Annotated in this window: 50 protein-coding genes, 3 tRNA genes and 1 pseudogene (2 of these 54 only partly in view); 28 read left to right on the top strand and 26 right to left on the bottom strand. The window is 43.0% G+C overall.

Features of this window, described 5'->3' with window-relative positions; all coding sequences use genetic code 11:
* Window positions 1-660 carry the 3' portion of a DMT family transporter gene (locus Q9G97_RS12725; RefSeq protein ID WP_305899105.1) on the top strand. 240 nt of this gene lie to the left of the window's left edge, so 660 of the gene's 900 nt are visible here — the last part of the coding sequence; the start codon falls outside the window, past its left edge; it ends in the stop codon at window positions 658-660.
* Here Q9G97_RS12725 and Q9G97_RS12720 read toward each other — a convergent pair.
* From Q9G97_RS12720 to gltX, 8 genes are all read right to left on the bottom strand, one after another.
* A complete protein-coding gene (locus tag Q9G97_RS12720) occupies window positions 615-1,742 on the bottom strand; it encodes a DNA polymerase beta superfamily protein (protein ID WP_305899104.1) in 1,128 nt (375 codons plus the stop codon). The genes Q9G97_RS12725 and Q9G97_RS12720 overlap by 46 nt on opposite strands.
* An 18-nt stretch (window positions 1,743-1,760) precedes the next feature.
* Window positions 1,761-2,591 (bottom strand): nucleotidyltransferase domain-containing protein, encoded by an 831-nt coding sequence (locus Q9G97_RS12715; protein ID WP_305899103.1) that lies wholly within the window; start codon window positions 2,589-2,591, stop codon window positions 1,761-1,763.
* Window positions 2,592-2,795: 204 nt separating this feature from the next.
* Window positions 2,796-2,871 (bottom strand) — tRNA-Glu (locus Q9G97_RS12710).
* Between the two features lie 149 nt (window positions 2,872-3,020).
* Window positions 3,021-3,096: transfer RNA gene (locus Q9G97_RS12705), tRNA-Ala, on the bottom strand.
* A 142-nt stretch (window positions 3,097-3,238) separates the two neighbouring features.
* Entirely contained in the window at window positions 3,239-4,123 is an 885-nt protein-coding gene (locus tag Q9G97_RS12700) for a DUF2262 domain-containing protein (protein ID WP_305899102.1), read from the bottom strand.
* Between the two features lie 99 nt (window positions 4,124-4,222).
* Window positions 4,223-4,642, bottom strand: a complete 420-nt coding sequence (locus Q9G97_RS12695; RefSeq protein ID WP_305899101.1) for a hypothetical protein — start codon at window positions 4,640-4,642, stop codon at window positions 4,223-4,225.
* Between the two features lie 114 nt (window positions 4,643-4,756).
* Window positions 4,757-5,122, bottom strand: a complete 366-nt coding sequence (locus tag Q9G97_RS12690) for a hypothetical protein (protein WP_305899100.1) — start codon at window positions 5,120-5,122, stop codon at window positions 4,757-4,759.
* A gap of 141 nt (window positions 5,123-5,263) precedes the next feature.
* Window positions 5,264-6,796 (bottom strand): glutamate--tRNA ligase, encoded by a 1,533-nt coding sequence (gene gltX, locus Q9G97_RS12685; protein ID WP_305900340.1) that lies wholly within the window; start codon window positions 6,794-6,796, stop codon window positions 5,264-5,266.
* 325 nt (window positions 6,797-7,121) lie between these two features.
* Between gltX and rsmH the strand changes: the two genes are divergently transcribed.
* The 7 genes from rsmH to Q9G97_RS12650 all read left to right on the top strand — a co-directional run bounded on the left by rsmH (window position 7,122) and on the right by Q9G97_RS12650 (window position 16,796).
* Entirely contained in the window at window positions 7,122-8,120 is a 999-nt protein-coding gene (gene rsmH, locus Q9G97_RS12680) for a 16S rRNA (cytosine(1402)-N(4))-methyltransferase RsmH (RefSeq protein WP_305899099.1), read from the top strand.
* 309 nt (window positions 8,121-8,429) lie between these two features.
* The gene (locus Q9G97_RS12675; protein ID WP_305899098.1) at window positions 8,430-8,897 is read left to right on the top strand and encodes a cell division protein FtsL; all 468 of its coding nucleotides are present in this window, start codon (window positions 8,430-8,432) and stop codon (window positions 8,895-8,897) included.
* A complete protein-coding gene (locus Q9G97_RS12670) occupies window positions 8,894-11,002 on the top strand; it encodes a penicillin-binding protein 2 (RefSeq protein WP_305899097.1) in 2,109 nt (702 codons plus the stop codon). The genes Q9G97_RS12675 and Q9G97_RS12670 overlap by 4 nt, the downstream gene beginning before the upstream one ends.
* A gap of 231 nt (window positions 11,003-11,233) precedes the next feature.
* The gene (locus Q9G97_RS12665; RefSeq protein WP_305899096.1) at window positions 11,234-12,886 is read left to right on the top strand and encodes a UDP-N-acetylmuramoyl-L-alanyl-D-glutamate--2,6-diaminopimelate ligase; all 1,653 of its coding nucleotides are present in this window, start codon (window positions 11,234-11,236) and stop codon (window positions 12,884-12,886) included.
* Between the two features lie 113 nt (window positions 12,887-12,999).
* Window positions 13,000-14,475, top strand: a complete 1,476-nt coding sequence (murF, locus tag Q9G97_RS12660; RefSeq protein WP_201573618.1) for a UDP-N-acetylmuramoyl-tripeptide--D-alanyl-D-alanine ligase — start codon at window positions 13,000-13,002, stop codon at window positions 14,473-14,475.
* 3 nt (window positions 14,476-14,478) lie between these two features.
* Window positions 14,479-15,597, top strand: a complete 1,119-nt coding sequence (gene mraY, locus Q9G97_RS12655) for a phospho-N-acetylmuramoyl-pentapeptide-transferase (protein WP_305899095.1) — start codon at window positions 14,479-14,481, stop codon at window positions 15,595-15,597.
* Window positions 15,598-15,743: 146 nt separating this feature from the next.
* Window positions 15,744-16,796 carry a putative RNA methyltransferase gene (locus Q9G97_RS12650; RefSeq protein WP_305899094.1) on the top strand — a complete coding sequence of 351 codons (1,053 nt, stop codon included), beginning with the start codon at window positions 15,744-15,746 and terminating at the stop codon, window positions 16,794-16,796.
* On the opposite strand, the gene cls is transcribed toward Q9G97_RS12650, so the two are convergent.
* Window positions 16,777-18,228, bottom strand: a complete 1,452-nt coding sequence (gene cls / locus Q9G97_RS12645; RefSeq protein WP_305899093.1) for a cardiolipin synthase — start codon at window positions 18,226-18,228, stop codon at window positions 16,777-16,779. The genes Q9G97_RS12650 and cls overlap by 20 nt on opposite strands.
* Window positions 18,229-18,619: 391 nt before the next feature.
* Here cls and Q9G97_RS12640 point away from each other — a divergent pair, with 391 nt between their 5' ends.
* The 3 genes from Q9G97_RS12640 (at window position 18,620) to Q9G97_RS12630 (ending at window position 21,778) form a co-directional block, all read left to right on the top strand.
* Entirely contained in the window at window positions 18,620-20,407 is a 1,788-nt protein-coding gene (locus Q9G97_RS12640; protein WP_305899092.1) for a TrkH family potassium uptake protein, read from the top strand.
* Window positions 20,408-20,431: 24 nt separating this feature from the next.
* A complete protein-coding gene (locus tag Q9G97_RS12635) occupies window positions 20,432-21,133 on the top strand; it encodes a TrkA family potassium uptake protein (RefSeq protein WP_305899091.1) in 702 nt (233 codons plus the stop codon).
* Between the two features lie 99 nt (window positions 21,134-21,232).
* Complete coding sequence (locus Q9G97_RS12630) at window positions 21,233-21,778, top strand: DUF3124 domain-containing protein (protein ID WP_305899090.1); 546 nt, start codon at window positions 21,233-21,235, stop codon at window positions 21,776-21,778.
* Between the two features lie 89 nt (window positions 21,779-21,867).
* Here Q9G97_RS12630 and Q9G97_RS12625 read toward each other — a convergent pair whose 3' ends face one another.
* Entirely contained in the window at window positions 21,868-22,998 is a 1,131-nt protein-coding gene (locus Q9G97_RS12625) for an S-(hydroxymethyl)glutathione dehydrogenase/class III alcohol dehydrogenase (RefSeq protein ID WP_201570495.1), read from the bottom strand.
* A 173-nt stretch (window positions 22,999-23,171) separates the two neighbouring features.
* On the opposite strand from Q9G97_RS12625, the gene Q9G97_RS12620 reads away from it, so the two are divergent.
* Window positions 23,172-24,041 (top strand): LysR family transcriptional regulator, encoded by an 870-nt coding sequence (locus Q9G97_RS12620; protein WP_305899089.1) that lies wholly within the window; start codon window positions 23,172-23,174, stop codon window positions 24,039-24,041.
* Between the two features lie 229 nt (window positions 24,042-24,270).
* Entirely contained in the window at window positions 24,271-26,862 is a 2,592-nt protein-coding gene (gene uvrA, locus Q9G97_RS12615; RefSeq protein WP_305899088.1) for an excinuclease ABC subunit UvrA, read from the top strand.
* Between the two features lie 5 nt (window positions 26,863-26,867).
* On the opposite strand, the gene Q9G97_RS12610 is transcribed toward uvrA, so the two are convergent.
* The 5 genes and pseudogenes from Q9G97_RS12610 to ppk2 form a co-directional block, all read right to left on the bottom strand.
* Window positions 26,868-27,653, bottom strand: a complete 786-nt coding sequence (locus Q9G97_RS12610) for a YdcF family protein (RefSeq protein ID WP_305899087.1) — start codon at window positions 27,651-27,653, stop codon at window positions 26,868-26,870.
* A 193-nt stretch (window positions 27,654-27,846) separates the two neighbouring features.
* Complete coding sequence (locus Q9G97_RS12605) at window positions 27,847-29,049, bottom strand: CynX/NimT family MFS transporter (RefSeq protein WP_305899086.1); 1,203 nt, start codon at window positions 29,047-29,049, stop codon at window positions 27,847-27,849.
* A 384-nt stretch (window positions 29,050-29,433) separates the two neighbouring features.
* The gene (locus Q9G97_RS12600) at window positions 29,434-30,141 is read right to left on the bottom strand and encodes a hypothetical protein (RefSeq protein ID WP_305899085.1); all 708 of its coding nucleotides are present in this window, start codon (window positions 30,139-30,141) and stop codon (window positions 29,434-29,436) included.
* Window positions 30,142-30,253: 112 nt separating this feature from the next.
* A complete protein-coding gene (gene benE, locus Q9G97_RS12595; RefSeq protein WP_305899084.1) occupies window positions 30,254-31,450 on the bottom strand; it encodes a benzoate/H(+) symporter BenE in 1,197 nt (398 codons plus the stop codon).
* 336 nt (window positions 31,451-31,786) lie between these two features.
* Window positions 31,787-32,752 (bottom strand): annotated as a pseudogene (gene ppk2 / locus Q9G97_RS12590) (polyphosphate kinase 2).
* Window positions 32,753-32,993: 241 nt separating this feature from the next.
* Between ppk2 and Q9G97_RS12585 the strand changes: the two are divergent.
* Together Q9G97_RS12585 and Q9G97_RS12580 are read left to right on the top strand one after the other, a co-directional pair.
* The gene (locus tag Q9G97_RS12585) at window positions 32,994-33,758 is read left to right on the top strand and encodes an exodeoxyribonuclease VII large subunit (protein WP_305899083.1); all 765 of its coding nucleotides are present in this window, start codon (window positions 32,994-32,996) and stop codon (window positions 33,756-33,758) included.
* An 18-nt stretch (window positions 33,759-33,776) separates the two neighbouring features.
* Window positions 33,777-35,105, top strand: a complete 1,329-nt coding sequence (locus Q9G97_RS12580; protein ID WP_305899082.1) for a hypothetical protein — start codon at window positions 33,777-33,779, stop codon at window positions 35,103-35,105.
* Between the two features lie 233 nt (window positions 35,106-35,338).
* Here the strand turns inward: Q9G97_RS12580 and Q9G97_RS12575 are convergent.
* Window positions 35,339-35,429: transfer RNA gene (locus Q9G97_RS12575), tRNA-Ser, on the bottom strand.
* A gap of 263 nt (window positions 35,430-35,692) precedes the next feature.
* Between Q9G97_RS12575 and Q9G97_RS12570 the strand changes: the two genes are divergently transcribed.
* The 4 genes from Q9G97_RS12570 to Q9G97_RS12555 all read left to right on the top strand — a co-directional run bounded on the left by Q9G97_RS12570 (window position 35,693) and on the right by Q9G97_RS12555 (window position 38,432).
* Entirely contained in the window at window positions 35,693-36,517 is an 825-nt protein-coding gene (locus tag Q9G97_RS12570; protein ID WP_305899081.1) for a DNA/RNA non-specific endonuclease, read from the top strand.
* Between the two features lie 114 nt (window positions 36,518-36,631).
* The gene (locus Q9G97_RS12565; RefSeq protein ID WP_305899080.1) at window positions 36,632-37,504 is read left to right on the top strand and encodes a DNA/RNA non-specific endonuclease; all 873 of its coding nucleotides are present in this window, start codon (window positions 36,632-36,634) and stop codon (window positions 37,502-37,504) included.
* A gap of 52 nt (window positions 37,505-37,556) precedes the next feature.
* The gene (locus Q9G97_RS12560; protein ID WP_305899079.1) at window positions 37,557-37,820 is read left to right on the top strand and encodes a hypothetical protein; all 264 of its coding nucleotides are present in this window, start codon (window positions 37,557-37,559) and stop codon (window positions 37,818-37,820) included.
* Window positions 37,821-38,048: 228 nt separating this feature from the next.
* A complete protein-coding gene (locus Q9G97_RS12555) occupies window positions 38,049-38,432 on the top strand; it encodes a DUF2147 domain-containing protein (protein ID WP_201570474.1) in 384 nt (127 codons plus the stop codon).
* A 129-nt stretch (window positions 38,433-38,561) separates the two neighbouring features.
* On the opposite strand, the gene Q9G97_RS12550 is transcribed toward Q9G97_RS12555, so the two are convergent.
* The 4 genes from Q9G97_RS12550 to Q9G97_RS12535 form a co-directional block, all read right to left on the bottom strand.
* Entirely contained in the window at window positions 38,562-39,824 is a 1,263-nt protein-coding gene (locus Q9G97_RS12550; RefSeq protein WP_201570473.1) for an ammonium transporter, read from the bottom strand.
* A gap of 138 nt (window positions 39,825-39,962) precedes the next feature.
* On the bottom strand, window positions 39,963-40,301 hold the full coding sequence (locus tag Q9G97_RS12545) for a P-II family nitrogen regulator (protein ID WP_201570471.1): 339 nt from the start codon (window positions 40,299-40,301) through the stop codon (window positions 39,963-39,965).
* Between the two features lie 532 nt (window positions 40,302-40,833).
* On the bottom strand, window positions 40,834-41,688 hold the full coding sequence (locus tag Q9G97_RS12540) for a universal stress protein (protein ID WP_305899078.1): 855 nt from the start codon (window positions 41,686-41,688) through the stop codon (window positions 40,834-40,836).
* Window positions 41,689-41,750: 62 nt separating this feature from the next.
* Window positions 41,751-43,250, bottom strand: a complete 1,500-nt coding sequence (locus Q9G97_RS12535) for a SulP family inorganic anion transporter (protein ID WP_305899077.1) — start codon at window positions 43,248-43,250, stop codon at window positions 41,751-41,753.
* A gap of 438 nt (window positions 43,251-43,688) precedes the next feature.
* Between Q9G97_RS12535 and murD the strand changes: the two genes are divergently transcribed.
* Together murD and ftsW are read left to right on the top strand one after the other, a co-directional pair.
* Window positions 43,689-45,122, top strand: a complete 1,434-nt coding sequence (gene murD, locus Q9G97_RS12530) for a UDP-N-acetylmuramoyl-L-alanine--D-glutamate ligase (RefSeq protein ID WP_305899076.1) — start codon at window positions 43,689-43,691, stop codon at window positions 45,120-45,122.
* Window positions 45,123-45,366: 244 nt separating this feature from the next.
* Window positions 45,367-46,560 carry a putative lipid II flippase FtsW gene (ftsW, locus tag Q9G97_RS12525; RefSeq protein ID WP_201570467.1) on the top strand — a complete coding sequence of 398 codons (1,194 nt, stop codon included), beginning with the start codon at window positions 45,367-45,369 and terminating at the stop codon, window positions 46,558-46,560.
* A 77-nt stretch (window positions 46,561-46,637) separates the two neighbouring features.
* Here ftsW and gluQRS read toward each other — a convergent pair whose 3' ends face one another.
* From gluQRS to Q9G97_RS12495, 6 genes are all read right to left on the bottom strand, one after another.
* On the bottom strand, window positions 46,638-47,561 hold the full coding sequence (gene gluQRS, locus Q9G97_RS12520) for a tRNA glutamyl-Q(34) synthetase GluQRS (RefSeq protein WP_305899075.1): 924 nt from the start codon (window positions 47,559-47,561) through the stop codon (window positions 46,638-46,640).
* 291 nt (window positions 47,562-47,852) lie between these two features.
* Window positions 47,853-48,290: an RNA polymerase-binding protein DksA gene (dksA, locus tag Q9G97_RS12515; RefSeq protein ID WP_305899074.1), complete on the bottom strand. Its 438-nt coding sequence runs from the start codon at window positions 48,288-48,290 to the stop codon at window positions 47,853-47,855.
* 292 nt (window positions 48,291-48,582) lie between these two features.
* Window positions 48,583-49,404, bottom strand: a complete 822-nt coding sequence (locus Q9G97_RS12510; RefSeq protein ID WP_305899073.1) for a metallophosphoesterase — start codon at window positions 49,402-49,404, stop codon at window positions 48,583-48,585.
* 168 nt (window positions 49,405-49,572) lie between these two features.
* Window positions 49,573-50,412: a metal ABC transporter permease gene (locus Q9G97_RS12505; protein ID WP_201570464.1), complete on the bottom strand. Its 840-nt coding sequence runs from the start codon at window positions 50,410-50,412 to the stop codon at window positions 49,573-49,575.
* An 80-nt stretch (window positions 50,413-50,492) separates the two neighbouring features.
* Window positions 50,493-51,245 (bottom strand): metal ABC transporter ATP-binding protein, encoded by a 753-nt coding sequence (locus Q9G97_RS12500; protein ID WP_371747949.1) that lies wholly within the window; start codon window positions 51,243-51,245, stop codon window positions 50,493-50,495.
* A 159-nt stretch (window positions 51,246-51,404) separates the two neighbouring features.
* Window positions 51,405-51,962: a Fur family transcriptional regulator gene (locus Q9G97_RS12495; RefSeq protein WP_371747889.1), complete on the bottom strand. Its 558-nt coding sequence runs from the start codon at window positions 51,960-51,962 to the stop codon at window positions 51,405-51,407.
* Between the two features lie 205 nt (window positions 51,963-52,167).
* Here Q9G97_RS12495 and Q9G97_RS12490 point away from each other — a divergent pair, with 205 nt between their 5' ends.
* The 7 genes from Q9G97_RS12490 to atpA all read left to right on the top strand — a co-directional run.
* Window positions 52,168-53,109, top strand: coding sequence for a metal ABC transporter substrate-binding protein (locus Q9G97_RS12490; RefSeq protein WP_201570461.1), 942 nt, complete (start codon window positions 52,168-52,170; stop codon window positions 53,107-53,109).
* A 373-nt stretch (window positions 53,110-53,482) separates the two neighbouring features.
* Window positions 53,483-53,881 carry an ATP synthase subunit I gene (locus Q9G97_RS12485; RefSeq protein ID WP_305899071.1) on the top strand — a complete coding sequence of 133 codons (399 nt, stop codon included), beginning with the start codon at window positions 53,483-53,485 and terminating at the stop codon, window positions 53,879-53,881.
* A gap of 533 nt (window positions 53,882-54,414) precedes the next feature.
* Complete coding sequence (gene atpB / locus Q9G97_RS12480; RefSeq protein ID WP_201570459.1) at window positions 54,415-55,281, top strand: F0F1 ATP synthase subunit A; 867 nt, start codon at window positions 54,415-54,417, stop codon at window positions 55,279-55,281.
* 29 nt (window positions 55,282-55,310) lie between these two features.
* A complete protein-coding gene (atpE, locus tag Q9G97_RS12475) occupies window positions 55,311-55,559 on the top strand; it encodes a F0F1 ATP synthase subunit C (RefSeq protein WP_010197960.1) in 249 nt (82 codons plus the stop codon).
* Between the two features lie 117 nt (window positions 55,560-55,676).
* Complete coding sequence (locus Q9G97_RS12470; RefSeq protein WP_305899070.1) at window positions 55,677-56,147, top strand: F0F1 ATP synthase subunit B; 471 nt, start codon at window positions 55,677-55,679, stop codon at window positions 56,145-56,147.
* Window positions 56,148-56,160: 13 nt separating this feature from the next.
* Entirely contained in the window at window positions 56,161-56,778 is a 618-nt protein-coding gene (locus Q9G97_RS12465) for a F0F1 ATP synthase subunit delta (RefSeq protein WP_305899069.1), read from the top strand.
* Between the two features lie 97 nt (window positions 56,779-56,875).
* Window positions 56,876-57,671, top strand: the 5' portion of a protein-coding gene (gene atpA / locus Q9G97_RS12460; RefSeq protein ID WP_201570456.1) for a F0F1 ATP synthase subunit alpha. The gene runs 749 nt beyond the window's last position; the window shows 796 of its 1,545 coding nt (coding positions 1-796); its start codon is at window positions 56,876-56,878; the stop codon falls past the right edge of the window.

Here is a 57,671-nt window from a genome sequence, read left to right as displayed (position 1 = left end):
ATCTTATTTTCCTTTTCAGCGCAGACCGTCAATGCAGGCGTGCTCGCCGTTATGAATGCCGCTGTACCGATGATGAGCGGTTTTATTGCCAGTACTTTCTTCAATGAGAGACTAACCAAAAAGCAAATAATAGGCTTAATTATTGGCGTAATTGGGGTAGTTATCTTGATGAGTGAGAGTTTATTCAATGAGTCAGGTTCTAGTGATCTGAGCTCAAACCTTTTGCCACTGGGCTATGCCTTACTTGGCGCGGTCGGCTATGCGGTCGGTGCTAATATCACTAGGAATTACTTAGAAGATATCTCACCTGTAGCGATTACCGCAGGCTCGCTGATTATCGCCAGTTTAGTCATGCTCCCTGTTGCCGCTTATAACTTCCCCTATGGCGCTAGTATTAGCGTAAAGGCATGGGTATCCGTTATTTGTATTGGCGTGTTCTCTACCGCTATCGCGCTGGTGTTTATGAATCAGCTGATCAAAAGCATTGGCCCGATGCGTGCGACCAGCATTACTTTAGTGATTCCTATTTTTGCGATTATCTTAGGGTATTTATTGCTTGGCGAGGCGCTAGATATTGGCGCTATTATCGGCTCAATAGTGATATTAGTGGGTACTTATTTATCACTAAATCTATCTTTTAAAAGTTTAGGTAAGTCATAAAGCTGATCTCTTACAGTCACTAATGTAGATAAAGTTTTTTGAGTATTAGGATAATCAGGCAGAGCGCTATTGGCAAAAGCAGTTTCGATTTTCTGGGTTAGCTGTTCAGCTTGCATTAACAGCGCATCATAATCGCTAGCACCTGATTTTATCGCCAGCAACTCATCACGATTGGGACGCTCAACGATAACTTGCCCAGTAATAGCAATATCATAAGCCATCTCAAGCAAGCGAATGGTGTGCATCATATTTTTGGCATCGTACTGTTTGCCATGCGTGACTGTCGTCTGATAGCGTACTTCATTACGATCGCTTACCCACTGCCAATAGGCGGCGTAATCATTACAATATTTACTAAAGCCGTGCGCATTAAAGGATAGATAAGCTATCGGGATCATACCTTTAGGAATAGCACTAAGCTTAAGCTGAGTAGCTTCAGGTTTTTGAATCAATCCTGAAAAGTTTAGCTTATCGTCAGCATCAACATACATCGCATACATTTGCGTAGATTTTGGCATGACTACCAGACCGATTTGACTTTGACTAAAAGGTTGCTCTTTTAGCCAGTTAGCTAGTGGAATGCTATGATTATTCGCAAATACTGAGCAAAACTCTAAAATCGACTTTTTCTCTTTATCCATTGGATTTACGATTTTTTTGTTAAGTCCACGCGCTTTTTTAATCTGACTATTAGCAAACCCTGCAAAGGTATTTTTACACAACTTGCTAATAAACCACTCAGACAAGAAGCTGTCCATCACAGGATGCCGATAAAGTATCTTTTCAGCTGGAGTCGCCAACAGCTCCATCATGTTTGGATTATTCTGCAACAGCAGCTCGATATATCGGCCCAATTCATAATAGACGATATCATTGGTCGCATTATTCACTTGCGGCACATAATCACTATGTAAGCCAAAATAATGTGATTTTGGTAAATAAAACACTCCTTTGATATCAGTGTCCGACTCAGCGGTCGCTAAGCCATAAGCTCGACTGCCCGAAATGCATTCTAATAAAATTAAATTCTCATATTTTAGATATTCTATCGTGAGTGGAGGTGCTGTTGAATCTATTGCCATCGCTGTTAATCTCACCGTTTATTTACGTAATACTTTTACTGTATAAAGCACTTGCTGAAAAAACTCATTTAGAGCCGTTGCATCCGCTTTGGGCTTTTCTTTAAATACAGGCTGGTCTATATCAGTCCATAGCTGAGCAATAGCATTTTGTAATAACAGTGATATATGTAAGGTATGACGCTCATCGCAGCTACTTTTAAGTTCAATGAGTTGTAAGATAGCCGACTGCGCTTCATCACTAATCAGCTCAAACATTTCACTCATAACCACAGGTGGTGGTGTCTCGTAAGTAATGACCCATTTGGCAGCCAAGAGTGCTCGCAGTAAATAAAACAGCTTTTTTAGCTTAATAGAGGCTGTCAAATCAAGTCCGATACTTGCGGTCTTGGCCATGCCTTGATAATGATGAAAAACAGTAATCGGTTTAAAATACTCTAAACTTATTATTTTTAAAATATCTATCAGCTCTGAGCGCTGTTGATAAGTAATAGGGGAGTGTAACCACTCAAATATCACCGCATTAGACTTATAGATAAGCGTTAAAGCCTTTTTTATATCCCAACCGCCAATATCAAAAGGTACCGATAATAAATCCTCTTCGATAAATTCAAAAGTATCTTTATTATCAAATAGATTCAAATACCAATTAAGCGGATGACAATAAAGTAGGCGTACATCGTAATCACTATCAGGTGAGGCAAAACCCCAAGCCCGACTACCGCTCTCAATAGCGTGCAGGCAAGTTATATTGTAAGAGTCGCAGACTTGTGTGATAGCTTGTTTTATCTGTATTGCATCGTTTTTATTAATTGCGTCTAAGCTCTTGGTCTTATGGTCAGTATTAGTCATAATTTTGTTCTAAGAAAAGAGTGAATAATTGATTATAGTCTGTCTGCACGTCATAAAACCATCAAACTATAAAAAGTGAGAGAAATAATCACGCAAAAAAAAGCCCAATCAAATAAATGATTGGGCTTTTTAGAGTACACCTTATTAGTCTGATCTGATGCTTAATAATGCTAAGCAAAAGCGCTAATAAGTGACGCCGAATAGTGGCGTCCCCAGGGGGATTCGAACCCCCGTTACCGCCGTGAAAGGGCGGTGTCCTAGGCCTCTAGACGATGGGGACGCATAGAGTGTTATAACTATTATTTTTCAATAACGCTACAACGGTACTTCACAATATCAGAATGCTTATCTATTACTAACAAGCCTTGCCTAGGTGCTGATACTGTCCTACTAGCGATATTTATTATAGTAAAGCTAACAATAAATAGATGGTGGAGCTAAACGGAGTCGAACCGTTGACCCCTTGCATGCCATGCAAGTGCTCTACCAACTGAGCTATAGCCCCTCGCTAAGAGTGTGCGTATTTTAGGCAAGTGCAGCGATGTTGTCAATAGCTAATTTTAAAATGATAGTAAATAAGTAAATAAAGGCAATGAAAGCTACTTTTTAGGGTACTAGCGAAAGTATTTTATAAAAATAAATAATGGTTATCCTGCTATATTCGCATTTTTAAGTGTGCCATCAGTATTACCCTCTGCCATAATAATGTGCCCCCAAAACATATCACCGTCATCATAGTAAGCGGTGAATTCGCCATCATCGCTTACAGTTAATTCCTTTAATGAAATTTTATCAATAAAGCTTTCTACTGTAATAGGAAGTAGGCTTTCGCTTTCGTCATCGTCTTGTTGCCAATCGTTTGCAAGCTCAGTTAGTTTTTCTGCACAAAATCGACGTAGCTTTGTATCCCATTCTTCAGCACTATCTAATAAATACTTTAGCTGTACAACCTTCTCTTCAGCATTTTCAGCGCCTTCAATGTAAGCAGATACTGCTTGACTAAGCCAAGAGATAGCACCCTCGTACATATCTAAATCTTTATTAAGTTCCAACTTTCCTACTTGCTCGTCTTCGATAAATACAGGAGTGTTGTAAGCATTTAACACTTGCTGCAACCGATCATCAGTAATTTCATCTGATAATATCTCTAACAGCATAAAACGATGGTTAAGATTAGGCAGATCTAGTCCTAAATCGACAAAATGTTTAGAGTTGATCTCATCAGCGGGCTTTGATAGTCGTACTTTAAGCTTGTACATGCGTAAAGGTTGGAAATTAAATTTTGACGTTTTCTGTTTATTCTCTTCATCAGTAATTTGCCAAACGACTCTATCGTTTACTCTAAACAGCTCATTACTATCACGATCAACATAGGCAATGAACAATTGACTGGCCTGCCAAAGCAGCTCTCCACCTACTTTACCTGCGCCGCCACAAGAATCAGGCGTTAAAATAATAATTTGTTTTTCTTCAGAATAGAATCTGCTACCGAAAGCTACTCGTTCTTGCTCAATCTTTTGTTGATCGTCCATAGTAAAGGCCGTCCTTAGATGATTATCAGGCGAGAATGCGTCTAACCTATATTTACCAAACTACGTAAGTTTTGCGTTTGTACTAATGGCATCAATTAGCTACTGCTGCTTGGCCTTATCGTTCTTTTGCAAAAACTCACGGATATCATGTGCTTGTCTAACGCCACGAGCTAGCCAATCCACTTGCCATTCGGTAATACGCTCACCTTTATTATGAATATAAACCCCTCGTGAGGGTTGATCGACCCATTCAAGCTGTCTAACCAAGGCGACGGGTGTTCTTGAGTCTGGCGTATCATTGGCAAATACTAGAGCTTGCTCAAAAGTCATAAAAGCACGGTAATATTCAGTAGTGGCATTTAAAGGGATGCCATTGTTATCTGTAATATCTGCGTCAATATCGGGATAACACCAAACCCGATACTCCAGCACTTCATCGAAGAAATAGCCACCACCTGAGTAAGCGGCTTCATCGTATTGTCCGACTTGAGTAGGGTCTATCACGGCTGGGTATTTCATAAAAAGCCTTTTGAGACTTGAGTCGTTGTAGGGTGCGTTCCATGCACCGATGAATAATTATAACTTTATGGCTAGTGCACATGGCAGATACTACAAAAGCTTAATAGGTTCAAATTAGCGTGGATTTTGCTTGATAGCAATCTCTTTAATAGCTTTATCGGTAAAGAATTCTTCTTCAGTACCATCTGGAAAAACAATGGCACAACACGTGGTTTGGATATATTGCCCACCATTTTGTCTTACTGTGCTTATGCCTTTAAAGCCTGCGATAGCGGATGTTTTTATTGGGTCTGTATTATGACTGCTATAGTTACAGTAGGTGGTATGTATCCACTTTAAATCTTCAAAGTCTTGACCAGTTGTGAGGGTTAGCTTGGCATCGTATAGCTCTTTTACGATTGCATCATAGTATTTTTGCGCTTCTTTGAGCGTGTTAAAGACATAATCTTTGCTTTCTATAGTGACAGTTTTGGCGACCATATTTATTTCCAATTATGCGTTAGATGGTAGGTTACGTTTAATAAGAAAAGCATGGGCTTTGCTTTTACAAAACGCATGCTTTTCTTATATTGATCAATTTTTCTATTTAACGGTGCATGGAATGCACCCTACAAATAAACCTCAAAGGTTTTCATCATCCATATCAGCCAAAAAATCAGGCAACTCTGCTGCTTGTTTCTCAAGTTTTTTCAGTTTCTTTTTACCGAGGCCACCCAGTACATCAACGGCATGACGCAAGCGTATCAAGGTCATATCCGCACCGATGATCCACATTGAGTTCATCACAGGCGTTGAAGATGAGCTACCCGCGATAGCGATAAAGAACGGGGCGATAAAGTCACGCATCTTAATATCAAGCGCAGCAGATAGACCTTTGATAGTCGCGTAGATATTTTCTTCCGACCAAGTCGGTAGCGCCTCTAATTGCCAAATAGCCAGTTGCAGTACTTCCATGATTTGCTCATCGGAGAGCGATTTATGGCTAAAGTCTTCTGCTTTGATTGCTGGCAAGTTTTGGAAGTAAAAGCCACCCCAGTTGACTGCATCAGAGAGTAGTTCGATACGCGGCTGGATAGCGGCTGCCATAGCAGTGAGTTTATCGCTATCGTTTGCCCATTCTAGGATTTTGTTTTTTAATTCCTCTGGCGTGAGCGCGCGTAGCCATTCAGCATTGAGCCAATTTAGTTTTTCAACGTCAAAAATAGGACCGCCAAGTGATACACGTTGAATATCAAAGCTCGCTATCATTTCCTCTAAGGTGAATTTTTCTGCCTCATCAGGCATTGAGTAGCCCATACGACCTAGATAATTTAGTAGCGCTTCTGGTAATACGCCAGCATCACGATAATAAGTGATCGAGGTTGGGTTTTTACGTTTAGACAGCTTTGATTTATCAGGGTTACGTAGTAATGGCATATGGCAGAGTACAGGCATCTCCCAACCAAAGTATTCATACAGCAGCTGATGCTTTGGCGCAGAGTTTAGCCACTCTTCACCGCGCATGACATGACTGATCTCCATTAGGTGATCATCGACGACGTTGGCTAAATGATAAGTTGGCAGTCCGTCAGTCTTAAGCAATACTTGCATATCGACCTGCGCCCAAGGGATCTCAACCGTACCGCGGAGCATGTCTTCAACTTTACAAATACCTTCGCTTGGCACATGCATACGAATCACAAACGGCTTGCCATCAGCGACCATTTTATCCGACTCTTCGCGTGATAAATTAGCATAGCGACCGTCATAGCGTGGCGTCTCACCATTGGCCATTTGCTCAGCACGCATAGCATCCAGCTCTTCACTGCTACAAAAGCAGCGAAAAGCATGATTTCTATCGAGTAGCATTTGCGCGTGCTCTTTATAGATATCAGCGCGTTCGCTCTGACGATACGGTGCGTGTGGTCCACCGATATCAGGGCCTTCTGCCCAATCAAGTCCGACCCAACGCAGCGCGTCTAAGATCATTTGCTCAGACTGCTCAGTTGAGCGCACTTGGTCAGTATCTTCGATGCGCAGAATGAATTCGCCGCCATGCGCTTTGGCAAAGGCTAAATTAAATAATGCAATATAAGCGGTACCAACATGCGGAAAGCCAGTAGGCGATGGAGCGATACGAGTACGGATAGGGCGATTGCTAGGAGAAGTCGTCATTTGGGTCATAGTAGTCTCAGAATATTATTGTTAATCAAAAATGAGGGTTAAAAAAGTAAAATTAACAGTAGCAGATAGCGTAAAATATAGCGTCATTATAACAGGGATAGTCAATATTTTTTATTGAAAAGCCTAGATGATGCTTGACTAGCCGTGTATCCTTGCGATAATAACGCTAGATCAATGATAAGTGGTTTATTTTCATCTGATTTTTACTATTGTTAGTCTAATGGATCGTTATTTATAGAGTTATTCGTTTCGTTATCTAAAACTTAGTTTAATTCATCTAACATTCACGCACTAAAATAAGAGAAAAACAATAATTATGTCCGATGAATTAAGCTTTAACCACGACGCGGTATTATTGAACGAAGCTGTTGCCGCCGTATTAGGCGTCAAGTCATTGCCTAACAATGACAATGAAAGCCTACAAGTGAGCGGCATTTATGTCGATGCAACTTTCGGTCGTGGCGGTCATAGTCGACTGTTACTATCTCAGTTAGCTGACGATGCGCAGCTGATTGTTTTTGATAAAGACCCGACTGCTATTAGCGTGGCTGAGCAATTGGCTAGCACAGATAGTCGGGTGAAAATCGTGCATGATAGTTTTGCAACTTTGACCACCAGCTTAGCCGCGATGGGTATTACTCAAGTTGATGGGCTGATGGCAGATTTGGGCATCTCATCGCCGCAGATCGATGATGGCAGTCGCGGCTTTAGCTTTATGCGTGATGGTGCGGTCGATATGCGCATGGACACCAGTCGTGGTCAACCTGTTTCAGAATGGCTTGAGCAAGTGGATGGTGAGACTTTGGCTAACGTACTCTATGAGTTTGGCGAGGAGCGTCACAGTCGCCGTATTGCACGGGCGATTAAAGCTATGGACAGTTATACTTCTACTTTAGAGTTAGCAGAAGTCATTAAGGTAGCGCATCCCAATTGGCAACGTGGCAAGCATCCAGCGACTCAAAGCTTTCAGGCGATGCGTATATTTATTAATAATGAGCTAGGTGATGTCGAAAGCTTTTTGCAGCAAAGCATTCCAGTTATCAAGGCAGGCGGACAATTAGCCGTCATTAGTTTTCATTCCTTGGAAGACCGACTGATTAAGCAGTTTTTGCAGCGCCATAGTAAAGGGCAGTATCCTGAAGATGAGAATCTGCCGATACGTCCTGATCGCCCGCGCTACTTTGGTAAGCCCAAGCGTGTTGGCCCAAGCAAAGTTGAAATCGCTACCAATCCGCGCTCGCGCAGTGCTTGGTTACGGTCAGCGACTCGTACAGATGCCGTCGCTAATGTTTTAGATAGCGAAAACAATAAGTAGTAACTATTGAAAACAGTAAGTACTAAAAATAGTAAGTATTAAAAGCAGTCGTTCATGCTGAATGACTACGCTGCTGTTAAGAAGCTGTAAACATTAGCTGCTAGTCTTTGTTGCTTGTCTTAACGTTGCTTAAATAACTTTTTAGTTCTTTATAAGCAATAGCTAAGTAAAGGTACTGCTAGTTTCTTATCAAATATAACTGACATTTTTATTATTGCAATGAACTATAAAAACTCTTTATGACACATTGAGATTTATAGCATTTTGAGATAATTATTTTATATGTAAGCTCACCTTTCCGAGATCGTCATGGCACTATCAGGCAAACCGACTACCCGACACAAAGCGACATCACAGGCTACCACTGACGTCAGTGAGATCTTCGTACAGCGTTTTAATGTGGTCAGTATTTACGTTTTAGTACTACTGTTGCTAGCAGCGGGTATCATCTGGAGCGGTATCAAAACGGCTGACGGCGTACAGCAGTATCATCAGGATTATAAAACTTTGCAAGATATGAAAAAGCAGCATCGCAAATTACAAGTAGAGCATCAGCGCTTATTGATCGAGCAGCAAACCTTCAGTGCTACCCCGCAGATTGCCAGTCGTGCTGTCTCTGAGTTGAACATGTATTCGCCAACCCTAAAAGACAAGCTTATTATTCAACTGGGTGCGCCAGTAGCGGCTAGCGCTACGCCTAAACCTGTTGTAGCTGACAATAATGAATTGGACGAATCGTTAGAAGCGACACCTAACGCGTTGGGGGCAGGTCAATGAGCGATAAAAAACCAACCGCTAAAGGCACTGCTAAAACCGGTAATAAAAAATCAGCCACTGATAAATCGGCAGCAGGCCCAGCAGGAAAAGTCATCAAACCTCTACGTCGTAATAGCACAAAAGGTAGCAAAGAGGCGGCTAACAAGGCTAAAGATACCAGTAAAAGTCGTACCAGTAGACTGACCCAGCGATTAAAAAACAATACTTCGAAAGGCGCTTATACTAGCGTCAAAAACCGCAGCAAGCGCCCCTTTAATAAAGCTTCTGGTGCGTCATCGCGTGGCGGCTTTGAGAGTGATAAAAACCGCTTTCGTACTATTTGGGGTATTGCACTTATCGTCTTAGTTGGCTTGATAGGTCGCGCTTATTATATTCAAGTCGCCAATGCACAGTTTTATCAAGATAAAGGTAATGAGCTAATCACCAGCGTGCGTACGCAAAAGTCCTACCGCGGTATGATAACTGATCGCAACCAGCTACCGCTCGCGGTCAGTGCGCCATTGGCCACGGTCTCTTTTAGTCCGCATGACTACGCGCAAGAGTACTATGAGCTCAAGCGTATTGTCATCGAAAACCCTGATCATCCACAGATGCAAGCACGGATGCAAAAGCGCTTAGATAATATGGACCTGACTCCGCTGGCGGTAGCGGCTAATATCCCTTTAGAAAAGTTACAACAGGCTGCCGCTATTGATACTAGTGTCGATGTCACGGATGCCGATGCCGTAAAAGCAGCGCTACCCTCAGGCGCAGGCTCGCACTATCTGCCGCTACTTAATAAAGTCACCCCTGAGATTGCCCAAAGCGTCAGCTCTCTTGACTTCCCAGGCGTCTATGAAAAGAACTTTTTTCAGCGCTATTATCCACAGCCGCAGCCTAACTCACAGCTGTTAGGCTTTATGGGTCAAAACGCCAATGATCCCGATGGCGGCTATGAGGGGCGAGCAGGTATTGAGCGTCAGTTTGAGTCGATGCTATCAGGAGAGGATGGCAAAGTACTGATCTTAAAAGACGCCAAGCAAAATAGCTTACGAGAGCTTAAGCAACTTAAGCCAGAAATCGCAGGGCAAGATATGGCATTGACCATTGATTCGCGCTTGCAATATCTGCTGTATAAAGAGTTAGAGAAGGCGGGTCGCTTGCAGCAAGCGCGGTGGTCAACAGGTATGATCGTTGATGTACAGACAGGTGAAGTATTAGCGCTATCGACATGGCCTTCGTTCAATTCTAATAATCTCAATGAAATGACGGGTGAAAACCAGCGCAATCGCGCGCTGCTTGATGTGTTTGAGCCTGGCTCTGTGATGAAGCCCTTTACGGTTGCCGCAGCATTGGATTCAGGCAAATATACCTCTAATTCGCTTATTGATACCAATCCAGGCTCTATTCGCGTGCAGGGCTATACGATTCGTGACCATAACAATTTGGGCACCATTAACTTTGCGACGCTTTTGCAAAAATCTAGTAACGTCGCCTCAACCAAAATTGCATTATCACTACCGCCTGATGCTATCACTAATATGCAGCATAACTTTGGCTTTGGTAGCAAGACGCCATTGCAGTTCCCAGGTGAGGGCACAGGGCGAGTAACAACGCCAAAAGAAAAAGAGTATTCGCGTCGGGCAACCGTCAGCTATGGTTATGGTCTACAAGTGACACTTGCGCAAGTTGCACAAGCTTATGCGGCATTGGCCTCAGGCGGAGTGATGCATCCATTGACCTTGGACAAAAATGCTAAGCCACTGCCAAGTAAGCGCATCATGGAGCATGAGCAGGCGATGGATATTGTAAAAATGCTAGAGGCAGTCACTGAGCCTGGCGGTACAGCAAAAGCGGCGGCTATTGATGGCTATCGCGTTGCGGGTAAGACAGGTACTTCACGACGTATCAATCCAGACGGTGGCTATTATACTGACCAGTACCGTAATGTGTTCGCTGGTATGGCACCTGCATCCAACCCCAAGCTAGTAGGGGTGATACTGCTAGAGGATCCGCGTGGTCTGCATTATGCAGGTCTAACTGCAGCGCCAGTTTTTCATAACGTGATGAAAGAAGCGCTACGTCTCTACAACGTACCTTTAGATAAGCCTTTAGAGACGCAGTAGCTAGTGTATTAGGCTATCTATTATTGGCAGTTATCGTTGGCAGTTATTAGCGACAGGCTTGAATACGCTAATCCCTTTACGCGTCTTGTTTTTATTTAGGATTAACTTTAATGCTTATAATTAATTATAAGCGTTAAATAATTTATAAATTAATTTCACCCTATTTTTTGCATCGACCCTTTTAACGAGTTATGCTAACGGCTATTTTTATTATTTGTCTAGGATTTGCCCATGACTCAAGCTTCTGATAATACTGTGACTTTTGATACTGTAACTTTGCAACAGCTAATAGACAGTAGTAGCGATAGTACGATAAATCAGTCATTAAGAGGCATAGCTCGAGCAGCAGATGGTCTAGATTCAATTAATGAAATCCCTTTTCATCAGCTTTGTTTAGACAGTCGGCAAGTCAATAAAGGCGACGTTTTTGTCTTGCTCACTAGCCAAACGCAAAATCCTCAAGCCAGTTCAGAGTATCTTAAACAAGCCGCCGCGCAAGCCGCCTTTATTTTATCTGAGATTGAGCCCAGTGCTTTGCTAGCTACTGATGATGAATCCGCTAACAACACGCAGGATTTAGACAACCTACCTTGTCCTGTGCTATACGTGCCTAATATTCGTGATGTATTGGGAGATTTAGCGCAAGCAAAGCTGCAGTATCATCAGTCTGTCGCCCTACCGAGCGTAGTAGCCGTGACAGGTACTAATGGTAAGACCACTATTAGTCAATTGGTTGCGCAATTAGCACAGCTGGCGTCACTCAGCAGTGCCGTTATGGGTACAGCAGGCAATGGCAGACTGGGCGCTTTGGTACAAGCTAGCCATACCACAGGCGATGCCTTGGCAGTGCAGCAGTTCTTACATCAGATGGGTGTAGAAAGCGCCGATCTATTAGCGCTTGAGGCCAGCTCGCACGGCCTTGATCAGCAGCGTCTGCAAGGCGTGCCTATAAAAGTTGCCATTTATACCAACCTTAGTCGTGATCATCTTGATTATCATACTGATATGGATGAGTATGTCGCGGCAAAGGCGAAGCTGTTTGATCGTCGCTATTTCCCAGATTTGACCCATGCTATTATCAATATCGATGACGCCCATGGTGAGAACTATGCGCAAGTGATGCTAGATACTGCATATGCCAGCGAGCTGACAGTCTGGACCTATAGCTTACAGCCCTCAGCGCAAGCTACCTTTGTCGCCACTGATATTGAACCGAGTTTGGAGGGGGTAAAGATCACTTTACGCACCCAAATCGCTGATACTCAAACGACGGATATAACCGTAGTTAGCCCCTTATTAGGGCGTTTTAATGTGGCTAATCTACTAGCCGCTATCGGTGCTGTAGTCGCACTTGGTATAGATATTGAGCAGGTAGCCAAGCTAGTACCACAGCTGCAAGGTGCTGTCGGACGGATGCAGCGCGTGGCATCTAACGACGGCTGTTTTATAGTCGATTACGCGCACACGCCTGATGCCCTCAGCCAAGTGCTCGCTAGTCTAAAAACGCATTGTAAAGGTCAGTTATGGGCAGTGTTCGGCTGCGGCGGTGATCGTGATAGCGGCAAGCGTCCATTGATGGCGCAGGCAGGTCTAGCAGGTGCTGACCGCGTCATCTTGACCGCCGACAATCCGCGTACTGAAGATCCGAAGCAGATATTACAAGACATGCAAGTCGGCATGAGCACTGAGCAATATCAGCGTACCTATATCGAGCATGCTCGCAGACAAGCGATTGAATATGCGGTTAATCATGCAGGCGTCGATGATATCGTGGTTATTGCAGGCAAAGGCCATGAGACCTATCAAGAGATCCATGGCGTGCGTCATGACTTTGATGACAGTATCGTATTGCAGCAAGCGCTGCAGCAAGCAGGGCGGTTATAATTATCTGCTGAACTGTTGATTAACCCCTGCGTTTAAATTAATAACTGTATTTAAGTTCACACCTACTTTTACATTAATAAATAAAAATAAGCCGCTACTTAGAGGTAACAATGATGACCGCCGATACTGAAAATACGATACAGTCGCAAGGGCTTTATGTTTGGCAAGCTGACAATCTGCTAGCAGCCACGACGACACTCGATGGGCGTTGGCAGCTTCCTGAAACTCAAAAAACCGCTGATAACCAAGCTAGTGATGATAAGACGGCTGCCCATATTGTCACAGCCAATCGTATTGCTACTGATACACGGACTATAAAGAGCGGCGATATCTTTTTGGCCTTACAAGGCGATAACTTTGATGGTCATGATTATATCAATCTAGCCGCTTCTAAAGGCGCACTTGCCGCTATTGTCTCGCGCCCGATTTCAACGAGTATTCCACAGTTAGTGGTCAGTGATACGCGCTTGGCTCTGGGACATTTGGCTGCACATCGCCGTCAGCAGCATAAAGACGTAACTATTATCGCTATTACAGGCTCCAGTGGTAAGACTACTTGTAAGGAGATGCTAGGCAGTATTTTTGGTCGCCTAGCACCAACCCTTATCACTCGCGGTAACCTCAATAATGACTTGGGCGTGCCCATGATGCTGCTTGAGCTCTCCGATCATCATCGCTATGCCATTATAGAGCTTGGCGCCAATCATATCGGTGAGATTGCTTATACTACCGAAATTGTCCGCCCTGATGTGGCTTGTATTCTCAATATTGGCACAGCACATTTGGGAGAATTCGGTAGTCGTGAGGGTATTTGCCAAACTAAGGCTGAGATTTACCATACTCTAAAGGCTGAGCAGTACGCTATCGTGCCCGATAATGACGATTTTACTAACCAGTTGCGCCGCATTGCTGAGGATAACACTGCAAACGTCATTGGCTTCGGTAATACTGATGTTAGTGCCAGCCACCTCGATGTTGAGCCTGAGCGTAGCGAGTTCAAGTTACATATCGGCACGCAAGTAAAAGATATCTGTCTGCCATTGGCGGGCGAGCATAATGTCAATAATGCTTTGGCAGCTGCCGCCTGTGCCCATGCCCTTAACATCAGTATAGATGACATCGTTGTCGGGTTAGAGAATGCCCGTCCAGCAAAAGGCCGTTTAGATAGTCAGATGCTAGGCTTGCATCGCTTAATCGATGATACTTATAACTCTAACCCGCATTCGGTACGGGCCGCGACCAAAGTATTAGCCGCGCAAACAGGTACGAAAATTTTAGTATTAGGAGATATCGGCGAGCTTGGCGCGGCGGCGGTCAGTGAGCACCAAAGCTTAGGTCGAACGATTGCTACCGCTGGCATAGATATATTGCTTTGTGTTGGTGAATACGCAGGTTATACGGTAGCAGGTGCCAAAGAGATTGGCACAGCGGATAGTATCAACGCGCAAGCTTTCGATGATAAAGACAGTCTTTTATCTTATTTACAGCAGTATTTACAAGTGCAGCAATTGCACCCTTGTACGGTATTGTTCAAGGGGTCGCGATTTATGGAAATGGAAACCCTTATTGATGCACTAGTAAAGGAGTAGGCGGTGTTAGTTTGGTTGTTTGAATGGCTTAGCCAGTATTATACGCCGTTTTCTGCGGTATCCTCTTTAACCCTGCGAGCTTTATTAGCGGTCGTGACAGCGCTAGCTTTGAGCATGACCTTTGGTGGTCGGGTCATTCGTCATTTGCGCACGCTTAAGTACGGGCAGGCTATACGTAATGACGGGCCACAGTCGCATCTAGCAAAGACAGGGACACCGACGATGGGCGGGGTGATGATCTTAGCCACTATTGCGATATCGACACTCTTGTGGGCGCGACTAAACAATCCTTATGTGTGGATTCTGCTGGTGGTGATGATTATCTTTGGGGCAGTCGGTTGGACTGATGATTGGCTCAAGATCAAATATAAAGATCCCAAAGGTTTGATCGCGCGCAAAAAGTACTTTTGGTTATCGATGGGTGCGCTATTCGTTGGCGCATCGCTTTATTATATTGCCACCCTCCAGCCAGATATCACGACTACCAGAGCGATGCAGGATTTATTATTGCCTGTCTTTAAAGATTGGGTGATTCCTTTCTCAGCGCTACCGCTGGGTATCGGTTTTATTATTTTTACCTATTTCGTGATTAATGGTGCCTCCAATGCGGTCAACTTAACCGATGGCTTGGATGGTTTGGCTATATTGCCTGTGGTGTTAGTGGCGGCAGGTCTTGGTGCGATGGCTTATGTTTCGGGTGATGTACGTTTCTCCGAGTATTTGCATGTGCCTTATATCGCCTATAACTCTGAGGTTATTATCGTTTGTGGCGCTATGGTTGGCGCAGGTCTAGGATTTTTGTGGTTTAACGCGCATCCTGCCCAAGTGTTTATGGGTGATGTTGGCGCGCTAGCATTAGGTGCAATGCTGGGAACGATTGCAGTCATGACCCGTCAAGAGATTGCCTTTGCGATTATGGGTGGCTTATTTGTCGCTGAAGCCTTATCCGTTATATTACAAGTAGGCTCGTATAAGCTACGCAAAAAGCGTATATTCCGTATGGCACCGCTTCATCATCACTTTGAAGAGATCGGTTGGAAAGAGACCCAAGTGGTGGTTCGATTCTGGATTATCGCTATCTTATTAGTGATCTTCGGTCTTATGACCTTGAAACTAAGATAAAAATTAGCGTTATCAATTAACTTATTAGCTATCAATTTACCTACTAAAAAGGCGCTTGTTAGAGCATTTTTAGTAGGTTAAATAAGCTGAGTTTTGCTAAGATGTTGTTTTAATTTTTCTACTTTTTTGCTGCCTTTGAGAATGTTGTGTCCTTATTTATTTGCCCGCTTTGCCAGTCACCACTGCAACCTGCTATTTATAATTGGTGTTGTGATGGCAGTCTCAATTCTAAACAAACGACGCACGGCTTTGATGTGGCGCGGCAAGGGTACGTCAATCTGTTACCTGTACAGCAAAAGAAGTCCAAAGCGCCCGGTGACAGTGCTTTATCAATTAAGGCGCGGCAACGTTTTTTGCAGGCAGGCTACTATCAGCCTCTACGAGACTTAATCTGTGAGCAAATAACCTTATGGTTAGCTAAAGAGATGTCAGTCAAAGAGCGGGCGTATAATGAACAGGTCGCTTATGCTAACAGCCGCTGGCTCGATATTGGCTGCGGGGAGGGCTACTATACTCAAGCGCTAGCAGAAGTCGATATCGACGAGCTAATAGCTGCTGATATCAGCAAGCCTGCGTTGATAGAGATGGCAAGAGGTAGTAAAGCGGCCCATACTTTGTGGTATCAACAAGACGTTGCAAACACCAATCAAGGAGTTAATCATGAGCAGACGCGCCAACAAAGCCAAAAAGATAGTCAGCAGCCGTCGCCGAAAAAGACTGTTGTTTACCCAATCGTTACCAGCGCCGCTCATCTACCGCTACAAGCGCAGAGCATAACGGGTATTAGTAGTATTTTCAGTCCGATACTGCCAGCAGCATTCGCTCAGGTTTTGCAAGATAATGGCTATCTAATCATTGCCAAACCTGATAGTGGTCATCTAGCGAGTATGCGCGCAGCACTATTTGATGAGGTTCGTGAGCATGATTCAGACAAGTTTTTGACTGAGCTTGCGCCGTATTTTACTTTGCTTGAGACCCATCAAGTAAGCACTGAGTTGAGCTTGTCAGCACAAGCGCTGGCGGACTTATTGACCATGACGCCGTATGCGTATCGGGCGCAAATTGATAAGCGTCGAGCCTTACTAGATTTGGTTGATACTAAGCCTTTTATAACAGAAGCTAAGTTTGTTGTTTATATATTGCAGAAGACGTCAAAGGGCGAGGCTCAAACCAGACACTCTAAAGAACAGGCCCCATAGTCGCAACGATATTATTCCATATTTTATAAGGGACTGACCACGCCTCAACATGCTCGCGAAGCACCTCATCTGAGTCAGCGATGTATTGAAACTGCCGCTCAACGATATCGGCAGTCAGCGTTTTATCGCTGATAACCACGTTATTCTCATAGTTCAAATCAAAGCTGCGCAGATCAAGATTGGTTGAGCCGATCAAGCTGATTTCGCCATCAATAGTCAAAGTCTTAGCGTGCAGTAACCCAGGCTTATACTCATAGATTTTTACGCCCGCCTCAAGTAATTGCCAGTAGTAGCTATGAGAAGTCGCTGCAACCACAAAAGAGTCGTTTTTTTGGGGGAAAATCATCGTCACATCGACACCGCGATAGGCTGTCGCGCACAAAATGCTAACTAGCGAATAATCAGGAACAAAGTAAGGGGTGGAGATAATAAGCGTGTGCTGGGCTTGGCTAATCAGTGCGCCCAAGAACTGCGGGGTGGTGCCATGACGCTGAGTTGGCCCGTCGGCAAATACCTGAGCTGCAAAACCATCAGCCTGCTGTTCACTATCGATATCAGTATAATACTTAAAGCTCTCAACGGGAGTTTCAGGGTTTTGAGTGAGCCAATCACTAGCGAACAATATCTGATTTTGGGCAACCACTGGTCCTTCAACTCGTAACATGATATCTACCCATGGTGCGTATTTTGGCTTAACGCGAAATTCAGGATCGGCGCAGTTACGACTGCCACAATAGCCAATTTTACCATCTATCACAGTGATTTTGCGGTGATTGCGTAGATCCAAACGACTGAATAAGATAACCTTTATCAGGTTGCTAATCGGTAGCGCTACGCTCACTTGTACACCAGCATCCTGCATATCTTGCCAAATCCTCGAGCCGATCATCTTACGCGAACCCATACCGTCGACCATCGCTCGGCAAGTCACGCCACGCTTAGCAGCACGTATTAAGGCCTCTGCCGTATCAATACCCATCCCATCGATTAGCCAAATATAATACAGCACATGGATGTGATCGGTTGCTGCGTCAAAGTCCGCAATCATCCGCGCTTGAGTATCGGCTGCATCACCCATTAGCTCAGCATGATTACCAAGTGTGGTATGAAATCCAGTCACATTAGCCGAATAAGAAAATGCAGCCTGATAGGCGGGTTTTATTGCCTCCGCTAATGAGGCGTTATGACCGAGCACTTCAGGGTTATGGCTATGCAATCTATCGATAATCTGTCGATGCTCACGCTCAAAGCCACGGCCTAAGTGAATCTCACCAAACATCCAATATACAACTACGCCAATATAGGGCAGGATAAACAGAATGACCAGCCAAGCCAGCCGCGCAGGTGAGGATAAATCATGGCGAGCTAAAACTCTAAGAGAGATAACGATCAGCAAAATAAAATGAATCGTTAGCAGTATGTCAGTGACCATAAAAATATCCGATAGTAGGCAGGTGTGCTGGTAGAGAGTCAGCTGTGAGTGATTATAAACCACTCTACCATAAAGTAAGTTTTCATCAGCAAGGTGGTCATTTTCGATAAATAATAGATGTTAGTTCAGCGAAAAAGGACAGTAGAAATTAGGTGATTGTCATTTATTAGCTTGAATAATTGGTTACTATTATTAGAATATTTTTTTAGCATCTTTATTAAAAGTGGCGTATAAATGATTTGGAAATAGGTTTGCACTGGCGTAATAAGCGTTTTTTAAGCGTCAAAGTCGAATGATGGTTATGGTCTGATTAAATACAGATTTTGCTATAAATTTATTTTGATTTTCGCTCTATTATTCGCAACTTTACCGCCTCTATCGGACTCAAGCTATGCGCGCAGCCATACCTTATCGGTTGTTAAATAAAATAGCCATTGTCATCAGCTTTTTTGGGGTTGGCATCGCGCTAATCGACAGTGGCTTTACGCTGACAACTTGGCTACAGCAGCTATTTCACTTTTTTTATTTGGCTATTATTGTCATAGGGTTTTTAGCGATCTTAGATCGTTATATGCGCCCAAAAACGCTGCTAGTTCTGCATGAGCTACTATTCAATAAAGTCGCTATATTTGACTTTTTTACGAGCATAACTATCATCATATTACTGGCGCTACATTTTACTGATTTATTACAGTCAGGATTTTCAATGGCTGTTGATGGTTTTGTCGCGATTAAAGTTGCAGTATTTGTCACTTTTATTCGTGAGATATCCGATACCGATTTCAACTTAAAGCGTACCTTTTTAAATCCAGGCCAGTTTTTTATCTTAAGCTTTATGTCAGTGATTCTGCTTGGCGCGCTGTTATTGATGATGCCTAAAGCCACGACCCAATCGATATCTTTTGTCGATGCGCTGTTTACAGCGACGAGTGCGGTCTGTGTGACGGGGCTGATAGTAGTCGATACTGCAACTGATTTTACCACCTTTGGACAAGTCATTATTATGGGTCTTATCCAAATTGGTGGCTTAGGTATTTTGACTTTTGTCACTTACTTTAGCTATTTTTTTAAGGGTGGTGTCAGTTATGAGACCCAGCTAAGCATCGGTGAGATGACCTATGCGCGAAGAATGGGCGATGTAGTCGCTACTCTTAAATCTATTCTCTATGTCACTTTTGGCGTTGAAGCAGTAGCGGCTGCGCTGATCTTTATTAGTATCTATGATCTACCCAATATGGATTTATCCGAACGCTTGTTTTTTGCCACCTTTCATGCGGTTTCAGCATTTTGTAATGCAGGTTTTTCGACGTTTAGCGCGGGACTCTATGATGAGGCACTCCGTTTTAATTACCCTTTGCAATTAACCATTGCGACTACTTTTATATTCGGTGGCTTAGGTTTTATTATCGTAGTTAATCTATTGCGTTACTTGCGCTATCGTACCGAGCGCTTGCTATACCACAATAGTTATAGTAATGAGCCTCGGTATAACTATCAGCCGTGGCTACTTAATATCAATAGCCGTATTACATTGATCACCACTGGGATCTTACTGTTGATCGGGCTAGTTGGGGTGATGATATTTGAGTACAACGGGGTACTGGCAGAGCATAATAGTATTTTTGGTAAGCTAATAGCAGGGTTCTTTACCGCAGCGACGCCAAGGACCGCAGGCTTCAATAACGTTGATATGGACAGCTTAGCTTTTCCAACGATTATGCTGACTATATTTTTGATGTGGGTTGGTGCCTCTCCAAATTCGACGGGTGGCGGTATCAAAACCAGCACCCTTGCTATTGCATTATTAAATACCTTGAGCTTAGCACGGGGACTGTCTAGAGTGGAGGTGTTCCAACGCGAAATCGCAGACATTTCTATTCGCCGCGCTTTTTCCATTATGTGGCTATCGCTGTTGGTTATCGGTTCTGGTGTGACCATAATGAGCTACAACCAGCCTGAGCTTGACTTATTTAAAGTCGTTTTTGAGTGTTTCTCAGCCTATAGCACAGTCGGTTTGAGCCTCAATCTGACAGCTACTTTGTCAGATTTTAATAAGATAGTGGTCGTGGTTATCATGTTCGTTGGGCGAGTGAGTATGCTCACTATCTTTATTGCTTTGCTCAAAAACACTCGTCAACGCAACTATCGTTATCCCACCGAAGAGATTACGATTAACTAAGCTCAGTCATCTAGTAGGAGAGTTATGAAATTTATTATATTAGGCTTAGGAAGCTTTGGCTCATCATTGGGCATAGCGCTGACCAGTCAAGGTCATGAGGTGATCGGTATCGACAGCAATATGCAAAAGGTCGAAGCTTACAAAGAAGTTATCTCGCATACTATCTGTATGAGTGCCACTGATGAGTATGCTGTCAAAGGCTTGCCGATTATTGACACTGATATCGTCATCGTCGCTATAGGTGAGGATCAAGGCGCTAACGTCATGGCAACCGCCTTATTTAAAACCCTAAAAGCTAAACGTCTGATCAGTCGTAGTATTAACCCCTTACATGAGACCGTATTGCAAGCTATCGGAGTGGATGATATTTTTCATCCTGAGAAAGAATCGGCAATGCGCTGGGCAAAACGCCTGTCATTACGCTATTTTGTAGATTCGTTTGAGCTAAGCGACACTTTTAGTATGGTTGAGATTAAGATACCGCAAGCTTTGGTGGGTAAAGCGGTCAATGAGCTAAAACTTGAGCAAAAGTTTAACATCAAGCTACTAAGTACTTTATGCTATGAAGAATACGAGGACAGCTTTGGACTTATGCAAAGCAAACCAAGCATCCAAGGCTTGGTCACTCCTGAGCAAATACTACAAAAAAACGATGTGCTAGTGGTCTATGGCGCCAATAAGCATATCAATCAGTTCTTGCGTAGTGTTGGAGTCAGAGTACATTAGTAGGCTGGTATATTGACTCTCAGCTGTTTACACTGATAACGACCAACACTAGTAACTATCTGTAATAACCGTTATTTGGATGTATAAAGGAAAAAGGTCATGACTAAATGTCGACTCTCCATACTTAGCATCAGCGTAGTACTACTGCTGTCAGGTTGCAATTCGCCCGATTTAGACCCTAATGTTGTACTGTCTGAGGATCAGCAAGACCCAATCAAAGAGCTTGAGATTACACAAGCGGTCGATCGTAGTCAGTTTCAGTATAAGCAAACCTTTTATGTACCGATCTACTCCGATATCTATACTGATAGAGATAATCGCAAAGTCTTGCTATCAGCGACGTTGAGCGTGCGTAATACTACCCTAAATAAGTCACTTTATATTAATAAAATTGATTATTATGATACGCACGGTAATTTTGTAAAAGCCTATTTAGACAAGCCTATTGAGCTACCAGCGATGGGCACGCTCAATTATATTGTTGAAAAGGAAGAGAATAGAGGCGGTGCAGGGGCTAATTTTATCGTTGAAGTTGAAGGCATAGATGAGACAGTGACGCCAGTGATAGAGGCTGTTATGATTGGCAATTTTAGCAATAAAGCCTTTGCGTTTAGTACAGAAGGCACACCTGTCATACACGAGTAACTACGACAACTCAAAATATAATAACTCAATCAAAAATGCTGCCCCATCTCGGGACAGCATACTTATGACTTAAATTAGATAGCTGACTTTTATGATTTAAAATGCAACACTGTACGAATACTCTCACCTTTATGCATCAAGTCAAACGCTTCATTAATATTTTCTAATGGCATGGTATGAGTGATAAAGTCGTTCAATGGGATATCACCTTGCATATAACGATCGACGTAACCAGGTAGCTCTGAACGGCCTTTAACCCCACCAAATGCTGAACCACGCCAGACGCGACCTGTTACTAGCTGGAATGGACGGGTTGAAATTTCTTTACCTGCACCAGCGACACCGATGATAACCGACTCGCCCCAGCCTTTGTGGCAGCACTCAAGCGCTGAACGCATGACATCGACATTACCGATACACTCAAACGAGTAATCAACGCCGCCATCCGTCATCTCAACGATGACCTCTTGGATAGGCTTATCGTAGTCTTTAGAGTTGATGCAATCAGTCGCGCCTAGTTTTTTAGCCAATTCAAATTTATCTTCGTTAATATCAACGCCAATGATACGGCTGGCTTTGGCCATTTTGGCACCGATAACGGCTGCGAGTCCAATACCACCAAGACCAAAGATAGCCACAGTAGCGCCTTCTTCAACCTTGGCGGTATTCATGACCGCGCCCATACCGGTCGTCACGCCGCAACCAAGTAAGCAAACTTTTTCTAATGGTGCGTCTTTATTGACTTTGGCCAATGAAATCTCTGGCAATACTGTGTATTCAGAAAAGGTTGAGCAACCCATATAATGGTAAATTGGCTCACCATCTTTATAAAAACGCGTTGTGCCGTCTGGCATTAAGCCTTTACCTTGAGTCTCGCGCACTGCTGAGCATAGGTTGGTTTTACCTGATAAGCAAAATTTACATTCGCCACATTCTGCGGTATATAAAGGAATGACATGATCGCCAACTTGCACGCTGGTGACACCTTCACCGATTTGCTCAACGATACCGCCACCTTCATGACCTAAGATCGCTGGGAACACACCTTCTGGATCCTCACCCGATAGCGTATAAGCATCGGTATGACAGACACCACTAGCAAGAATTTTTACTAATACTTCGCCTTTGCGCGGCAGCATCACATCGACTTCTTCGATCGATAATGGTTGGTTTGGTCCCCAAGCGATAGCGGCTTTAGATTTGATAAATTTATCTGACATAACAGTCTCTCTTTTTTTAGTGAATTGGACTTTTAGTATATGCAAGCCTTAACTGTAATAAACGAGTGTTATAGACTGTAGCATATTTAAGCTTATAGTAACTATTATACTTATTTCTGAACTGATGATAATATGCTATATTCGAAAATATCTTTTACGCTGTGGTAACAATCATGAAATGGGAAGGTATTAGCGAATTTGTCTACGTGGCTGAATACGAAAGCTTTACTAAAGCCGCCAAAAATATTGGTCTCTCAACCGCACAAGTCAGTCGTCAAGTAAGCGCCTTAGAGAAGCGTCTGAATATCAAGTTGCTGTATCGCACCACGCGTAGGGTATCGCTCACTGAAGAGGGGCAAGTGTTTTACCAGCACTGCCGCGCGGTGCTAGACGGTTTAGATGCTGCTGAGCAAGCCGTCAGTAATTTGCAATCAAAACCGCAAGGTAGGATTAAGCTTACCGCCCCAGTCACCTATGGAGAGCAACAGTTACTACCACTAGTGAATGACTTTATGATGCGCTATAGCGATATCGAAGTGACCGCTTTTTTGAGTAATCAAACGGTTGACTTATTAGAGGGCGGTTATGATTTAGCGATTCGTATCGGTAATTTAAATGATTCGACAATGATGGCTAAAAAACTCAGTAGCCGCACCAACTTTGTTTGTGCCGCGCCTGCTTATATCAAAAAATACGGTGTACCAAACACGCTGACTGAGCTTGGCCAGCATAACTGTTTGCTTGGCACCTTGGATTACTGGCATTTTAAAGAACAGGGCAAAGAGCGCAATATTCGGGTGACTGGTAGCGTGCGTTATAACAGCGGTTATAGTTTGGCTGACGCCGCACTAAAAGGGCTTGGTATCGTGCAGTTGCCTGATTATTATGTGCAAAAGTATTTACAATCAGGAGCGCTGATAAGCATATTAGATAGCTATAGAGAGCCTGAAGAGGCTATATGGGCGCTCTACCCGTACAATCGTTATTTATCCCCCAAAATTAGGCTGTTAGTAGAGTTTTTAGCAGAGCGCTTGCTTCCATAATGAGCGAGTAAAGCTATGTAAGTAATGCGTACTGTGTCAGTAAGGTGTTATCTATACCAGTACAGCAAAATGTTAAGATTATCTTCATTCCCTTCTATTATTTATACAGCTTCAAGTTACTTAACTTCGAGCGATAAACGCTTCTCTATAAATTCCTCAAAAATTTCTTTGAAAAATACAATTAAAACACATCAAAACTAAAACATACAAAAATAGGAACAGCCTTTTTATGGCCACTACTAATGATAAAAGTGCTAACAATAAGCGTATTGATAATAACTCCCTAGATAATCCAGATCATAGTATTCAAGCAGGTCACAGCATCCAAGTAAGAGGCGCACGCGTTCATAATCTAAAAAATGTCGATATCGATTTGCCGCGTGATAAATTAGTAGTATTCACTGGTATCTCTGGTTCCGGCAAGTCGTCGCTAGCGTTTGGTACTTTATTTGCCGAATCGCAACGCCGCTACCTAGATTCAGTATCGCCTTATGCAAGGCGCTTGATAGATCAAGTCGATGAGCCAGATGTCGATGCGATAGAAGGGCTGCCGCCAGCGGTCGCCCTACAACAACAGCGTGGTACGCCTTCGGTACGCTCATCAGTCGGTAGTATAACTACGATCTCAAATGGTCTGCGCATGCTGTACTCACGGGCGGGTGAGTATCCTGCTGGTCAAGGTATCTTGTATGCTGATGCGTTTTCGCCAAATACTCCAGAGGGCGCTTGTCCAACTTGTTCAGGTATTGGCCGCGTGTTCGAAGTCACTGAGCAGCTGCTAGTTCCTGATCCTGCTAAGACCATTCGGGATAGAGCGATTGCTGCATGGCCACCCGCGTGGCAAGGTCAGAACTTAAGCCGTATTCTAACTACCTTAGGCTACGATATCGATGTACCTTGGCATAAGCTGCCTAAAGCAACTCGCGATTGGATACTATTCACTGATGAGACGCCAACCGTACCTGTCTATTCAGAATATAATATCGAGCAAGTACGTGCGGCCATCGACAGTAACGAAAAACCTAATTATAAAGGCACTTTTACCAGTGCCAAAAACTTTATTCTGCACTCTTTTGCAACAACTCAAAGCCCGCTCACCAAAAAGCGGGTGTCTCAATTTATGCAAATCTCAGTATGCCCAGAGTGTCATGGCAAAAAGCTAAAACGAGCGTCGCTATCGGTCAAATTTGCTGGACTGGATATCGGTGAATTATCGCAACTAACACTCACCGAAGTCGCGCTTAAGCTACGTGCTGCTGCCGAAGCTAAACCAACTGATGATACTGTAGATCGAGAAAAAGCCATTGTCGCTCAGCGTATTGCTAGTGATATTCTCTCGCGTGTCGAGGCATTGACGATGCTAGGATTGGGCTACTTATCGCTTGAGCGTACTACGCCGACCTTATCGCCAGGTGAGCTGCAACGCTTGCGCTTAGCCACTCAAATTCGCTCGAAACTGTTTGGAGTAGTGTATGTACTGGATGAGCCTTCCGCTGGTCTGCATCCTGCTGATACTCAAGCGTTATTAGGCGCGTTAGATGAGCTTATCGTGTCTGGCAACTCGGTATTTGTAGTCGAACACGATGTCAGTGTTATTCGACATGCTGATTGGATAGTCGACGTTGGCCCCGATGCTGGAGCTCATGGCGGCGAAGTGATTTATAGTGGTCCTGTCGAGGGACTACGTACAGTTAAACAGTCACATACAGGTCAGTATCTTTTTAATACTGCTAAAAGCATTACTGAGCGCGCGCAACGTCCGCCGAGACAGCCTATAGCTTGGCTAAAACTCGCAGGGGTTGAGCGCAATAACTTGCAAGGGTTAGCTGTCGAGTTCCCGTTAGGGGTGATGACTACCGTAACAGGGGTATCCGGTTCAGGTAAATCGAGCTTGGTGAGTCAGGCGCTGGTTGAGCTGGTCTATGAGGTACTAGGACAAAAACCAGTCATAGAAGCGCCAACGGGCGAAGCTGATTTATTAGAGCAAGAGTTAGAGACCCCAACGGGTGGTCAAATCATCGCTGGCATGGATGATATAAAACGATTAGTCACTGTCGATCAAAAGGCTATTGGGCGTACACCGCGCTCTAACTTAGCGACTTATACTGGATTGTTTGATCATGTGCGTAAGCGGTTTGCAGCCACCGACGAGGCCAAAGCACGCCGTTATAATGTCGGTCGCTTTTCATTTAATACTACCAAAGGTCGCTGCCCTAATTGTGAAGGCTTAGGCTTCGTGATGGTCGAGCTGCTGTTTTTACCTAGCGTTTATTCCCCCTGCCAGGTCTGTCATGGCCAGCGCTATAATGAGGACACGTTAGAAATCACATATCGCGATAAAAATATCGCTGAAGTACTGGCGCTTACGGTTGAGAGCGCCTGTGAGTTCTTCATTGATGAGCCATCTATTTTGCGAGCATTAGATGCTTTATTACAAGTTGGGCTAGGCTACTTAAGATTAGGTCAGCCAGCTACTGAACTCTCAGGTGGTGAAGCGCAACGCATCAAACTAGCTACCGAATTACAGCGCAGCCAGCGTGGCGATACGCTTTATGTGCTGGATGAACCGACCACTGGCTTGCACCCTAAAGACGTATCAATGTTGATGGCGCAATTGAATGGACTCGTTGACGCTGGTAACACGGTTATTATGGTCGAGCATGATATGCAAGTGGCTAGCAATAGCGACTGGATTATGGATATCGGCCCTGGCGCAGGAGACGCGGGTGGACATATTGTCGCTCAAGGTGTGCCTAAACAAGTGGCTTGCTCTGAGATCAGTAAAACTGCCCCGTTTTTATTGGTAGAGTGTGAGTCTTAACCCTTTTAATATTCATTTAATAGCCAGCCACTAACAAAAGCAAAATACTCTCGAAACCAAGCGTTATAACGGACGGACAATGGGGTGGGGCTGGCTAGTAATATTGGCTGCTTATAGCCTTGGTGACGGGCAATAGCTGCTGAGCGGATCGTATGAAAATCGCTGGTGACGATAGCGATAGGCTCATTTAGACTGACTGATTGAGCTGCTAAAATAGCTTGGCTATTGATTAGATTCTCCTCTGTGCTGGTGCTCTCGCCTTCTTGCGTCACTCGCGCTAAAGGTATGCCGTGAGTCTCATAAAGATAAGTCGCCATAATATCGGCTTCACTACGCGTGCGCCCAAAGCCCACCCCACCACTGGTAATAACGACAGCTTGCGGTTGTGATTTGATAACAGGTACAGCTCTATCTAATCGGGCGGCGAGCGTTGGCGTTGGCTGACCACCGACTGTGCCTGATCCTAATATAATGACAGCGGCAACGGGCGGTGTAACTTGCTTACTCAGCTTAATCTGCTGTTGCAAAGACCCTATAAATACGCCAAAACTCACTAGCCATAATCCAAACAAAATCCATAGCGCGTGCCAGCTGATATTGAGCCAAGTGCTTTGAATCACAAAATTGCGAATAGTATGCCAAAACAGTCCATGAGCGATAAAGATAAGACCTATTAAAAGTGGCACTACGGTACTGAAATTAATTTTGTCAACAGCAATCAAGATGACGCAGTCTATAATAAAAACTAAGCCGCTAATGGTGAGTAAGGTACGTAAGACTTTAAGTAACATCGGCTACCTTTTATTGTGTTGAGCGTAATTGCTTTAAGCGAAAACTGTTTTGAGCGCCATAAGCCTTTATTCCAAAGCTTTTAGGCCTGCTTGAGTAATGACAGCGGTATTAACTATATTTTGCGCCATTGCACCGGTTAATGTAGGTAGAGTTTGCATATTAGCTTCAAAATAAGTAGTTGTCTAAAGAATGTTAATAGTCCATAGTTGCAGCATAACTGTCAGGATTAAACCTTATAGTGACCGCTAACATGCCTATTAACGTCAAAATAAGCATGACCCAAATAATCTGGAAACCGCCTTGCCATTCATGTAGTGAGACTGCAAAGTAGGGGACAATCGCAGTAATAATAAAACCAATACCTTGCACAAAAGCAGTCAGTGCACCCGCCAAGTTTGGTGCAGATAAATGATCAAGTGCTACCGTTAGTGTCAACGAAAAACAAGCGCCAAGGCCTGCACCTATCAGAGCTGTCCACAGCAATAATAGTGACTCAGGCATCAGGATTAATCCTGCAAAGCCTAAAAGCTGAATACCGACGGCGAAGAATAACCAAGGCCTGCGATCTAGCCGACTGTTTGAGAGCGCAGGAGCGCCTAGTGCGCCTATCACCTGAAATATGGTCATAATGCCGATCAGCTCACCGCTACTTTGAGCGCTCCACCCTAGACCACGAGCATAAGTCGGCAAAAAAGCAATCATACAAGCGTAGCCTGCATTGGCGAGGCCAAAATAGATGGCGAGTAGCCACGCACGGCGATTCTTAAAAAAGTTAACCGACACGCTACCTTGTTCGGTCTGAGTCACTTCAGCTGGTCTAAACCACCACATCAATAAGGCAATAACGGGCAATATTAACCATATACCAAGACCTGCCTGCCAGCTACCATAATGCTGAGCGATTGACGGGCTAAAGGTCGCTGCAATACCGCCGCCTGCCATCAAAAAGGCGGAATAAATCCCCATCGTTAGTGGTACACGCTGAGGATACCAGCGCTTGACCACGCCGGGTGCCATCGACTGTACAATGGCGATACCAATACCGCCTAACAACGTACTGAAAATCAACGCCTCACTTGAAGTTAGCCCTAGTCGCCATAACCCTGATAAAGCAATGGCGATCAATCCGCCTATTATCCAAGTGCTCTCACTTAAGCTTTTACCTAGCCAAGGCAGTAGTAGCGGATAGATGCCCATACACAGCATAGGCAGCACTACCAGTAGCGAGGCAGTCTGCAAGCCAATCCCTGTGCTAAGTCGAATCTCATCCAGTAACGGGCCAGTAGATGTCAAAGTCGGGCGCAGGGTCAATGCGAGCGCCGCTATGACTAGTATAGGCCATAATGAGCTAAGCGCTGATGTCTGAGTATTTGATTTGGAGTAATCAGTGCGCATTTATAAGGCCATCAGAAATAGGAGAGAGGGGTCTAGGTAGATAACGTTGCAGGACTAAGTAGTTTTATTCTCAATAAAAAACAGCGCCCTAAATATAACTTTAGGACACTGATTATTTTACTAATTTATACTGTTCATTAGTGGCGTTGACAATCAATTGCACTGGCAGCAGTTTGTACAGCAATTGCAGCTCTTGCAAGTGGCTGAATTTTTACAATCGCATTTTGGGCAACTGCAGCTATTATCATTAGCATAGTGAATAAAAGCTTTTGTAGTCAATACCATAATAAATTCCTTTTTATAATAAACGAGTTACTAGTATTGCAAACCCCACTAAAGAATTCAGTAAAGCTATTGTCAAGTTATTAGGCAAGTTAGTAAAACCTACTGGCTCATCAGTTCAATCGTACCGTTACCATTTTCAGCAGGCTGTGTAATAACTACTTTGCTAGCCAAGATATCACCTTGAGCATTAATGTTATAGCATTCTGTCGATGCACTATCAGGGTCATTATTGATCAGTAGATTACCAGAGGTGCCTATACAGAACCATGCGGTTTTATTGCTATCTTGAGTCAGTGACCATGTCTGCTCATAAATGCCCAATTGGCGGCTCATCGTTTGATCGGTATAGACCGTATCAGTGACAAAACTGCTAGACTCGCCAACGCGCGCGCTCTTGGGGATGCTGGAGGTTTGATTCGATACTGAGTATATACCTGTGTTGTCCGTAAAGCCGTGGAATACTAGCGGATTCAACGTAAAGTAGTTAGTAGCAACGGCTTGATTGGTCACTTGACCCGATAGAGTGCTAATAGTGCTGATTTCGCCACCTTGCACAGACTTACCATTGAACAGCATAGCCCCTTTGGGCGTGACTTTGATATCTGCCGTTACGGTTTGACCCTCGACTATTGCCATTAGTTTTGCACTACGCGCTTTGGTATAGATGTCGAGCATCGTGGCTTCAATTGGGTATTGGGTGACTATAGTCGTGTTATCTGTAGTGCCCATCGGTGCACCGTTAATGGTGACACAAGCGCTCAGGCTCAGGCCAAGCCCTGCTATTATCCCTAATCCTAAGTTTTGCATAGTTCGATCCCTATTTGAATGTTGAAAGTTATTATTATAAACAATAACTATAATCGAATTTTGAAGCAATAACATCCTTGTCATTATTAATCTACTATAACTATTAATTCAGTTATACATTAATTGGCTGAGGGATTTTTTTAGTTAATAGGTAATGAGCAACGATACCGATACAAAGGCCCCAAAAAACTGAACTTAATCCCAAAAACTGCATACCAGAGGCTGTTGCCAAAAAGGTAATCAATGCCGGTTCTCTTTGGCTCTCATCTTTCATAGCCACAGTAATATTGGCTGAGATAGCACCTATCAGTGCCAAACCAGCTAGAGCGGCGATCAGCTCTTTAGGCAATAAGCTAAATACCAGTACAATGCTACCAGCAAATACCCCGCCTAATAAGTAAAAAACACCATTAGCGACACCAGCGATATAGCGCTTTTCTTTGAGCTCGTGCGCATCTTTTCCCGTACATAGTGCAGCAGTTATCGCGGCTAGCGTAATGGTAATACCGCCTATAAAAGCAACGGCTAATGAAGCAAGGCTAGAGCCCATAACAATAGGTTTCGCTGGCGTGTCATAACCACTTAAATTCAAGATCGCCATCCCAGGTAAAAACTGCCCTGTCAAACTGACAAGGATAAGGGGAACAGCAAGGTTAAACGTTGAGTTCCATGACCATTCTGGCGAAATAAAAACAGGAACCGTCATTGTAAAATTGACATTAACAGGATTCATCTTGCCAAATACTAAGCTTAAGATAATGCCACACAACAATACCCAAATCATCGTATAGCGCGGTGACAGGCGTTTGGCTAATAGATAACAACCCAACATACTAAAAATGATAACTGGCATAGTGTCAGTGGCAACGAACAATGCCAAACCGAATTGAAATAGTATGCCTGCCATCATACCTGCGGCGATACTGTTAGGGATCCACTTTAGAATTTTATCAAAATAACCCGTCACGCCGACAATGAAAATGACAATGGCTGAAATAATATAACCAGCAACGGCCTCATTAATACTCATCTGTGGAAATAAGGTCACGAGTAAAACCGTTCCTGGCACAGACCAAGCGTTTACTATCGGTGCTTTATATTTGATAGAGAGGTAAATACTCGGTATCGCTGCGCCTATCGATATCCCCCAAATCCAAGACGCCATCATCGCCTCTGATACTTGCGCCGCTTGTGCTGCTTGAAAAAAAATCACTAACGGTCCAGCATAAGCAATGAGTACGGCTAAAAAACCAGCAACAGATGCTGAAAGTGACCAGTCTTTTTTTAAATCTTGTATTACAGTTACCATCTACGTTCCTACAAACTCTATAATATTATCAACTGATTATCTTGAGAGTAAACCTGAAATCGTTTGACAGTCACTTCTCGTACAAATCACTATCAGACAACAGAATTTTTCCCACGAAAATCAATATAATATTATAGCATGCCAACCGATATGATTTATATAACGATACATAGTTTATCGTTATATAAAAATATATTATCTAATTTAAGAAAGTAAATGTAAGCATAAAAGCCATCACCGCGCACAAAAAAGCCACCCGATCGTAATTGGATGGCTTGGATAGAATAAGGCCGCTTAGAGTAGCGGTATCGATGCTAGTCTAAATACTGTAATAATTTAAACCACTGCTAGCTCGTTTTTTCCACCCAGCTCATACAGAGCGCCAGTACGACCGACAATCAACGGATCAACATAGCCGATTTGCTCTTTGTCTTTATTGTCATATGGTAGCTTGTTGAGTACATAGCGCATAGCATTTAGTCGCGCGCGCTTTTTGCAGTTGGACTTAATCACGATCCAAGGCGACTCAGCGTGATCGGTGTTATAAAACATCGTCTCTTTAGCCAACGTATAGTCATCCCACGTGTCGAATGATGCCATATCGATAAGCGACAGCTTCCATTGCGTTAATGGATGAGCCTCACATTGAGCAAAGCGGCGGCGCTGTTCATCACGGCTCACCTAAAACCAAAACTTAATTAGATGTACACCCGAGTCGATCAGGTTTTTCTCAAAGCCTAGAGTCTGACGCATAAAGGTCTGATACTGCTCATCAGTACAGAAGTTCATTACCCGCTCTACGCCTGCTCGGTTATACCATGAGCGATCAAAAAGCACGAACTCGCCTTGCGTTGGTAGATGCTGGACATAACGCTGAAAATACCATTACCCAAGCTCCTGTTCAGATAATTTTTCTAGCGCAACTACCTTGGCACCGCGAGGGTTGAGATGCTCCATAAAGCGCTTAATCGTACCACCTTTACCCGCGGCATCACGACCTTCAAAGACAATCACTACTTTTTGTCCCGTTTCACGGACCCAGCGTTGCAGCTTTAGTAGCTCTACTCGTAGATGATACTTTTGCTTTTCATAGGTCTTGCGTGACAAGCGGTTCTCATAAGGATAGCTGCCTTCACGCCATTTAGCGGATAGCTCGTCATCTTTTTTGATCCCTGTTTTTACTTGCTTATCCAAAGCGCTTTGAGCAAATAAGTCTTTTAGCTTTATCAGGTCATCTTGTGAGGCGTCATGGATTAACGCTTGCAGGTGATCGGAGATGCCATCGATGTTACCGTCCTTCAGATCTTGTAGAATAATTCCGTCGATAACTTCTTTGGTTTTAAATTGATAGCCTGACTATAGCTACCATCGAAGGCTAAGCGGTAGATTTTGGTATGACTATGATTTGGCCTAAAGATCACGCAATTTAAATAAACTATCTACTACTCTCATTTTATTAATGATAAGATTCCGCGATTCAACATAATTGCTATATAAAAATTTGATCAACTATAATCATTTACTTACTAACTTTAGGTTCACAATGACAAATAACTCTAATTATAAACTTGCTTTTTTAACGGTTGCGTTGCTCCTTTTAGGTTCAGTAGCGTATGTTATTTATACCAAATATAGTGTCAGTAGTACCAATGATATGGCATCTGAAAATATTTCGACATTGGTCAATGATAATAACGAAGAAGAAGCGTATGTAAATGACAACTACAATAGCAAAGGCACAGATAATGTAGAGCAGTCTGCATATATCACTGGAAAGGTAGTTAATGTCAATACTAATGCAGAACAAAAGACCTTTATTAAGGTAAATAGTTTTGCCGATCATCTGGACTACACTTTACTCACTAGCTTAGAACCTCAGCTTGTGAATGTGAACTTAGGAGATGTCATTAGTTTTCCCGATACCCTTAATAAAAGTCATAACAATGCTTATTATTTTGTGAATAAAACTTCAGATTATAAAGTGGTTGGGAAGAACACTGAAACTTATATAGGTACTGAGACTATCAATGTGTCTGATGTGCAAGGTAGCATGCAGGGTCGTGATGTACTGTTAAATGCTATGATTTCAGATTTAAAGACTAGTAAAAAAGGTCACTCCTTCTTCAAAGTTAGTGATGATAAAAGCAGCATAAACGGGGTTTTATTTAATTCTGAAACCAACCAATTAGAAGATCGACTGTTATTATTAGAAGACTATAACGATACCTCTAAACGAGTTAAGCTGGAAGGCAAAATAGGTATATATAAGAATGAGCTACAAATAATTGTTTCAAAGGTTTATAACTAACATACTGTTGAGATCACAATGCCTGTTTCACTATTACTAATTATATACTTGCTGTTTGCTTTTGTGGCCTTTGATAGCTTCGATTTCATGCCTTTACTTGTATGTTTAATTACTGGCAGTATCTGTGGTTATGTTGACTACGGGCGCTATTTTATTGATAAAGGCTTGTCGATTTTGACTAGCACTATTGCCACTATACTATTTTTTAGTATGTTTACTCCTAATCTAGGTTTCAAAGTATCGCTAATCATCGTAACCTGCTTTGCTTTGAGTATCGGTGCTATTGTAAATATAATTGTTCATTCAGTATCAAGTCTCGAAAAGAGAGAAGAAGAGTCTAGACAGCTTAATGAGGGTCTAACAAAGTCAAATGAAGCATTGCAAATAGAAAGAAACTCATTACACCTTAGCCTGAATGATGTGAAAAAAAGAGAAACTGAATTGCGAGTTAGTATAAAAGACAACTTGAAAGTTATGCAGAATCTAAATTACAAAAACAGCCATTTAACCAAGCAGAATAGAGATCTTGAGGTTAATTTAAAAGAAATATCTGCTGAGAAAAAGCACAGGGAGGATAAATTATCGTCTTTGACAAAAAGTACTTTTTTGATGGAAAATAGTTTAAAACAGTTAACGAGGTCTCAAGAAGAAATTGATAATATAAAAAAAGATCTGATGAGAAAAGAGCAGGGTCTGAGGCAAAAGATTGAAAGTTTAACCGTGTTCAAAGATAAACAAGACAACAGCAATGCTACCAAACAATTAGAAAAACAACTGCGAGATATTCGTAATGAGTTGAAGAGCAATGAATTAGAGAAGAGTAGTAATCTATTGAAGCTAAGAGAAGCCCATCAGTCAATAGCTTTGCAAGCTAAAGAAAAGCTAAGTTTAGAAAATAAAATCGATGAAATGCGGCAGCAACAGCAGTCATTAATCAAGGGCTCAAATCAGCTGAAACTAGAGAAAGAAATAACACAGAGTAAGCTTAACAGCGTTCAGAATGAGATCAACTCACAAAAAACAGTCAATCTAGAAAATGAGAAAGTGATTGAACAAATGTCCTTAACAATAAAGGAGCTAAAGATAAGTGACGAATTTTTAAAAAACTGGCTAGATATTGAAACTCTATTAAAAAATTATGCTTATCCTACCAGTGTCGCTACTCCTGCTAAGTTAATTGAATATTCTTATGATAAGGAAAAAATTGATCTTTATCTTAGAGAGAATTTACATGAACTGAGATTGAAAAGGAATAAAAGGTTTCATGAGGTAAATACAAAGATTACTGAAAACGATGTTATAAAATCTAGAGATTGCCTTATGGAATTAAAGGATAGGCTTACGTAGCCTGCTGATAGCTTTTTGATATAAGGAATGGTTGCTAAAACTTCCACGGTTTTTCAAAAAAACTTATAAGTTTTAAATATTGAGCTTTGCAGGTCTCAATCGTAAAAATTAATATATTTCAAACGACAGAAATTGATAAGTCCAGACTCGAAGTCATGCTATTGAAGAATTATTTAGAGAAAAATTAGAATAAGCTAGGAATACAGAGGTTTTGATTAAGCAGAGAATAAGATTGGCGGTGACGGAGAGATTCGAACTCTCGATACGCTATTAACGCATACACACTTTCCAGGCGTGCGGTTTCAGCCACTCACCCACGTCACCATTTTGAGACGGCTCATTATAGACGATAGTGCCTACAATGTCACGACTTGCAAGTCATGATTATAGATTAATATGTCTTATCTTTCATTATAACCAAGCGCCTGCTAGGATAGAGTGCGCGCAGTATGCAAAGCTGAATAATAGTTGATGATAGGGTAATGAGAGTGAACGGTAAAATTAATAGTGGCAAAAACAGCTTCAACAATAGTCAGATTAATTCTATATTTAATAGCACCCTTATAGTAGTCACTGTAGTAGCAACTATGTCAGTAGCACATGCCGAGGACTTAAGCCAGTGTAGCGAGTCTTTTTATGGCGGTATTTATCCTGAATTCATTAATACAAAATTAAGCCAAAACACTCAAGCGCTATGCTTTAACGGTTTTGCTGTCATGTACTCCGGTGTCTCGCGCACTCCATTATGGTCAGCTGAGTATCTGACTCGCAAGCGCCTGAATGATGCTAAACAAATCGACTATGATGCTAGCTTTCATGAAGAGAGTCGTTTGCCTAAATCTTTTCGTGCGTCATTAGAGGACTACTCTGGCTCAGGTTATGATCGCGGACATCTAGCGCCTAATGGTGATATGGCAAATCGCTCTCAGCAGTACGATAGCTTTAGTCTAGCCAATATTGCACCGCAATCACCGCGTAATAGCCGTTACGTTTGGCGTAATATTGAATCAGCTACGCGCTATTTGACTCAACAGTACGGTGAGATCTATACAGTCACTGGCGTTGCTTTCACAACCAAAAAGCTAGCTCGTTTAAATAATCGCGTCCTAGTACCTAGTCATTTCTTTAAAGCAATATATATTCCTGCGACCAATCAAGCTGGCGTTTATTACGCACCTAATGATGAGTTTGAGAGCATAGAAATTATCAGCTTAGATGAGTTGATAGCACAAACAGGTATCGATGTTATGCCTGTATTAGACTATCAGGTCAAAGCGCAGGCTTTAGATTTACCACTTAAAGCTGGTAAGGATTTAGATAATCTCACAATAAATGATGAAGAGCCTGCTTGGATGCTATTTGTCTTAGGTATTATCGACTGGATAAAGGGCAAAATTCAGCTATTAGTTTGATACTTAGCGAAATTATTCTAGCTGGTAGCGAGCTTTACTTTCTTTATATACAAGTATGCGCCTGCTAGGATAATGTATTTATATCAACAAACACAAACTATGGTAATGAGTTCTATGATGACAGTTGGTCCTAAATCTATTGGTTTAACAGTAATCATTGCTATATTTAGCATGCCAACCGCTCACGCCAATAATTTTAGTGATTGTAGCGAGTCGTTCTATGGCGGCATCTATCCTGAATTCACCAATGCCAAGTTAAGCAACAATACTCAGGCGCTATGCTTTGATGGTTTTGCGGTGATGTATTCGGGCGTTACGCGCACACCTTTATGGTCAGCAGAATATTTAGATCGCACTCGTCTCAATCAGGCTAAGCTAATTGATCGTGATGATAGCTTTCATGAGGAGAGCAGGCTACCGCAGTCGATGCGCGCGAAGCTTTCAGACTATTCAGGCTCAGGGTTTGATCGTGGACATCTAGCGCCCAATGGCAACATGGCCAATCGTAGCCAGCAGTACGATAGCTTTAGTATGGCCAATATCGCTCCACAGTCACCACGTAATAATCGTTATATTTGGCGCAATATCGAGTCAGCTACGCGTTACTTGACTCAGCAGTATGGTGAGGTCTATAGCGTAACAGGCGTAGCGTTCAAGGATAAAAGGCCTAAGCAACTCGAAGGTCGTGTCATCGTACCCAGTCACTTTTTTAAAGCGGTTTATATCCCTGCAATTAATCGAGCAGGCGTCTATTACGCGCCCAATGATGAATCGGAGCGGATAGAAATTATTAGCCTTGATGAGCTAGCTGAGCAAACGGGGATTGATGTGATGCCTATATTGGACTATCAGGTTAGATCGCAGGCGCTAGCACTGCCTATGCAGGCAGGTGATGACTTGGGTATTTCTAACACTGATGAAGAGCCTGCTTGGATGATATTTGTCGTTGCCATTATCCAGTGGTTAGTGATGCAACTACAAGCTTAATTCGTTATCATCGAATAGACTCTGGCTAAATTTGGATAAAAAGGATACACGCATGATTGACCCTTTTGCTAACGATCATCAAAGTATGCAGATTGGTGAGCTGACTATCGAGAATCAAACCGATAAGATTATTATCTATGGGGATATTGATTTATACCTTAATGAGATAGGTTTTGAGCAAGCAAAGCAATTAAATGAGTTAACAAGCAAGATACTAAAGCACTTTGAAAAAACAAGTCAGTACACAATAAATGATGAGGTGTCAAAGATAAAAGATGACCGAACAGACGGAACCGTTGACAACCCGTTTCTATAAGCCTTTGATATAATTGTTAATTACAGAAAGGAATTTATATAAAAAATTACTAGGCAAAGTGCAAAATATGCTTATAATGGCTCAAGTTAGCGTTTATATTACTTTTTCTTTGGTTAATTCTCTATCGGTTATAGTGATAGAGACAGTAGCTAGGAGATAGTAAAGGATATTATAAATGCTATTTCGAGTTCACATTTTGAATAATCATCGTACGAAAGGAGTCGATTTATGAAATTATTTACAAAATCTATGATGGCAGTAGCAGGTATCAGCATGGCTACTATGGCATTTGCTGCGGATCCACTGCATAACACTACTTGGCAGACTTATGATGACGGCCAGCCAAAAGGCGTGGTAAAAATCACAGAATCTAATGGCGTCTTGACAGGTAAGCTGATTGCTGGCTCTACTGCAAAAGCTAAGCAATATGTCGGTACTACGGTTATCAGAAACCTAAAAGCAGATGGTGGCGGTAAATATAGTGGTGGTACGATCACTGATCCTGCTAAAGGCAAAGATTATCGTATGACCGCTAATTTAGAAGGTAATACTCTTAAGCTCAAAGGTTACATAGGCCCGATCTTCCGTAGCCAAGAGTGGAAAAAGAAATAAGATAGTGTTTTGTTTTAGATTTTATTTTAAAACTTAATATTTACTATCGTAATTACTTTATATAAAAATCCCGCTAAGCCTATTGGTTTAGCGGGATTTTTAGTTTGTTCTATTATAGCTATAGAATATTTATTTTGTAAATTCAGGATAAGCTTCCATACCGCATTCAGCGATATCAGCGCCTTCATATTCATCTTCTTCAGAGATGCGAATACCAATGACAGCTTTGAGCACGCTCCACACAATTAAACTGGTGACAAATACCCAAACAAAAATGGTAGCAGCACCAGCAATCTGACCGATAAAGGTAGATGCTGGATTTGTAATCGGCACGATCAACAAGCCAAATAGACCAACGACGCCATGTACTGAGATAGCACCAACTGGATCATCGATTTTCATTTTATCTATTGCTAAGATAGAAAGAACTACGATCACTCCTGCGGCCACGCCAAATAAAGTCGCTTGCAGGGCCGTTGGCGTTGAAGGTTCAGCAGTAATAGCAACCAGTCCTGCTAGTGCACCATTTAAGAGCATTGTTAAATCAGCTTTGCCAAAGATAAGGCGGGCGATTATTAGTGAGCCGATTGCCCCGCCAGCAGCTGCGGCATTAGTATTTAGGAACACCATAGCGACGGTGTTCGCACTATCGATATCGCCCAGTTTCAGTACTGAGCCACCGTTAAAGCCGAACCAGCCCATCCATAAGATTAGCGTACCTAGCGCTGCTAATGGCAAGTTTGCGCCAGGAATGGCACGTATTTCGCCATTAGCACCATATTTGCCTTTGCGAGCTCCTAATAGTAGTACGCCTGCTAGTGCAGCAGCAGCACCCGCCATATGGACAATGCCAGAGCCTGCAAAGTCTGAAAAACCAAGCTCAGTTAAGTTAAATAAGCCAAATACATCGTTGCCACCCCAAGTCCAGCTACCTTCCATTGGATAGATAAAGCCTGTCATCACTACCGCGAATAATAGAAACGCCCATAGCTTCATGCGCTCAGCGACCGCACCTGAAACGATCGACATACAGGTTGCCACAAACACAACTTGGAAGAAAAAGTCAGAAGGATCAGAGTATACCGAATCACCGTTGAAGCCGTTTTCTACAGAGGCTGCTAAAGCGTTCTCTACTAAGCTCTCATTGCCTGCAATACCGCTTAAAAACATGTTGCCACCATACATAATGGCATAACCGCACACCATATACATAGTACAAGCAACAGCAAACAGTGAAATGTTCTTTGTCAATATCTCAACGGTGTTTTTTGATCGTACTAAACCTGCCTCTAACATAGTGAAGCCTGCGGCCATCCACATGACCAGCGCCCCACAGATTAAAAAATAAAACGTATCGAGCGCGTACTGTAGTTCGAAAATTTGACTTTGCATCTTAATTCCCCCTTGAATTGACAATGCAGATACTTTTTTTAGATAGCTAAGTGTGTTTTATGAGCAGTGGTCTATAAATCGCTGTAGAGACTCAATAGTGAGCAATAACAGCGATATAGACTTGGGCTCGTAAATTATTTAGATGGCATCAGGACCTGATTCTCCAGTACGAATGCGAATGACTTGTTCGAGCGCAGTTACGAAGATTTTGCCGTCACCGATTTTGCCAGTGCTAGCGATACGAGTAATGGCTTCGATAGCGGGCTCGACCATCTCATCGATCACCGCGACTTCAACTTTTACTTTAGGTAAAAAGTCCACCACGTATTCTGCGCCGCGATAAAGCTCGGTATGTCCTTTTTGGCGACCAAAACCTTTGACTTCGGTGACAGTGACGCCTTTAACACCAATCTCAGATAGTGCTTCACGCACATCGTCGAGTTTAAAAGGTTTTAAAATAGCAGTGATTAGCTTCATAAGATTATCCTTATCTAAGTAATATCGCAGGCTTATGCATGCGTTTTGATGCATCGTACGGCTACTGTGCTCAATTTCTCTCACTTAAGACATTCAAGAATTATGCCAAACGCTCTCAAAAGGGGTTGATTACGGATGGACTTAAGCGTCTTAGATGAAGCCATTGATAACAGCATAGAATGCTTTTTACGGCATTTTATAAATACGATTGCTGTAAAAAAAGTTAACATAGCGCTGATGATTAGTCAGCTGTCGGTTTATTATAACCAACTTTGCTCGGTTTAGGGCAGGCTATCTTAGGATGTTTTGCTGCGTTGTTCATGGCAGTAAAATATGGATAACGGCAAAAATTAGCCATAAAATATCTGAACAGCTTAGTAAACGCTTTTAGCTGAACGCTATGAAAATGAGGAGTGATAATTAGAGAAAACAGCTGTTGATTTACGTAGGTTTCAATACGCTTATATAGTGAAACATTGGAGCTTTGAGCCTATAAGCGCTGGGCTATACAGAGTGTAAGCTGTTAAGAAAGCTAAGCTTTGGGGAACAACAGATAAGGGGTTTTAGTAGTGCCTAGCAGCTTTTTAGTATCGCTGCCTTGTAGCATCTCGCGCAGTCGTGACTGCCCAAAAGCACCTGTCATAAGTAGACCTATTTCATGCTCCTGTTGGTAATAGCTAATTGCTGCACAAGCATCGCGGCTTTGTATCAATTTCTTTTTACAGTTGATACCTGCTTGCTTAAGTCGCGCGTAAGCCTCTCTTAGTGCATCACAATTTTCAGAACTATCACGACCGACCATCACGATATGAATGGTCAGGTTACGAGTTAGCGGGATTTTGCATAGCCAATCAAGCATTTTATGAGTAGTCGCACGATTATCAAAGGCGAATAAAGCAGTAGTAGGGGGCAAAAATGGTGCAGGGGTCACCAAAACAGGGCAGTGACTAAGACGGATCAGCTGGCTTAACGTAGATTTGCAAGTGACCTCGTGACCGATAACCACTAGCTGAGCTTCATTATCGACATAATCTAGGCTTTCACTTAGATGCTCGTGGCGATGCAAAGTATAAGTTTGGCGTTTGGGCTGGTTTTGGGCACAATATGCCGCTGCTTGATGGAGCAGGAGTCGGCCTTGAGCTTTTAGCTCGCCATTACTCAGCTGCTCTTTGCTGGTGAACTGATCGAGCAGGTAGCTTTCATCATCGATGTTTAGGCAGCCTGAATAGTTAACAGCGGCTTTTTGCTGCACACTAGGTATCGAATGGAGTAGGCCTATAGGCACTCGCAGGCGCATCGCCGCCCACATACTAGCGTCTAGAACCGCTTGCACATGATCGGGACAGTCCAAGCAGGCAATCACACTATTGGGTTTTAAATTACTCATAAGACAACCACATCGATAATAAAACTAGCGCCAAACTCAAGAGGTATGTAATTCAACAGATATTAATCCAGTAACCCGATATCACGGCGATCGTGGATAGAGAAGCGATCAATCAAAGTCCGACTGGCGTTATTAAGGCCTACTACTTTGACATCAGTTCCCTCACGTTGCAAGCGCATCACAAGCTTATCCAAAGTATCTACCGCGCTAACATCCCAAAAATGTGCTTGGCTAACGTCGATTTGGATACTATCGAGCGCCTCTTTGGTGTCAAAGCTGTTCAAAAACTGGGTGGACGAAGCAAAGAACACTTGCCCTTGTACGTAATAGTAGCGACTATTATTAGCATCATCATACTCGCTAAATATCGTTAAGAACTGACCGATCTTATTAGCAAAGGCGAGCGCGGATAGCAGCACCCCAACGCCGACTCCATAAGCTAAGTTATGAGTAAGTACGGTGGTCAATACCGTGGCTAGCATGACAATATTAAAGGATAAAGGATGAGTTTTGAACTCGCGGATAGACTGCCAGTTAAAGGTACCGATAGAGACCATAATCATCACGGCTACCAGCGCTGCCATTGGAATCTGGCTGACCCATTGACCTAAAAATACCACCATAATGAGGAGTACTACCCCTGCTATCAATGCTGATAAGCGCCCTCGACCTCCTGATTTTATGTTGATCATTGACTGACCAATCATCGCACAACCTGCCATACCACCGAAGAATCCAGCAACCACATTCGATATGCCTTGACCACGGCACTCGCGGTTCTTATCACTTGAGGTATCGGTGAGCTCATCGACGATAGTCGCGGTCATCATGGACTCAAGTAAACCGATGATCGCAAGGGTAATAGAATAAGGCGCGATAATTAATAAAGTATCTAAATTAAGCGGGATATCAGGCAACAAAAACACAGGTAGCGAATCAGGTAGGTCACCCATACTACCAACGTTGCGGATATCTAGATTCAGATACATAGCCACCGCGGTCAGACCGACGATACAGATCAAGGGCGAGGGTAGTATACGACCGATCTTAGGAATCAGCGGAAACAGATAAATAATCGCCAGCCCCGCTGCCGTCATAATGTAGACCGTCAAGCCAACTCGCTCAGTCATTGGATTGAGCTCAGGCAGCTGCGCGGCAAAGATCAAAATCGCGAGCGCATTGACGAAGCCTATTACCACCGAGCGCGACACAAAGCGCATAAGATTGCCAAGCTTTAAAATACCCATTACAATCTGAATACCACCGCACAAAAGCGTGGCGGCCAGCAAGTATTGCAAGCCATAATCAGCGACTAGATCGACCATGACTAGAGCCATAGCACCAGTAGCTGCTGAGATCATCCCAGGGCGTCCCCCTACAAAGCTGATGACGACAGCAATACAAAACGAGGCATAAAGACCGACTTTTGGATCGACACCTGCGATAATAGAGAAGGCAATGGCTTCTGGAATCAGCGCTAGTGCGACTACAGTACCCGATAAAATGTCACCGCGGATATTAGAGAACCATTCGTCATGTAAGCTATCAATAAATGAGGTCATAAGTAAACTGCATAGGGTTGGAGGCAAAAAAAGTCATCATTATCTAATAGAGTTGATACCGTATTAATAATTAAGGTTTAATTATTAAAAAAGCTGATCCATTAAATAAGGTGCTGCTTAGCTTGATAGCTCAAAAACTATCATCTAGACGCTATCATTTTAAAATTATTGAAGCGTATTGCAGGCTATGAAGACTATAAAATTCGGTTAGATATACAAGCAAGGTCTCTAAGCGCATGACACTCAGACCAAGAATAAAATAGGATAGGTATGACACGCTTAAGGCGTGCATTACAATTTAATATAAAAGTATGCGCATAATAGCACAAAGTGGCAAAAAAGCAGTATCGAAAGATGAACGATAGCGTTATCATGCCATGCAACCGAAGCGTAAGCTATTATTAGCCCTTCAATACCAGCCCCTTAAAAGGATAAAATATGACTAGCCGTGCCACAACAGATACTCTTATTCATAAAGGCGGTGGACTACAGGTAGTGGTAGGCCTAGGACAGTCAGGACTCTCAGCAGCGCGATATTTAGCGGATCATGGCTATCAAGTTGCTGTGACTGACAGCCAAAGCGAACCATTACTAGCAGAGCAATTACCTGCAGCTGTTGAGATTCGACAATTTGGGGCAATTGATGCTGAGTTATTATTGCAAGCTGCTCGTATTGTTATTAGCCCTGGTATTGCTCTAACTACCGCAGCCGTTGCAGCCGCTCGCCAAGCAGGTATTCCTATCGTCAGCGATATTCAATTGTTTTGCGCCGCTTGCACCGTGCCTATTGTCGCAATCACAGGCTCTAACGCTAAGAGCACCGTGACCAGCTTAGTGGGGCAAATGGCAGAGGATGCAGGTATCGATGTTGGGGTAGGCGGTAATATCGGTATACCTGCATTGAATTTGCTAGCCAATCCGAATATGCAGCTGGCAGTGCTAGAGCTATCGAGCTTTCAATTAGAGACAGTGACTAACCTTGGCGCTCAGGTCGCTACTGTGCTCAATATGTCGCCCGATCACTTGGATCGTCACGGCGACATGCTTGGCTATCATCAGGCCAAACACCGTATCTTTCAGGGTGCAAAGTCCGTCGTGATCAACCGCGAAGATGCTTTGACACGGCCTTTAGTTGCCGATAACTTACCACGTATTAGTACGGGTATTCATGCGCCTGATAACGGTCAATATGGCTTAGTTACTGAGCCTGATGGGCAGATTTATTTAGCGCGTGGTACAGAGAGATTACTATCGGCAGATAAGCTGGTGATAAAGGGTCGTCATAATCTGCTTAATGCTCAAGCTGCGCTAGCACTTGGTGAGCTGGCAGGCATCCCATTAGAGAGCATGCTATATACCCTACAACAGTTCGCAGGTCTTGAACATCGCTGTCAATATATCGCTACAGTAGCAGATATCGACTATTTCAATGATTCAAAAGGCACTAATATCGGCTCAACGATTGCAGCTATCGAAGGACTCGGTGCCGTATATGCGCCAAAAGATGGCAAGCTGTTATTGATTTTAGGCGGACAAGGCAAGGCACAACAATTCGGTGAGCTGAGCCCTTTTATTAATAAATATGTCAGCCAAGTCTTATGTATTGGCGAAGATAGCGCGCTAATAGAGCAAGATCTGCGTGCCGCTGCCCTCAGTGATGACGTTCGCCTGCATCAATGCCAAACCTTAGATAATGCTTTTGTCATCATTGGGCAGCTAACCGATAGTAGTCTATCGCAAGTGCAAGCGGTGCTACTATCGCCTGCTTGTGCCAGCTTTGATCAGTTCAGTGGCTACGCTGCTCGCGGTGAATATTTTACTCAGCTAGTCAATGAGCTTGCCGCTGATACTACTGCTATCGATTCTCAATGAAAGCGAGATAAGTGTTAATATACGCTTGTCTTATCCTATTGTTTTGTATAGCTATTGCTGCTACTGTCAATAACTTATTGTTCAGTAGTTCAATATTACGTCTTCAACAGTTTAATGCTATGTTCTTAATAGCTTGATGATTAATAACTTAATGATTTAATGGTGGCGTCTTGTTACTTATACTGGATATTGAATATCAGGTATTAGACGCCGTGTACTTTGCTTGTTAGTGTGTTTGAATATTATGGCGCTCTCCTTTTTTAATAAATCTACCTCGTCTAAGCTGAATACGCGCTCAGACGGTGTTCTGTCCTTACCTTCAGTGCGCTCAATACTCCTCTCTAGTGTCGGCTGTATGATGGTGCTCAGTCTGCTGATGGTCGCTTCGGCTTCTATACCCTTTGCGCTGAGTCGCGGTATGACCGAGCTGCATTTTTTTAATCGTCAGCTGCTCTATATGGGTGTTGGACTGTTTGCGGCAGCGCTAGCTTATTATCTGGTACCGCTAAAGACGCTATATCAAACAGGCACGCAGTTTATTCTATTAGGCATCACAGCGTTGCTATTGATCGCAACGTTGTTTGGTACGCCAATCAATGGCTCAAAGCGTTGGCTCAATTTGGTATTTATTAACTTTCAGGTAGCAGAGCTTGCCAAGTTAGTGATTATCGTTTTTGTCTCCGACTTCGTAGTGCGGCGCTCATTTGAAGTGCGTAATGGTTGGGATGGGTTTTTGCGCATCTCATTAGTTATTGGCATGATGACGTTGTTATTGTTGTTGCAGCCCGATTTTGGCTCGCTGGTAGTAATTGTAGGTACCGTATTTGCGATATTTTATATTGCAGGCGCGCCTTATAAGCAATTCTTGGCATTAGGTGCAGTAGTAGGCGGTCTTGGGGTATTAGCGGTAACGCTGGTGGAGTATCGATTGACCCGCGCCTTATCATTTTTAGACCCGTTTGATGATATCCAAGATACGGATTATCAGCTGGCGCGTAGTCTGATCGCTTTTGGTCGTGGTCAGTTCACAGGGGTCGGCTATGGCGAAAGCGTGCAAAAACTCTCACATTTGCCAGAAGCACATACCGATTTTTTGTTAGCGATTACGGGTGAGGAATTGGGCTTTGTCGGCGTAACGATGATTTTGCTACTAGAGGCTCTTATTATCGGCAGTGCAATGCGTATTAGCTACAATGCACTAAAACGTCGACAGATGCGTATGAGCTATACTGCTTTTGGCATTGGAGTTATTTTTATTGCCCAAACTATTATTAATGCAGCGATGAATATGGGTGCGATGCCGACGAAAGGTTTGACCATGCCATTCTTTAGCTATGGCGGCTCATCAATGCTAATTAGCTTAATCATGGTCGCCTTATTATTAAAAATATATAAAGAAAGCCCTGAGATTGAAAAGAGTCAATGTCGTTATTATTAATAAAACACTCTTGAGCTTACAAGCAAACATGACGTAGCGTGGGTGCTAACCCACGGAACACGCCCTAATAATCTAAACTATCTACCACTCTCATTTAGCTGCTCTAACCCTTGTAGCGGTTTATTTGTCCATTGACTCACAGCTTGCATGAGCATTCGCTCTGGGGTATCGATATCGACTGCTGGCTGTTTCAATAAGTGTAGTGCAGTAGCTAGTAGCCTGCTGGGCTGGCTAGTATTGATAGGTTGCGCTAGATTCTGTTTCGATAGCTTTTGACCTTCGCTATTGAGGATCAAAGGAAGATGATACCAGCGCTCGATAGCAGGCAATTTGACCATTTGCATGATAGCGATTTGCGCGGTGGTCATTGGTAGGATATCGAGGCCACGCATGATATGGCTGACATTTTGCAAGCCATCATCGATACTAGCTGCTAGGATGTAGTTAATGGTACTGTCTTGCCGACGCACGACCATATCACCTAAAGTTTGCTGAGGATTCGCCCATTGCAGCCCTTGAATACCATCTATAAACCCTGTGGTGTAATCGGGCAATTGCAAGCGCAGTTTGTGATGTTGCTTGTTTAGCTCAGCATCGATACAACAGCGAGGATAGCGCTGCCGATCAGACTTTTTATCAATAGGGTTGAGCTGTTGCTGATGCTCCTGTACCGCCCAAAACTGTGCTAAGCGCTTACGCGAACACTGACAGCCATAGCTTAGCGGCTGTAGCGCTGACTGCAAATAGTCATTATAGATGTCAGTACGCTCAGACTGATAAATGATATCGCCATCCCAGAGCATTCCAAGTGCTTCTAAGTCTAATAATATCTGCTCACTGAACTGCCGATCACAACGCGTGATGTCGGTATCTTCCATACGTAGTAGCCAATCACCGCCTAATGACTTGATATGGCAATAGCTTGCCAGCGCAGTAGTCAAAGAGCCCAAATGTAGCTCACCAGTAGGCGAAGGCGCAAAACGACCTACGGGTATACGCACTTGAGGGTGACTTTTTGACTTTGGCGACAGAAATGTAGAAGGAGAGTTGAGGTTTTTACTGGAGTTCAAAGTAATCAGCTACCAAAATGAGAAGATGGCTTTAGGATAAGCAAGCTTGTTTTAAAAAGATATTTATTTTCAGTAGTATTAATGGGTACTTTTGAATGATGGGTTGCAAATGAGTATAGTAGCTCTTAACCGTACCTGTAAAATAGAGCACACAAAATAAAGTGAGAACTCCTATTAAGAAATGCTCACTTTTTACTCTTTAAAAGTACAAAAATTAAGCGACTACTGACCTTGGTTTTGACGCTCTTTCATCTCGGATAATGTCTTGCAATCAATACACTGAGTTGCAGTGGGGCGAGCTTCTAAGCGACGCAAGCCGATCTCAACGCCACAAGTCTCACAAAAACCATAATCATCGTTCTCAATCTCTGACATTGACTTGTCGATTTTGCGAATCAGCTTACGCTCACGATCACGAGTGCGCAGCGCTAAAGCAAACTCTTCTTCTTGAGTGGCCCGATCATTGATATCTGGCATAGAGCTTGATTCATCTTGAATGTAGGTCTTAGTACGATCAGCCTCACCTACCAGCTGGTGCTTCCAATCTAACAAAATAGCTTTAAAGTGCTCAAGCTGGGCATCAGACATATATTCTTCGTCTTTAGCTGGCTCATAAGGGGTGAACTTTACATCATTCGGATCTGTGGTTATGGTGCTCATAGTAGGTATCCTATTTTTTCAAATTAATCCAACAAAACAATAGCGCAAAACAAAGAGTCAGCGTGACTTTACTCTAGTATAAAAATAATTCTTAACGGACTTTGCTTAGGTCGTACATTTAACGCAATTTAAGTTTGCTTCATTTTTAATTATAAAAACAACATTATCTTCATACTTTTGGACAAATATCCATTTCACCAAAATCTCTTATCTCTACCTTATCATAGCCGATATTTACTTATAGCAATAGCTTTATACGACTACAATGTTTTTATAAGAATAATAATGGCGCTCAAGTATCCGACCTTTTAACCCAGCTTGCAACCTGTCCATTGTTGGCTAATTGCAACCAGCGAAATCCAGGACGCGATGTCTTATCATAAGCAAATTCATCATTAAGGGGCTGATACTGATAGCAAGTTGAAGGTGTCGTATAAACAGTAACACCATTACGATGCTGGACTTGTTCTTGATGCGTATGCCCATTGATGATAACGCGTAAATTATCACAGTCTTTAGTACGTTGCCAAAACATTTCAGCATTTTGTACCATATGCGCATCTATCCATTCAGAGCACATAGGGATAAGATGATGGTGGATTGCGAGCAATGCAGGCTTATCACAGCGGTCAAGCTGCGTACATAGCCAGTCGATATCATCCTCTTCAATCTCGCCTGCAACTCGGCCAGCAATAGCAGAGTTTATCAGTAATATTTGCCAGTAATCAGAATCTATAATATAGCGACTCAGCAGACGTGGATCAGCAGGGTGTGCGATAAGCTGGCGCTGATCAAATGGTAAATCATAACCTACCTCCTCGGTAACGTCGTGATTGCCCGCAATACAAGCAAAAGGAATATTCGTCGCAGTCAATACCGCAAAAATATAATCATAAATAGCAGGCTCAACCTGACTGACTAGATCACCTGTTACTAAAATCAAATCACATACCACATTCTGTTCAGCTGCTTCCTCAAGCGCTTGATTAAGCACCTTATCAAACCTCTGCTGACAGCTGTGCATGGCGTTGTCAGTGGTTAAATGTAAATCAGTCAGTTGCAAAATATTGAATACTTCGCTCTGAGCATGGATATAAACAGGACGACTTAGCATAAGGGGCAATCCTTATCGAGTGGTCAATATAGCCTAATTAATAACATTCTAAAAAGTAAATGTAGCAAAAGGTTATAACATAGTTTGTGTGAAACTTTAATGACTTCAGTAAAATAAAGTTGAATTAATTATGATAATAACTTGAGCCTTATCCCTTCGAGCTATTTTTTAGTGTTGACGACGACGCGCGAGAAATTTAGCCAATATCGGCTTAGACGAGAGCAACTTTGAGAGGATAAGTGCTGCAAAGAATATTATCGCTAGCACTAATACTATCGATAAACCTGTCTGAATATCCAGCCAGATACTACCCCAAACCCCTAGCGTTACTCCAACCTGTGCTATGACTAGGGCGATGATCACCATCTGCTTAGGTGCTGTGGAATAAAGCCTTGCGGTCAAAGCGGGCAGTACCAATAAGCCACTGATAAGTAAGCTGCCGACCGCTTGTAGGGCAATGGCACAAAACCCTGCTAGTAGACCCATAAAAAACAGCCGCTGGCGAGTCGGATCAATACCCTGAATACGAGCTAAAGCTTCATGAGTGGCCAGCTTGACTTGCGCAGGCCAAATATATATTAGCAGCCCTAAGCCTACCGCTACGCTAACGCCAAGTAGGGGTAAATCTGACCAATCCAGCTCAAGTAAGTTACCGAATAAAAACCCCAATACATTGGCTTGCTGGTTGGTCAATTGAGTCAAAGCTAGTAGCCCAAGACATAATAAAGTCACCGCGACTACGGCTAGTACGGCATCTACAGGCAGCCGCTCATCATCAATGAGCACTAGTCCTAACACAACCGCGATACTGACTATCGCGATCCCAATACCCATAGGCAATTGCCACCAGACGGCTAGTGCCACACCAAGCAGCGTACCATGCGCTAGTGCATCAGCAAAAAAAGCCATACGCCGCCATAATACGAGACAGCCAAGTGGAGCTGATAGCAGTCCTAGAATGCTGCCTGCGATCCAAGCAGGGGCGATGATAGCCAACCAAGCAGTCATAAAGTGTCCATTAAAATTCGTTGTGAAAATGATAAGTAATGATTGTTTATCAGTAACTTTTCTTAGTAGTCATTTTTTTATTAACGACTATGATGCTCGCAAGCATGAGGCTTGTGCACATAAGGCTGCTCGTAGTGATGACCAAATAGCTTTTGAAACTCAGTGCTAATCGCCAGCTCGCTGGGCTGACCCTCACAGCAAATGTGCTTATTCAAACAGATCACTCGCCGAGAGCCTCTCATCACCCAATGCAGATCGTGAGATACCACAAGCATTGCACAGCGCAAAAATTCGGGTAGCTCATCGATAAACTTATACAGCCAAAGCTCAGTCTCAGGATCCAATCCTTGCATCGGCTCATCTAAAATCAGTAAATTGGGCTTCTCGAGCAAGGCTCTTGCTAGCAGCACGCGTTGAGTTTCACCACCTGATAAATGCAGCATCTGCTGTGGCAGCAAATGATTCAAAGATAAATTATCAAAGATAAATTGGCGTTGATCAGCGCTCAATCGCCGCTTATTGGCTTGTGCTAACAAGTCAGTCACCCGCAGTGGCAAAATAGGCGCTACGGCAAAACGCTGCGGTACGTAGCCTAATCGTAGTGCTTGATGAGTGATAATGCGGCCTTGACTGGGCTTTATCAGACCTAGGATCAGCTTGACCAGCGTTGATTTACCAGCGCCATTAGGGCCAATAAGGCTTAAAGTCTCATTTACTGCAATGTCGATATTGATATGAGATAGCAGGCGTTGCCCATCGATATCGTAGTTGATATTGTCTAAGCTTATAAGCTTACTATCGATAGGTCGCTTCTCATTACTGGCGTTGAGTATATCGATATTTGACTGATCAGTAGAAACAATAGAAGCGTTGGGCGAGCTGGAGGAAAGACTTAAATAACTCATAATAGGGTAGCTCATCGGACGTAAATCAGGGCATAGTAGTAGCTATAAAAGGATCAACTAAAAATGAAAAGGGTTAACCTGTAAAAGCTAATGACAGTTTTGGCAGCGACCGCTCAATTCAATGACGCTACGAGTCACTCTAAAGCCAACGTCTTGTTCTGCAAAGCTCATCATCTCTTGTACAGGCAAGCTACTACATTCTTGTACGCGCAGGCATATGTCACAGATCAGAAAGGCGGCAGTATGCTCAGCGCGGGGATGACAGCAAGGCACATAAGCATTGATTGAGGTCAGTTGATGGATAAGACCTTCGCCTAATAAAAACTCCAGACTACGATACACCGTTGGTGGCGCTACATTTTTAGGAATTTGCTTTTTTTGTTTGGCGACAAGCTCTGTAGCTAAGCCATCAGTGTCAGACGTCTGGGCTAAGCGCAGCTGCTGTAGCTGGGTCATCAAATCATAAGCACCGACAGGCTTCTTAGCTTGTAGAACTAGCTCATATATTTGCTTGCGTAGCTGAGTAAAACGCACACCTCGTACACGACACTGCTCTATGGCAGCGATCAATCGCTCAGCGATATCAGCGCTTGAAAGATGCTGAGTATCGTGAGGATGCTGACAAGCAGAAACAGTAGTAGACAAGGCAGTAACTCCAATAATAACTATTAATCGTTATATTATAACATAATATTATTTTAAAATTATAGCTCAAAATAACTATACATTTATAATTGTTATGGTATAACATAATGAAATAATAAAAGGCGCATCACTGTCCTATTATTTATCATCGCTTACCTTGTACCATTTACCTTATCACCACTTATTTATTGAGGATTGCTTACCTATGAAATCTTATCCCAGTCTTATCACTAAAAAGACAAAGTCTGACATCGGCTTGTGTAAGACATTGATCAACAAAGCATCAACTCCTGTTTTGAGCTTGCCGCGACTGGTGATAACAGCTTTGGTGATGATAAGCACTATGATTTTAAATGCCCAAGCCGCGACTGTCAGTGTCAGTAACTATCCGCTATTTTTATTAAGCGAAGCGGTAACGATAGGTGCACCCTCAGCCAAACAGCTATTAGACCCAAGCGAAGTCGGTCATCATGGCAGTATTAGTCCAGGCGATATCAAAAACATACAGGACAGCAAATTCGTGGTTTGGTTTGGCAAGTCATTAGAGAATAATCTAGCCACTAGCTTAGAGACTGCGCCAAATGCTATCTCACTGTTTGCCTTTGACGCTTTCAATCGCCACCCACTTCGCGACGTCAAAGGTCAGCCTATGCAAGGAACGTTAGATCCCCATATTTGGCTAGATCCTGAAAATGCCAAGGCAATCACTCGCGCTTTGGCAGTAATCCATAGCCATGCCAATCCGCAATATAAAGCGCTGTATCAAGCCAACGCGCAAGAGTTTGCTCAGCGTATGGATCAAGCAGTAGCCTTACAAAATAAGCCGAAAAATCTCAATCAGCTGCGTCCTTATTGGGCTTATCATGATGCTTATCAGTACCTAGAAGCAGCTACCAATCTTCAATTTGTCGGCAGCCTAAGCCAGGATCATCATTTAGCACCAAAAGCCAGTCAAATACGTTGGCTGAGCGAGCAGCGCCCTGCTGAAACCATGTGTTTGGTCACGCAAAGTACGCCTGCAAAAGGGTTATTGGCGAAGCTACAGCCTGTGACTAGCACTATACAATCAGAGGATATGAGTGCCACTCAGGACTTTGTACAAGGCTGGCGTGATATGAGCGAGCAGATAACCAACTGCATAGTTTAGTTTGTCACTGATAACTACTTTAATATGAGTAAAACCTTACTCGTAACTGTCTAAGTATATTAAAGTGAGCGATGACTTAATTATCGTAGAGTAGGTTAGTTTTATTCTGTTCTCGCAGAGAATCAAGATAAAACGTAACCTGCCTATGCTATCTAAACTATTGTTATCTAAACTATTTGGCGGTTTATGCTTCGCTAACCACACCCTACAAAACTGATAACCAGTGTGTCTTTAAAATTAGCTCGCTGTAGATAAAGCTTAAGTCAAGTCAGCGCTAAACAATTGATAGTAGCCGTGTTTCACTTGCTTACGCTCAGGTTAATTACTATAATAATCAGCGCTTTGTTGAGCCTTTAACATTTTAGGATAGCTGATGACCCAACCTGCTAAACGCAGCCAAAAAGATCAAATTCGGGTCTATTTCAAACGGCAAACTTGGGCACTATTATTAGTTATTGTCAGCGCTTGGCTGATAGATAGTAGCTGGCTGCATAGTGATTTAGTCATAGCCAAAAGCGCTGCTATCGGTGGTTTTCTAGGTTTTGCGACCCAAATGGTATTCGCTTGGTTTATGTTTAGTTATACTGGCTATCAGGCTCGCAATCGCATTGTTAGTCAATTTTTCCGTGGACAGGCGCTAAAGTGGCTATTGACGGTTTTTGGTTTTGCTCTAATCTTTACTATGGTTGAGCCCTTATCCGCACCCGCTCTATTTATAGCGTTTATTACCATGAAAGTCAGCCATGTACTGATGTTGGGCCGTATAAAGTAACGTTATAAATGGATGATAGCTCAATACGCCTAATTTTCACTAAAAACAAGACTTAAAATAATATCTTACAATTTCTTTATCCATCTAAACCTATACTGTTAAAGCTGTTAGCTAATAAATCAAGCAGATAGTAGATAAAAAATGAATAATAGGCTTTACACGAATACAACGCTGCATTACTATACACAACTAATTGTTTTGCTCAACTTTACTAATTTGAGCAGCAGACTTGTCGAATGGATACAGACAAGCCAACATATAACCAGCTTATGTAAAATAAGCTTATATGTGAATATAAAGGGCTAGTAGTTATTACTTTCAAGCCCTTTTTTTATAGCTAAAATTTATGTAAAGCTAATAAAAACAAGTATTTGCATTAGGGTAAAAGCTAGATTGGGGTGGCTGTTATTGATTTTAAGGGCGCTGAATAGGCGTTTATTTGTCTCATTAATAAGTGAGATAAACAACCTTAGAAGATAACAACCATATTTTTGGTAGTTGAGTAAATCGTTGATTAATAAGAAGCTGAAACTATGGCAGGCGAGCAAACAACAACAGAATATATCTCTCACCATTTGACCAATTGGACGTACGGCTATTTGCCGGGCGAAGGTTGGAAGGTTGCCTATACGGCAGAAGAAGCAAGTGCTATGGGCTTTAAAGCCATTCACCTTGATTCTATGCTTTGGTCAATTGGTTTAGGCATTGTTTTCTGTGCGATCTTTTGGATGGTCGCTCGAAAAGTCACTTCAGGGGTGCCAAGCAAAACACAGGCTGCCGTTGAGATGATTGTTGAGTTCGTTGATAACAACGTCCGTGACTCTTACAGTGGCACCTCAAAGCTGATCGCGCCTTTAGCATTGACCATCTTTGTGTGGATATTCTTGATGAACTTGATGGATTTACTACCCGTTGATTTTATCCCGATGATTGCTGGACAAATTGGCGCAATGATGGGACACGATCCGCATCATGTGTTCTTTAAGATTGTCCCAACGACTGATCCTAACATTACCCTTGGTATGTCCTTCTCTGTCTTTATATTGATTTTATTTTACAGTATCAAAGAAAAAGGTTTAGGCGGGTTTGTTGGCGAGTTAACGCTACATCCTTTTAGCGCTAAAAACCCTATCGTACAAATTATTTTAATACCCATTAACTTCATCTTAGAGTTTGTTACCCTAATAGCCAAGCCTATCTCTTTAGGTCTACGACTATTCGGTAACATGTATGCTGGTGAGTTGATTTTCATACTGATTGCCTTGATGCCTTTTTGGATTCAGTGGGCACTATCAGTACCATGGGCGATTTTCCATATTTTAATTATTACCCTCCAAGCGTTCGTATTTATGATGCTAACGATAGTTTATATGTCACTAGCATCTTCAACTGAACATTAATTTTTCAATAGGTAAATGAGGTTACATCAATGGATCCAGTATTAGGTGGTTACACAGTTATCGCAGTAGCGCTACTTATCGGCCTTGGCGCACTAGGTACAGGTATTGGCTTTGCAATCTTAGGTGGCAAATTCTTAGAAGGCGTTGCCCGTCAACCAGAGCTTGGCTCACAGTTGCAAACCCGTATGTTCATCGTAGCAGGCTTACTTGATGCGATCCCAATGATCGGTGTTGGTATCGCTATGCTATTGTTGTTCGCAAACCCTCTAGCAGGTTAATCAGAAAGCTCAGTTGAAAATGTTTGATTTTCGATGCTTGTCTAGAAACCATAGCCAAACCTTGACTATCAAACATGGTCAATGAAACTGATTTTTCATTAACAAAGAGGTGATCACGTGAATATCAATTCTACCCTCATCGGTCAAGCCATTGCTTTTGCAATCTTTGTGATGTTCTGCATGAAGTTTGTGTGGCCACCACTTATCGGTGCTATTAATGAGCGTCAGCGCAAAATCGCTGAAGGCTTAAATGCCGCCGAAAAAGCAAAAGCCGACCTGGCGACCGCAGAGCAAGATGTAGAGCAAGAGCTTAACCTTGCCAAAACCCGTGCGGCTGCGCTCATTGAGCAGGCGAATAAAAGCGCTAATCAACTTGTTGAAGACGCCAAATCGCAAGCACAAATAGAAGGCGAGCGTATTCGTCAGCAAGCACAAGCGGCAATCGACCAAGAAATCAATCAAGCGCGTGAGTCATTACGTAACCAAGTTGCAGAGCTTGCAGTCCTTGGTGCTGAGAAGATTTTGCAAGAAAAAGTCGATATGCAAAAACATGCCAGTATGCTAGATCAACTGGCGGCGAAGCTGTAATTGTGAGGATATAATGGCTGACTTATCAACCTTAGCACGACCCTATGCAAAAGCTGCGTTTGACTATGCTAATGAGCACGGCGTAGTCAACGCGTGGGAAGACTTTTTGTTCATTGCCAGCACTATTGTCAGTGATAAATCGTTCCACACTATGCTAGACAATCCAGCGGTTAGCGCTGAGCATAAGTCAGCGGCTTTGACTGATCTTTATGATACGCAAGTAGCTGGTGATGGCGAGTCTGCTTTTAAGCAGTTATTAAGTGCAACCAAAGGCTCTAGTGATAGCTCAAGCTCTCCTAAAGTATCTGCGGCGCTTAGCAACTTTGTCAATCAGTTAGCAGAGCAAGAGCGTTTAGCTTTGTTGCCTGAGGTTTACGAGCATTATCGTCGTCACAAAGCGATTAGCCTAAAGCAGCTCGACGCTTATGTAACCACAGCTTATCCATTGACAGTGGCTCAACGTGAACAGATACAAACCCGTCTCTCCACTTCGCTCAATGCTAGTGTGGTGATCCACGAAACCGTTGACCCTAGTCTTTTAGCAGGCGCTACCATAAAAGTTGGTGACAAGATCATTGATGATTCGGTGCGCGGCAAGTTAAAACAGTTAAAAACACAGCTAACGGCTTAATACGTTCTACAGACACTATCGAGCTAAAGATGGCTTGGAGTGTTAGTAGGCATCTTTAAGCACGCAAGCGGTATCATAAATTAAAGGAATCCAGGCAATGCAACAATTGAATCCAGCGGAAATCAGTAGTCTGATTAAGCAGCGTATTCAAGACCTTGATGCGGGTGCAACTGCAAAGAATGAAGGCACGATTGTCAAAGTATCTGACGGTATCGTGCAGATTCATGGTCTTGAAGATGCCATGTATGGCGAAATGATCGAGTTTGAAGGCGAAATCTACGGTATGGCGCTGAACTTAGAGCGTGATTCTGTCGGTGCAGTAGTCTTAGGTGATTATCTAAAATTACAAGAAGGCCAAAAGGCTTATTGTACAGGTCGTATTCTTGAAGTACCTGTAGGCCCTGAGCTGCTAGGACGTGTTGTTGATGCCCTAGGTAATCCTATCGATGGCAAAGGCCCTATCGATGCCAAAATGACTGATAAAGTCGAGAAAATCGCCCCGGGCGTTATCGATCGTCAATCTGTTGATCAACCGGTAATGACCGGTTATAAAGCCGTTGACACTATGATTCCAATCGGTCGTGGTCAGCGTGAGCTTATCATTGGTGACCGTCAGACGGGTAAAACCGCGATGGCGATTGATGCGATTATTGCGCAAAAATCATCTGGCATCAAATGTGTTTATGTGGCTATTGGTCAGAAGCGTTCTACGATCGCTAACGTTGTACGTAAGCTTGAGCAAACTGGCGCACTTGAGTATACCACAGTAGTAGTCGCGTCAGCCTCAGAGCCAGCAGCACTACAGTATATCGCACCATATTCAGGTTGTACGATGGGTGAGTATTTCCGTGACCGCGGTGAAGATGCGTTAATCATCTTTGATGATTTATCAA

It is taken from the genome of Psychrobacter sp. M13 (assembly GCF_030718935.1).
GTDB lineage: Bacteria > Pseudomonadota > Gammaproteobacteria > Pseudomonadales > Moraxellaceae > Psychrobacter > Psychrobacter immobilis_G.
The sequence above is the reverse complement of the archived record's forward strand: the minus strand, read 5'-3'. Positions and strand labels throughout refer to the sequence as shown.

Coding starts and splice junctions, on each gene's coding strand:
- Q9G97_RS12585 (WP_305899083.1), top strand. CDS start 32,994: ATGACAAATAACTCTAATTATAAACTTGCTTTTTTAACGGTTGCGTTG.
- Q9G97_RS12550 (WP_201570473.1), bottom strand. CDS start 39,824: ATGCAAAGTCAAATTTTCGAACTACAGTACGCGCTCGATACGTTTTAT.
- Q9G97_RS12620 (WP_305899089.1), top strand. CDS start 23,172: ATGAAATGGGAAGGTATTAGCGAATTTGTCTACGTGGCTGAATACGAA.
- atpB (WP_201570459.1), top strand. CDS start 54,415: ATGGCAGGCGAGCAAACAACAACAGAATATATCTCTCACCATTTGACC.
- murF (WP_201573618.1), top strand. CDS start 13,000: ATGACCGCCGATACTGAAAATACGATACAGTCGCAAGGGCTTTATGTT.
- Q9G97_RS12675 (WP_305899098.1), top strand. CDS start 8,430: ATGGCACTATCAGGCAAACCGACTACCCGACACAAAGCGACATCACAG.
- cls (WP_305899093.1), bottom strand. CDS start 18,228: ATGGTCACTGACATACTGCTAACGATTCATTTTATTTTGCTGATCGTT.
- Q9G97_RS12605 (WP_305899086.1), bottom strand. CDS start 29,049: ATGCGCACTGATTACTCCAAATCAAATACTCAGACATCAGCGCTTAGC.
- Q9G97_RS12640 (WP_305899092.1), top strand. CDS start 18,620: ATGCGCGCAGCCATACCTTATCGGTTGTTAAATAAAATAGCCATTGTC.
- ftsW (WP_201570467.1), top strand. CDS start 45,367: ATGGCGCTCTCCTTTTTTAATAAATCTACCTCGTCTAAGCTGAATACG.
- Q9G97_RS12485 (WP_305899071.1), top strand. CDS start 53,483: ATGACCCAACCTGCTAAACGCAGCCAAAAAGATCAAATTCGGGTCTAT.
- Q9G97_RS12565 (WP_305899080.1), top strand. CDS start 36,632: ATGATGACAGTTGGTCCTAAATCTATTGGTTTAACAGTAATCATTGCT.
- gltX (WP_305900340.1), bottom strand. CDS start 6,796: ATGACGACTTCTCCTAGCAATCGCCCTATCCGTACTCGTATCGCTCCA.
- Q9G97_RS12670 (WP_305899097.1), top strand. CDS start 8,894: ATGAGCGATAAAAAACCAACCGCTAAAGGCACTGCTAAAACCGGTAAT.
- Q9G97_RS12535 (WP_305899077.1), bottom strand. CDS start 43,250: ATGACCTCATTTATTGATAGCTTACATGACGAATGGTTCTCTAATATC.
- Q9G97_RS12665 (WP_305899096.1), top strand. CDS start 11,234: ATGACTCAAGCTTCTGATAATACTGTGACTTTTGATACTGTAACTTTG.
- Q9G97_RS12690 (WP_305899100.1), bottom strand. CDS start 5,122: ATGGTCGCCAAAACTGTCACTATAGAAAGCAAAGATTATGTCTTTAAC.
- Q9G97_RS12510 (WP_305899073.1), bottom strand. CDS start 49,404: ATGCTAAGTCGTCCTGTTTATATCCATGCTCAGAGCGAAGTATTCAAT.
- Q9G97_RS12715 (WP_305899103.1), bottom strand. CDS start 2,591: ATGACTAATACTGACCATAAGACCAAGAGCTTAGACGCAATTAATAAA.
- atpE (WP_010197960.1), top strand. CDS start 55,311: ATGGATCCAGTATTAGGTGGTTACACAGTTATCGCAGTAGCGCTACTT.
- murD (WP_305899076.1), top strand. CDS start 43,689: ATGACTAGCCGTGCCACAACAGATACTCTTATTCATAAAGGCGGTGGA.
- Q9G97_RS12720 (WP_305899104.1), bottom strand. CDS start 1,742: ATGGCAATAGATTCAACAGCACCTCCACTCACGATAGAATATCTAAAA.
- Q9G97_RS12465 (WP_305899069.1), top strand. CDS start 56,161: ATGGCTGACTTATCAACCTTAGCACGACCCTATGCAAAAGCTGCGTTT.
- Q9G97_RS12635 (WP_305899091.1), top strand. CDS start 20,432: ATGAAATTTATTATATTAGGCTTAGGAAGCTTTGGCTCATCATTGGGC.
- Q9G97_RS12610 (WP_305899087.1), bottom strand. CDS start 27,653: ATGTTACTTAAAGTCTTACGTACCTTACTCACCATTAGCGGCTTAGTT.
- Q9G97_RS12555 (WP_201570474.1), top strand. CDS start 38,049: ATGAAATTATTTACAAAATCTATGATGGCAGTAGCAGGTATCAGCATG.
- Q9G97_RS12540 (WP_305899078.1), bottom strand. CDS start 41,688: ATGAGTAATTTAAAACCCAATAGTGTGATTGCCTGCTTGGACTGTCCC.
- Q9G97_RS12625 (WP_201570495.1), bottom strand. CDS start 22,998: ATGTCAGATAAATTTATCAAATCTAAAGCCGCTATCGCTTGGGGACCA.
- Q9G97_RS12580 (WP_305899082.1), top strand. CDS start 33,777: ATGCCTGTTTCACTATTACTAATTATATACTTGCTGTTTGCTTTTGTG.
- uvrA (WP_305899088.1), top strand. CDS start 24,271: ATGGCCACTACTAATGATAAAAGTGCTAACAATAAGCGTATTGATAAT.
- Q9G97_RS12545 (WP_201570471.1), bottom strand. CDS start 40,301: ATGAAGCTAATCACTGCTATTTTAAAACCTTTTAAACTCGACGATGTG.
- Q9G97_RS12505 (WP_201570464.1), bottom strand. CDS start 50,412: ATGACTGCTTGGTTGGCTATCATCGCCCCTGCTTGGATCGCAGGCAGC.
- dksA (WP_305899074.1), bottom strand. CDS start 48,290: ATGAGCACCATAACCACAGATCCGAATGATGTAAAGTTCACCCCTTAT.
- Q9G97_RS12570 (WP_305899081.1), top strand. CDS start 35,693: ATGTCAGTAGCACATGCCGAGGACTTAAGCCAGTGTAGCGAGTCTTTT.
- Q9G97_RS12700 (WP_305899102.1), bottom strand. CDS start 4,123: ATGGACGATCAACAAAAGATTGAGCAAGAACGAGTAGCTTTCGGTAGC.
- Q9G97_RS12630 (WP_305899090.1), top strand. CDS start 21,233: ATGACTAAATGTCGACTCTCCATACTTAGCATCAGCGTAGTACTACTG.
- Q9G97_RS12490 (WP_201570461.1), top strand. CDS start 52,168: ATGAAATCTTATCCCAGTCTTATCACTAAAAAGACAAAGTCTGACATC.
- Q9G97_RS12600 (WP_305899085.1), bottom strand. CDS start 30,141: ATGCAAAACTTAGGATTAGGGATAATAGCAGGGCTTGGCCTGAGCCTG.
- Q9G97_RS12560 (WP_305899079.1), top strand. CDS start 37,557: ATGATTGACCCTTTTGCTAACGATCATCAAAGTATGCAGATTGGTGAG.
- Q9G97_RS12695 (WP_305899101.1), bottom strand. CDS start 4,642: ATGAAATACCCAGCCGTGATAGACCCTACTCAAGTCGGACAATACGAT.
- benE (WP_305899084.1), bottom strand. CDS start 31,450: ATGGTAACTGTAATACAAGATTTAAAAAAAGACTGGTCACTTTCAGCA.
- rsmH (WP_305899099.1), top strand. CDS start 7,122: ATGTCCGATGAATTAAGCTTTAACCACGACGCGGTATTATTGAACGAA.